55 protein-coding genes (2 of these 55 running past the window's edge) are annotated in these 57,671 nt (G+C 52.1%); 15 read left to right on the top strand and 40 right to left on the bottom strand.

The annotated features are described in order from the left end of the window. The 10 genes from A6A26_RS13050 to A6A26_RS13005 form a co-directional block, all read right to left on the bottom strand. A protein-coding gene (locus tag A6A26_RS13050) for an AMP-binding protein (RefSeq protein ID WP_074181006.1) crosses the window boundary here: on the bottom strand, window positions 1–2,722 show its 5' portion. The gene continues 188 nt to the left of window position 1, outside the view; the window shows 2,722 of its 2,910 coding nt (coding positions 1–2,722); the start codon lies at window positions 2,720–2,722; its stop codon lies off the left edge, out of view. Between the two features lie 8 nt (window positions 2,723–2,730). Beyond that, entirely contained in the window at window positions 2,731–3,948 is a 1,218-nt protein-coding gene (locus A6A26_RS13045) for an MFS transporter (RefSeq protein ID WP_063879119.1), read from the bottom strand. Further along, on the bottom strand, window positions 3,938–5,008 hold the full coding sequence (gene pgk, locus A6A26_RS13040) for a phosphoglycerate kinase (RefSeq protein WP_063879118.1): 1,071 nt from the start codon (window positions 5,006–5,008) through the stop codon (window positions 3,938–3,940). Before pgk ends, A6A26_RS13045 begins: the two co-directional genes overlap by 11 nt. An 11-nt stretch (window positions 5,009–5,019) precedes the next feature. Continuing rightward, the gene (locus A6A26_RS13035) at window positions 5,020–6,318 is read right to left on the bottom strand and encodes an aminotransferase family protein (protein WP_063879117.1); all 1,299 of its coding nucleotides are present in this window, start codon (window positions 6,316–6,318) and stop codon (window positions 5,020–5,022) included. Between the two features lie 58 nt (window positions 6,319–6,376). After that, entirely contained in the window at window positions 6,377–8,536 is a 2,160-nt protein-coding gene (locus tag A6A26_RS13030; RefSeq protein ID WP_063879116.1) for an FAD/NAD(P)-binding protein, read from the bottom strand. A gap of 97 nt (window positions 8,537–8,633) precedes the next feature. Then, the gene (gene aepX / locus A6A26_RS13025) at window positions 8,634–9,485 is read right to left on the bottom strand and encodes a phosphoenolpyruvate mutase (protein WP_063879115.1); all 852 of its coding nucleotides are present in this window, start codon (window positions 9,483–9,485) and stop codon (window positions 8,634–8,636) included. A 31-nt stretch (window positions 9,486–9,516) separates the two neighbouring features. Then, on the bottom strand, window positions 9,517–10,485 hold the full coding sequence (locus A6A26_RS13020; protein WP_063879114.1) for an NAD(P)-dependent oxidoreductase: 969 nt from the start codon (window positions 10,483–10,485) through the stop codon (window positions 9,517–9,519). Then, window positions 10,475–11,542, bottom strand: coding sequence for an N-acetyl-gamma-glutamyl-phosphate reductase (gene argC / locus A6A26_RS13015; protein ID WP_063879113.1), 1,068 nt, complete (start codon window positions 11,540–11,542; stop codon window positions 10,475–10,477). Before argC ends, A6A26_RS13020 begins: the two co-directional genes overlap by 11 nt. Next, entirely contained in the window at window positions 11,539–12,552 is a 1,014-nt protein-coding gene (locus A6A26_RS13010; protein WP_063879112.1) for a zinc-dependent alcohol dehydrogenase, read from the bottom strand. Before A6A26_RS13010 ends, argC begins: the two co-directional genes overlap by 4 nt. 2 nt (window positions 12,553–12,554) lie before the next feature. Next, window positions 12,555–13,709 carry an iron-containing alcohol dehydrogenase gene (locus A6A26_RS13005; protein WP_063879111.1) on the bottom strand — a complete coding sequence of 385 codons (1,155 nt, stop codon included), beginning with the start codon at window positions 13,707–13,709 and terminating at the stop codon, window positions 12,555–12,557. 898 nt (window positions 13,710–14,607) lie between these two features. Here A6A26_RS13005 and A6A26_RS13000 point away from each other — a divergent pair. Together A6A26_RS13000 and A6A26_RS26295 are read left to right on the top strand one after the other, a co-directional pair. Further along, complete coding sequence (locus A6A26_RS13000) at window positions 14,608–15,231, top strand: LysE family translocator (protein ID WP_063879110.1); 624 nt, start codon at window positions 14,608–14,610, stop codon at window positions 15,229–15,231. Between the two features lie 254 nt (window positions 15,232–15,485). Beyond that, complete coding sequence (locus A6A26_RS26295) at window positions 15,486–15,746, top strand: integrase core domain-containing protein (RefSeq protein WP_074181005.1); 261 nt, start codon at window positions 15,486–15,488, stop codon at window positions 15,744–15,746. Between the two features lie 154 nt (window positions 15,747–15,900). Here the strand turns inward: A6A26_RS26295 and icd are convergent, their stop codons facing one another. Next, window positions 15,901–17,151, bottom strand: coding sequence for an NADP-dependent isocitrate dehydrogenase (gene icd / locus A6A26_RS12995; RefSeq protein WP_063879109.1), 1,251 nt, complete (start codon window positions 17,149–17,151; stop codon window positions 15,901–15,903). A gap of 110 nt (window positions 17,152–17,261) precedes the next feature. On the opposite strand from icd, the gene rluE reads away from it, so the two are divergent. The 8 genes from rluE to A6A26_RS12955 all read left to right on the top strand — a co-directional run bounded on the left by rluE (window position 17,262) and on the right by A6A26_RS12955 (window position 25,112). Further along, on the top strand, window positions 17,262–17,921 hold the full coding sequence (gene rluE / locus A6A26_RS12990) for a 23S rRNA pseudouridine(2457) synthase RluE (protein ID WP_063879108.1): 660 nt from the start codon (window positions 17,262–17,264) through the stop codon (window positions 17,919–17,921). A gap of 48 nt (window positions 17,922–17,969) precedes the next feature. Then, the gene (locus tag A6A26_RS12985; RefSeq protein WP_063879107.1) at window positions 17,970–18,443 is read left to right on the top strand and encodes an NUDIX domain-containing protein; all 474 of its coding nucleotides are present in this window, start codon (window positions 17,970–17,972) and stop codon (window positions 18,441–18,443) included. Window positions 18,444–18,482: 39 nt separating this feature from the next. Further along, the gene (gene mnmA / locus A6A26_RS12980) at window positions 18,483–19,595 is read left to right on the top strand and encodes a tRNA 2-thiouridine(34) synthase MnmA (protein ID WP_063879106.1); all 1,113 of its coding nucleotides are present in this window, start codon (window positions 18,483–18,485) and stop codon (window positions 19,593–19,595) included. 34 nt (window positions 19,596–19,629) lie between these two features. Further along, complete coding sequence (hflD, locus tag A6A26_RS12975; protein ID WP_063879105.1) at window positions 19,630–20,271, top strand: high frequency lysogenization protein HflD; 642 nt, start codon at window positions 19,630–19,632, stop codon at window positions 20,269–20,271. Window positions 20,272–20,314: 43 nt separating this feature from the next. Further along, window positions 20,315–21,685: an adenylosuccinate lyase gene (purB, locus tag A6A26_RS12970; RefSeq protein ID WP_063879104.1), complete on the top strand. Its 1,371-nt coding sequence runs from the start codon at window positions 20,315–20,317 to the stop codon at window positions 21,683–21,685. Between the two features lie 107 nt (window positions 21,686–21,792). Continuing rightward, window positions 21,793–22,461 carry a two-component system response regulator PhoP gene (phoP, locus tag A6A26_RS12965; RefSeq protein ID WP_063879103.1) on the top strand — a complete coding sequence of 223 codons (669 nt, stop codon included), beginning with the start codon at window positions 21,793–21,795 and terminating at the stop codon, window positions 22,459–22,461. A gap of 2 nt (window positions 22,462–22,463) precedes the next feature. After that, window positions 22,464–23,930: a two-component system sensor histidine kinase PhoQ gene (gene phoQ / locus A6A26_RS12960; protein WP_063881149.1), complete on the top strand. Its 1,467-nt coding sequence runs from the start codon at window positions 22,464–22,466 to the stop codon at window positions 23,928–23,930. 57 nt (window positions 23,931–23,987) lie between these two features. Continuing rightward, window positions 23,988–25,112: a ribosomal protein uL16 3-hydroxylase gene (locus A6A26_RS12955; RefSeq protein WP_063879102.1), complete on the top strand. Its 1,125-nt coding sequence runs from the start codon at window positions 23,988–23,990 to the stop codon at window positions 25,110–25,112. 67 nt (window positions 25,113–25,179) lie between these two features. Here A6A26_RS12955 and pepT read toward each other — a convergent pair whose 3' ends face one another. The 5 genes from pepT to lolC form a co-directional block, all read right to left on the bottom strand. After that, window positions 25,180–26,409, bottom strand: coding sequence for a peptidase T (gene pepT, locus A6A26_RS12950; RefSeq protein WP_063879101.1), 1,230 nt, complete (start codon window positions 26,407–26,409; stop codon window positions 25,180–25,182). A 407-nt stretch (window positions 26,410–26,816) separates the two neighbouring features. After that, on the bottom strand, window positions 26,817–27,650 hold the full coding sequence (gene cobB / locus A6A26_RS12945) for a Sir2 family NAD+-dependent deacetylase (protein WP_063879100.1): 834 nt from the start codon (window positions 27,648–27,650) through the stop codon (window positions 26,817–26,819). Window positions 27,651–27,795: 145 nt separating this feature from the next. Further along, entirely contained in the window at window positions 27,796–29,040 is a 1,245-nt protein-coding gene (gene lolE, locus A6A26_RS12940) for a lipoprotein-releasing ABC transporter permease subunit LolE (RefSeq protein WP_063879099.1), read from the bottom strand. Then, window positions 29,040–29,744 carry a lipoprotein-releasing ABC transporter ATP-binding protein LolD gene (gene lolD / locus A6A26_RS12935; protein ID WP_063879098.1) on the bottom strand — a complete coding sequence of 235 codons (705 nt, stop codon included), beginning with the start codon at window positions 29,742–29,744 and terminating at the stop codon, window positions 29,040–29,042. Before lolD ends, lolE begins: the two co-directional genes overlap by 1 nt. Continuing rightward, window positions 29,737–30,936: a lipoprotein-releasing ABC transporter permease subunit LolC gene (gene lolC, locus A6A26_RS12930; protein ID WP_063879097.1), complete on the bottom strand. Its 1,200-nt coding sequence runs from the start codon at window positions 30,934–30,936 to the stop codon at window positions 29,737–29,739. Before lolC ends, lolD begins: the two co-directional genes overlap by 8 nt. Window positions 30,937–31,344: 408 nt before the next feature. Here lolC and mfd point away from each other — a divergent pair, with 408 nt between their 5' ends. Then, a complete protein-coding gene (mfd, locus tag A6A26_RS12925; RefSeq protein ID WP_063879096.1) occupies window positions 31,345–34,794 on the top strand; it encodes a transcription-repair coupling factor in 3,450 nt (1,149 codons plus the stop codon). 146 nt (window positions 34,795–34,940) lie between these two features. Here the strand turns inward: mfd and A6A26_RS12920 are convergent, their stop codons facing one another. After that, entirely contained in the window at window positions 34,941–35,408 is a 468-nt protein-coding gene (locus A6A26_RS12920; protein WP_063879095.1) for a carboxymuconolactone decarboxylase family protein, read from the bottom strand. A gap of 57 nt (window positions 35,409–35,465) precedes the next feature. On the opposite strand from A6A26_RS12920, the gene A6A26_RS12915 reads away from it, so the two are divergent. After that, window positions 35,466–35,948, top strand: a complete 483-nt coding sequence (locus A6A26_RS12915; RefSeq protein ID WP_063879094.1) for a MarR family winged helix-turn-helix transcriptional regulator — start codon at window positions 35,466–35,468, stop codon at window positions 35,946–35,948. A gap of 208 nt (window positions 35,949–36,156) precedes the next feature. Here the strand turns inward: A6A26_RS12915 and A6A26_RS12910 are convergent, their stop codons facing one another. The 8 genes from A6A26_RS12910 to hinT all read right to left on the bottom strand — a co-directional run bounded on the left by A6A26_RS12910 (window position 36,157) and on the right by hinT (window position 42,314). Next, window positions 36,157–36,699 (bottom strand): glycine zipper 2TM domain-containing protein, encoded by a 543-nt coding sequence (locus tag A6A26_RS12910; RefSeq protein WP_063879093.1) that lies wholly within the window; start codon window positions 36,697–36,699, stop codon window positions 36,157–36,159. 287 nt (window positions 36,700–36,986) lie between these two features. After that, window positions 36,987–38,291 (bottom strand): NAD(P)/FAD-dependent oxidoreductase, encoded by a 1,305-nt coding sequence (locus A6A26_RS12905; RefSeq protein WP_074181004.1) that lies wholly within the window; start codon window positions 38,289–38,291, stop codon window positions 36,987–36,989. Between the two features lie 211 nt (window positions 38,292–38,502). Next, window positions 38,503–39,045 carry an alpha/beta hydrolase YcfP gene (gene ycfP / locus A6A26_RS12900; RefSeq protein WP_063879092.1) on the bottom strand — a complete coding sequence of 181 codons (543 nt, stop codon included), beginning with the start codon at window positions 39,043–39,045 and terminating at the stop codon, window positions 38,503–38,505. Window positions 39,046–39,096: 51 nt separating this feature from the next. Next, complete coding sequence (gene nagZ / locus A6A26_RS12895) at window positions 39,097–40,137, bottom strand: beta-N-acetylhexosaminidase (protein WP_063879091.1); 1,041 nt, start codon at window positions 40,135–40,137, stop codon at window positions 39,097–39,099. A 31-nt stretch (window positions 40,138–40,168) separates the two neighbouring features. After that, entirely contained in the window at window positions 40,169–40,981 is an 813-nt protein-coding gene (gene thiK, locus A6A26_RS12890; RefSeq protein ID WP_063879090.1) for a thiamine kinase, read from the bottom strand. Further along, the gene (lpoB, locus tag A6A26_RS12885; protein WP_063879089.1) at window positions 40,965–41,561 is read right to left on the bottom strand and encodes a penicillin-binding protein activator LpoB; all 597 of its coding nucleotides are present in this window, start codon (window positions 41,559–41,561) and stop codon (window positions 40,965–40,967) included. The genes thiK and lpoB overlap by 17 nt, the downstream gene beginning before the upstream one ends. 10 nt (window positions 41,562–41,571) lie before the next feature. Beyond that, window positions 41,572–41,943, bottom strand: a complete 372-nt coding sequence (locus tag A6A26_RS12880) for a YcfL family putative periplasmic lipoprotein (protein ID WP_063879088.1) — start codon at window positions 41,941–41,943, stop codon at window positions 41,572–41,574. Between the two features lie 20 nt (window positions 41,944–41,963). After that, the gene (hinT, locus tag A6A26_RS12875; protein WP_063879087.1) at window positions 41,964–42,314 is read right to left on the bottom strand and encodes a purine nucleoside phosphoramidase; all 351 of its coding nucleotides are present in this window, start codon (window positions 42,312–42,314) and stop codon (window positions 41,964–41,966) included. Window positions 42,315–42,535: 221 nt separating this feature from the next. Here hinT and A6A26_RS26165 point away from each other — a divergent pair, with 221 nt between their 5' ends. Then, a complete protein-coding gene (locus A6A26_RS26165; protein ID WP_256393232.1) occupies window positions 42,536–42,664 on the top strand; it encodes a hypothetical protein in 129 nt (42 codons plus the stop codon). Window positions 42,665–42,783: 119 nt separating this feature from the next. Here A6A26_RS26165 and ptsG read toward each other — a convergent pair whose 3' ends face one another. The 14 genes from ptsG to yceD all read right to left on the bottom strand — a co-directional run bounded on the left by ptsG (window position 42,784) and on the right by yceD (window position 55,018). Next, window positions 42,784–44,220, bottom strand: a complete 1,437-nt coding sequence (gene ptsG, locus A6A26_RS12870) for a PTS glucose transporter subunit IIBC (protein WP_063879086.1) — start codon at window positions 44,218–44,220, stop codon at window positions 42,784–42,786. A 282-nt stretch (window positions 44,221–44,502) separates the two neighbouring features. Beyond that, on the bottom strand, window positions 44,503–45,300 hold the full coding sequence (locus A6A26_RS12865) for a metal-dependent hydrolase (protein WP_063879085.1): 798 nt from the start codon (window positions 45,298–45,300) through the stop codon (window positions 44,503–44,505). Window positions 45,301–45,315: 15 nt separating this feature from the next. Next, a complete protein-coding gene (gene holB / locus A6A26_RS12860; RefSeq protein WP_063879084.1) occupies window positions 45,316–46,305 on the bottom strand; it encodes a DNA polymerase III subunit delta' in 990 nt (329 codons plus the stop codon). Beyond that, window positions 46,302–46,937, bottom strand: coding sequence for a dTMP kinase (gene tmk / locus A6A26_RS12855; RefSeq protein WP_063879083.1), 636 nt, complete (start codon window positions 46,935–46,937; stop codon window positions 46,302–46,304). The genes holB and tmk overlap by 4 nt, the downstream gene beginning before the upstream one ends. Then, the gene (gene yceG / locus A6A26_RS12850) at window positions 46,927–47,946 is read right to left on the bottom strand and encodes a cell division protein YceG (RefSeq protein WP_063879082.1); all 1,020 of its coding nucleotides are present in this window, start codon (window positions 47,944–47,946) and stop codon (window positions 46,927–46,929) included. The genes tmk and yceG overlap by 11 nt, the downstream gene beginning before the upstream one ends. Next, window positions 47,946–48,758, bottom strand: a complete 813-nt coding sequence (gene pabC, locus A6A26_RS12845) for an aminodeoxychorismate lyase (RefSeq protein ID WP_216639862.1) — start codon at window positions 48,756–48,758, stop codon at window positions 47,946–47,948. The genes yceG and pabC overlap by 1 nt, the downstream gene beginning before the upstream one ends. Window positions 48,759–48,880: 122 nt before the next feature. After that, window positions 48,881–50,122: a beta-ketoacyl-ACP synthase II gene (gene fabF, locus A6A26_RS12840; RefSeq protein WP_063879080.1), complete on the bottom strand. Its 1,242-nt coding sequence runs from the start codon at window positions 50,120–50,122 to the stop codon at window positions 48,881–48,883. Window positions 50,123–50,207: 85 nt separating this feature from the next. Then, window positions 50,208–50,444: an acyl carrier protein gene (gene acpP / locus A6A26_RS12835; RefSeq protein ID WP_003849865.1), complete on the bottom strand. Its 237-nt coding sequence runs from the start codon at window positions 50,442–50,444 to the stop codon at window positions 50,208–50,210. A 153-nt stretch (window positions 50,445–50,597) separates the two neighbouring features. Then, complete coding sequence (gene fabG / locus A6A26_RS12830) at window positions 50,598–51,332, bottom strand: 3-oxoacyl-ACP reductase FabG (protein WP_014593428.1); 735 nt, start codon at window positions 51,330–51,332, stop codon at window positions 50,598–50,600. A 10-nt stretch (window positions 51,333–51,342) separates the two neighbouring features. Then, a complete protein-coding gene (fabD, locus tag A6A26_RS12825; RefSeq protein WP_063879079.1) occupies window positions 51,343–52,275 on the bottom strand; it encodes an ACP S-malonyltransferase in 933 nt (310 codons plus the stop codon). A gap of 16 nt (window positions 52,276–52,291) precedes the next feature. Next, window positions 52,292–53,245 carry a beta-ketoacyl-ACP synthase III gene (locus A6A26_RS12820; protein WP_063879078.1) on the bottom strand — a complete coding sequence of 318 codons (954 nt, stop codon included), beginning with the start codon at window positions 53,243–53,245 and terminating at the stop codon, window positions 52,292–52,294. Then, window positions 53,246–54,286 (bottom strand): phosphate acyltransferase PlsX, encoded by a 1,041-nt coding sequence (gene plsX, locus A6A26_RS12815; RefSeq protein WP_063879077.1) that lies wholly within the window; start codon window positions 54,284–54,286, stop codon window positions 53,246–53,248. 25 nt (window positions 54,287–54,311) lie between these two features. Further along, on the bottom strand, window positions 54,312–54,482 hold the full coding sequence (rpmF, locus tag A6A26_RS24805) for a 50S ribosomal protein L32 (RefSeq protein ID WP_013025362.1): 171 nt from the start codon (window positions 54,480–54,482) through the stop codon (window positions 54,312–54,314). 14 nt (window positions 54,483–54,496) lie between these two features. Next, window positions 54,497–55,018: a 23S rRNA accumulation protein YceD gene (yceD, locus tag A6A26_RS12810; protein WP_063879076.1), complete on the bottom strand. Its 522-nt coding sequence runs from the start codon at window positions 55,016–55,018 to the stop codon at window positions 54,497–54,499. A 140-nt stretch (window positions 55,019–55,158) separates the two neighbouring features. On the opposite strand from yceD, the gene A6A26_RS12805 reads away from it, so the two are divergent. Continuing rightward, complete coding sequence (locus tag A6A26_RS12805; RefSeq protein ID WP_063879075.1) at window positions 55,159–55,746, top strand: Maf family protein; 588 nt, start codon at window positions 55,159–55,161, stop codon at window positions 55,744–55,746. A gap of 11 nt (window positions 55,747–55,757) precedes the next feature. Here A6A26_RS12805 and rluC read toward each other — a convergent pair whose 3' ends face one another. After that, entirely contained in the window at window positions 55,758–56,714 is a 957-nt protein-coding gene (gene rluC / locus A6A26_RS12800; protein WP_063879074.1) for a 23S rRNA pseudouridine(955/2504/2580) synthase RluC, read from the bottom strand. Between the two features lie 570 nt (window positions 56,715–57,284). Between rluC and rne the strand changes: the two genes are divergently transcribed. Continuing rightward, a protein-coding gene (gene rne, locus A6A26_RS12795) for a ribonuclease E (protein WP_063879073.1) crosses the window boundary here: on the top strand, window positions 57,285–57,671 show its 5' portion. It continues 2,919 nt past the right edge of the window; the window shows 387 of its 3,306 coding nt (coding positions 1–387); the start codon lies at window positions 57,285–57,287; its stop codon lies beyond the right edge, outside the window.

Below are 57,671 nucleotides of genomic sequence, written 5' to 3'. Positions count from 1 at the left end.
CCTCATGAACACCGTGTCTGCTGTCACTGAAGAGCTTAGGGCTTTCAGCCACAATCAGCGAGATTCTTCTGCGCCCGGTCAAATCAGCGGTCTCCCCCCAACTGAGCTGACATAAACGGATGTGTTCAGCTATGGCTTGTTCCATTGCAATCAACTGACGAAGGAGGCTTTCCTCAGCAGGCAGGCTGATACTGAAAGGTACTATCGTAATCATATTTGCAATGACGGCATGGTTCTCGCGATTACGGTTACCTATTGGTGAGTGAAATTCCAGCTGGTCCAGCGTGCAGAGTGCCTGATGCGCGCGCCATACTGCATAAGACACCAAAGCATGCAGCGAAATATTCGTATCCGTTAGCAGCCGGTTTAGCAGTGAAGCAGGTAGATAATCGCACACAAGCACTTTAATCATTCCTTCTGTACACCCTGACGAAACCGTGGCAGGAATCATCCCAAAAAGCATGGACGGCCTTTCAAGCACAGATTGCTGGGCCCAGAACTGTTTTATACCAGTTTGCTCATCCGGCTGCTGTTGCCAGACGCGGTTAGCATATGCATGAAGGGGGGTTACCGGAGGTGACGCCTGTCCGTCAAGTAGAGCCAGCAGTGCATTTATCAACCACCTGCATGCGTAACCATCCGCAATCACGTGTGCAAAATGCAGCGTGAGTTGAGGGCCTTTACTTCCACTTTTGAGCTGGAAATAGAACAGTTTGCCTTCTTCAAAATCAAAATCCTTTGACAGTAGACTTGTAGAAGAATCCTTCAATTCATAGTTATCTACTTCGTCATGGATGTGGGCATCATATTGCCAGACGTCACCATCCTGTTCACGGATTTTCAGATGAAGAGAAGGAACACCCTGGAGCAGACTCCAGACGCCTTTTCTCAGGGATTCCTCGGAATACCGCTCGGAAAACTGTAAGGTCACAGACACCGCATCTCGGCGTATCTGATATCTAAAATAATTGTCACAGTAGTATCCCTGCGATGGCAGTGTCCGGCTGAACGTCGGTATTTCAGGGGCACCATCAGACTGCGCAACGGCAGATGTGGGTAATGTTTCACACGCTTTAGCCAGGCTATGCAGCAACTGTTTTTTATCAGGGGTGGGTAGCCTGATCCCATAGGCCATTTCCAGCTCAATTATCAGCTCAACAATCTCCAAAGAGGTGAGATGCAGGTCTCCAAGCGTATAATGTGACGGAAAGGCGTAAGCCTTGATACGTCTGGCCATCAGGCGCAGGTTTTTCTCTTCGAGCGCCTGTTCATAGTGCTTACGGAGTGCATGTTCATCAGCTTTTCCGTTGGGATTCAATGGAAGGTTATCGACCTGACAGATGTGATTAGGCAGTGCATATTCAGGCAAATGGTTTGCGAGGTGCTCATAGACCTTTTCGGCAACATCGGGTTGAGTGGACGTCACGAAAGCCACAATATGCTCAGTACGCTCATTATTTAATACTGATACATGAACATCCCGGATATGATCGACTGCTGAAATGTTCCGGGTAATTTCATCAAGATCGATACGAAAGCCTCTTACTTTTACCTGATTATCGCCACGCCCTATTATAAAGAACGAGCGACCTTCCCTATAAACGATGTCTCCTGTGTCATAGCGTCGTGTCGTGCCCTCACGACTGAAACGTTCATCCGTTGCCGCGTTCAGATAGCCGAGTGCCACAGACCTTCCCTCGACCACCAGTCGGCCAGGCTGCCCGTCTGAGGTCATCTTCTGGTTATTCTCATCCACGATATGGAGCGAATTATCTCCAAATGCCTCGCCCACTTTAGCCGCAGGACACAGGGTATCTGCGTCTGTCACCTGATGCCATGTGACAAAAACGCTACACTCAGTTGGTCCATAAATGTTGAAAACCTCGCAGCCTTGTTCAGCCACAAACGCCTCCCACCAGGGTTTCAGGGTGGCATAATTGATTTTTTCTCCGCCAAAAATGATTTTTTTATGCACACGCTCATAGCTGCCATTCTGAAGTGCGAGCATCTGGCGCCCCACTTCATAAAACCAGGAGGGGGTCATGGCCACGACTTCTGCCGGTGAGTCGAGGATGGCTTCTGCCAGCAGCCGGGGAACATCACGAGTTGACTGATCAATGATGTGCAAAAGCCTGCCATGGTAAAGATAAGGCAACGTTTCAATCACAGAAAAGTCAAAACTGCATATGCGATTTGCCATTGATGAAGACCCGAACATCGGGGTTTCAGTAAAAGCCTTGACCACACTGGCAATATTATCCCAACTCAGCGCAATGGCTTTTGGCACACCAGTACTTCCCGAGGTATGAAGTATCAGGCATTCCGCGCCAGGCTCAACATCGGCAGGGATAACCAATTCATCATTATCAATGAGATTTTCGAAAAGCTGATCAATGTTAACGCCAGGGATATCATCGATGTGTAGATCAGTAATAATAAGGTCCAGCGCAAGCGTGCGGGTAATCTCTTCAATACGTGTTTTCGGCAAGCTTTTTGCCAGAGGGACACAGGTGATACCGGCATGATGAAGTGCCAGAACCGTTATCTGCTGACGTGGTGAAGGATCAACGAGCATTGCCACCCTGCTGAGCGTTACAGGCCAATGGTTGAGTAATTTATCTGCAAGACAGTGCGTAAGGTATCGTACTCTGTCGCGTGACAGGATCTCATTTTTATAGATGATCGCAGTGTCCTGTCCCTGCGGAAGTCTGAAAAAACGCATTCATTACCTCACTTTACTTCATTGAATATTTTTGCCTTGTTATCGACCTGAATCCTGCTAAAAATGCATGACGCGATTATCAGCGCTGCGACTGTAATCAGATACCAGCGGTCACCGATACCGGCGTGAATAAAAGCGCCCCCCAGGAGCGGGGCTAAAGCCATGCCGGTCATATATATGTTGTAAAAAGAGAAATATCCGCCCTTGAATTCGGAGGGCGTGAGTAACTCCATTGCAAAATTGGAGGTAGAGATAGCGACCAATTCGCCCAGGGTAAATATCAGAGCAAAAACCGCAACGGTAAATTCACTGTTCAGCAGATTAAAAAAAACCATCAGTTGGCTCACTATCATCACGCCTAGTGCAGCTTTCAGGCGAAAGGACAGTGTAAGATGCCTTAAGGCATGATTAAGCGGGAAATAGGCAATCAATACCATGAGCGTGTTGATTACCTGCACAGTTGCATAGTAGTGCAAGGCTGTTTTCTGAGATAACTGCTGGCTCAGCAACATCAGTAAAACAGTATCGTTACTGGCCATGACCATATAAAAAAGAACGCTGAACACACACAACATCATGAATGAACGGTCGCGAAAGATCCGTTTCAGGCTTGCTGACATGGTGGGGCTGTTGGTGTTTCGTCTTGTCTCTTGTCGGCAGTAAAACGTATATAACGCTATCAAGAGTGCCATGGCGAGAGAACCGTACAAAAGGTAGGTTCGTCCCTGTAGTCCCAGTAGAGCGACCAAAGCAGGTGCCAATGCTCCACCCACGTTGACATAGTAATATCGGGCATTGTGTGCACTCTCGGCGAGTTCACGTGTCGCGCTATTACTGAGGTTGACTTTAAAGCCCGTTTCCAGACAGCGCGTAGAGAGAACCAGAAGGTTCAGGCCGGCGACGGCTGCCGGAAGGCTCTGAACTAACAGCAGAGACAGCCCTGCCATCAGTGTCAAACTGGCTGTAGGGAATACGATATTAAGATGACCGCGGTCAATTGCCGTTCCCGCTAATTGTGTCGAAAAGAACGCCGTGAGTGTGGCAAGGAAAAGCAAGAGGCCAGTGTCAAGTGTATTGAGTCCGTAATCTTGCTGAAAGACCAAAACCATATAAGGCCATGCGATAAAATAGATTAGGCGAATAAAAAATGTTCCTGCTAACTCTTTACCGCAGCGCTTATGAACGGCAATGACAGGCTTTAGAAATGATAGTGAATTAGCTTCCATACGATTCCTGAAATTTGATGTCTTCATAGCCCGATGAGAAGAAGTGAAGCACTGCACCACCACCGGATGATGTGAATGAGAATGTCTCCGTTTCTGTCAGCGTGTCTCCTCCCATGAAAAGTCCCTGTATCCCCTTTCTTTTTAGAGTCCTGTATGCCGCATGGGCATACTGACTACCGGGCACACTGAGCGGACCTGCAGCGAAAAAGGAAATGTCATCAGGACCCGTTACATCTGCCAGAAACTCCTCGCTGAAGATAAAATCCACTATCCTGTCTCTGTCACGGACCTGCAGTAGAGGTCGTCGCACCATCCTACCTTGAGCATCAGAGACGATCAGGACCTCTGGTAGGTATAAGGGCAGATTAAACGACACATTTTCAGGTAAGGGAAAACAGTCAGACTGCCCGATCTGGATACCACGCGCTTTGAGTAGACTGTTCAGAACGGCGCCTCCTGCAATGACGCGGTCAACATAAGGAAGCCGGGGATGATGGAAGAGAAACTGCAGCTTCTCCTTTTTATTCCCCCCCAGCAGCAGTATGGTGGGCCTGTGGCGGTAAAGAGCAGAATGTATCTGCTCAAGCTCCTCAAGCTGCGACAGCACCCCCTCTGAGTAACACCACGGAATGAAAGCTTTGATCGCGCAGTTCGACGCATTTTTCCTGTGTAATTTAGAAAAACCGCCGATCACCAGTCGATCTCCCGGCTTTGCCAGATCTGCTGCAAACGTCGCGTCGTTCTGTTGCTCCTCAGGATAAAAACGTGTATTTCCCATGAGCGCGACTTCGCCTTCTGACAGTCGGGCAATAAAGTCTTGCGCCTTCCGGCCCACACAGTCAGGGAAATAATGGACATGCTGCTGCAAACGTTCGCTCAGAAGAGATGCAATCCACGGGGTAGGTTCTGCTGTTTTCTTGAAATAATCTCCCTGATGGTTATAGATCAGAATGGACTGTTGGCCATTCATGAGCGATTTGATCGACTCAGCATCTTCGTTAATTCTGGGGTGCGTTCGCACCCCCGAGGAAATATTGATGCCGGCGCTGTACAGGATCACCGGTGCTCTCCTCATACCAGACGACTCATGACACGACTGAAGCGCCCCACCAGTTCATCCATCTCTTTTTCAGAAATAATGAGTGGCGGCGTGAACAGAAAGGTCAGTGCTTCTCCATCCTTACCTGATGACCGACACGGATAAAGATTAATGCCCTCCTGGTGACCGACTTTCACAAACTTCTCTGCTCGCTGACGGCTGAGCGTTGTCTCCACAGCCCAGAGCAGTCCCTGCCCTCGGATTTCAGCCACCACGTCCTCCTTGCCAACCATCTCCTGCAGCAAACGGCCAAAATATGCCCCTCTGGACCTGACTGACGCCATTCCGATTTTATTTTCCAGCGTATCAAGCACCGCAAGTGCCACGCCTGCCGATAAAGGGTTTCCGGAATAGGTATGTCCGACGAAATGGGGGGGAGACAGGGAGGCCAGCGCATCCCCTATCTGCCTTGAAATCATGACGCCTGAGATGGGGGTGAAACCTGCTCCCAGCCCTTTGCCAATAATGGTTATATCAGATTCTGTTTTCCATGTTTTCATGCTGAACCATTCGCCCGTACGGCCAAGTCCGGTGACAATTTCATCTGCAATCAGCAGAATATCCCGTGCCTCCAGGCCTGCTTTAAGTTTTCGGAAATAGTCAGGATGCGGGATCAGCACCCCACCCGAAGACGCGGTGACAGGCTCTGCATAAACGCATGCAATATGTTCTGCGCCTACTCTGTCTATGGTTTCAAAGGTTTCATTCAGGCAAATGTCTAACCATTCATCGGATGAAATGCCTTCAGGCTTGTGCAGGTCATAATAAGGTGGTAGCCGTAAGTCGCTGATAGCAGGATCGATGACCTTATTCAGCAGGTTAACTTTTCGGGCGCGATCGTCGCCGTAAGTCAGTGACTGTATGGTATTGCCGTGGTTGGATATTCTTCGTCCTAACGCAAGCGTCTTTTTGTTATTACCCCGGCTACGGAAGTAATCAAGGGCAATACGGTACGCTGCTTCCGAAGCCTCAGAACCGCTGTTCATAAAAAACGCATAGCCTTTGTTATCATCAGAAAGTTCAACTAACCTGGTAGCCAGCAACTCCGCCTCCTGACTGCGGAAATGAAAGCGGTAGGCAAAGTGAAGTCGCTTAAGTTGATCCTCCATGGCCTCGATAATATCAGGATGGCAGTGACCCAGATTCACGGTCATGGGTCCGGATGTGGAATCAATATAATCTTTGCCATTTTCATCAAAAAGCCATATGCCTTTGCCATGAGTGACCTTGGGAACATCGGGCTGATACCCGGTAAACGGATACATATACATATTAACCGCCTTAATGAGATTGTCAGGAAAAACCGTAAATTTCACTGTTGATAATGCGTCAGTGGGTCAGAGTGGCATCCTCCTCTTGCTTGTGCAGAAGGCCCTTGAGCTCATTTTTGACCGCAGTCATGCATGCAAGCAGGTCATTGGCAACATGGTGATTGACATTGGGGCGTATAGAACCGTTCTGAAAGAACATGATCCCTTCTGAAGGCTGTCCTACGCAGAAAAAGCGCTCGCGTTTACCATCGCGGTTAATAAACTGGAAATTTCGAGTGATATTAAATCCCGAAGCCGCACACTCAACGCCACGGGTATCCTTATGTACCCAGTAACTGGCAATACCGGCGTCAATGAGATCGCGGAAAAGGCTGTTTTTGGCTTTGCGGACACTAAAATTGTGTAATTTGGCATCAATCATGGCATCAACACGGGTATATTCTCCGGCCTGGCTCAGGCTGTGTAACCAAACCTGTTCGTCATGAACCTGAATATTTGACTGCGCATAAGTGACATCCACAACCTCGGCTTCGATTAACGCTTCCATCTTTTCCATCAGCGCTATGCAGTTACCGTTAGCAGCCCGGTTATGCACGGCATAAAAATCCTTGAGCATGTTGTTATAGGAGGCGGGTGTAATACCCCCAAAATCAACTGCATAAACAACAGTTTGCCGCAAGTCGCGAAACACGTCATCACAGGCACCCTTATAGGGGTTGTCCAGATTACCCTGCTCAGATTGACGGCGATCCCAGTGCATGAATGCCAACAAACGTTCGCGCCATGCGGTACCCGGTGCAAAATCCATATTCCGGATAGGGTTGACAACCATATCCCAGTTAAACAGGTGAGCCTCAGGCTCTGCCTTGTGCTCCCAGGGGCTTGGCCCGGAGAGTGCGGACAGAGAAAATTGCTGCAGATCGTGCTCTTTTCCTGGCTGCTGGGCGCTAATGACATAAACGTAACGTTTCACAATGGCTTCAACCGGAACCCCGTGGAAAGATGACGTAGCCCCTTCATTAAGAAAACGACGGGTAAGGAAAATGACCTCACGAGCAAGCCTGTCAGTAGCCTGCGTCAACCAGTTAAGAGCACTTTCTTTCTGTGAATTTACGGCCCGGTTACCGGTAATGAACTGCTCAACAAGAGGGCGGCTCTCAGCAATCATGATACTCAGCACCTCGGGACCAAAAAGAATGCGGTAATAGCAAAGCTGGAGCTCTAGCATCAGAAGAGGGAATACGTGTACGTCGAAATCAAGCTGCAGAGAATGATTTTCCGGCGAACTGTCCGGGTGCGCCGGAGTGCCGAGGTTCTGTCGCATCTGATCGATTAATGAACGGGTGAAAAAATATCCCTGATGTTCATATTTTGCGAGATCAACCTCTTTGGCATTATGCGGGCGGCTGTAGGTAAAATAGCCGGAGCGGCTCAGCGCATAGAGTTTCTTCGGTTCATTTCCACTCGCGTGATAACGTAGTTTCCCTTTATCGCGAAAGAACGTACCTCCTTTGTTTTCCGTGTAGTAAAGCAGCGTATCAATCGCTGTCAGGCCCATCCCAATTACAGCAATGCTTTTCTTCTGCCAGTCAGGAACGTCAAAAAGTGGGTAAGCAAAATTATAGTACTCGGTATATTTTTTGAGTGTTCCGGCCAGATAGAAATTATCTTTTGATTCCTGATGGCCTGTCGCGAGAAGAACGATATCAAATTCAGCTGGCTGAGAATAAAATTCCCCGATCAGTTGGTATTTACCCTGAGATTTACTGATCTGCTTAATAGTATCTTTAATCAGCGATACGCCGACTCCAGCCTGTCTGACTTCATTGACCAGCGCGTCACAGATCTCAACAAGCGACTCACCATAAAGTTCACGAGTCGGGAAGTCATCAGCATTCAGCTTATATCGTTCACTGTGCGTAGCTTTATACTTTTTCTCCAGCCATTCACTGAAAGTTATGCGTGTACTTTTTGGAAAAGAATCGCTGGCATTATTGGTTTTATCAGGTGCAAAAGAAAGCTGACCTACAATCCTGTTCAGCATACTCGTTTTAGCCTGAGCAGGAGAATGAGGCCAGCCTGAACCGAAATAGCCATGACGATCATACATTGTTACGGATACATTATCGCGCACATTCAGTTCTTTAAAAATACTGTGCAGACCGTTTAAAAAATACATTCCATTTGGGCCGCCGCCCACGATAGCTATTTTGATCATTGTTTTCTCCAATATATATTACCCTCAGCATTAAGCTGATTAATAATGAGATACAACGTTAATAAATTATGTAGGATACAGAGAGTGCAATTAAATTTTATGAATTATATTTAGCCTCCAGTTCATCCATATAGCGTTCAGTGGTTAGTGAAAACAATTCATCAAGAGAAGATACATTTTTTTCAACATTGATAAGGGATTTCTCTTTGTAGATTCTGTCAGCCGTTTCTTTCATGCTACGAACTGAACTACGGATGAGATGATTTGCCCAGATAAGGTTGGTTACTCCATGTTTAACAAACTCCTGATATTCTGTGTTGTAATACTTAGTCGGGACTGCGAAGAGTGGTAATTTACCGCCCCATCGTTCAGAAAAAGTAAATACCTCTCCGGCATCCGATTTTTTTGAATGGATCAAAATAGCATCTGCTCCCGCATCTTTATAAGCTTCAGCACGTTCAAGTGCTTCTTCCATTGGATGTCCGGAGATTAAAGCTTCGATACGCGCAACTACGGTAAACTCATCACCGCCGGTGTCTTTCGCCGCTCTTATTTTATTGCAGAACTCACTCACGGGCGCGAGTGCCTGATTTTCACCAATAAAAGAATTTACTTTTGGGAACATTTTATCTTCAATGCACATAGCATTGATATTAATCTGTTTGAGTTTTTTTACAAACCGCATAACGTTCAGGTAATTACCAAAGCCAGAATCGCCGTCGACGAGAATGGGTATGCTGGTATTGTCCGCCATCTGCTCAAGAGCATTAATGACCTGAGACCACGAGGCTTCATTCCTGTCTGATAACCCCATAGCGGCGCTTATTGACAATCCAGATGCCCATATAGCTTCAAAGCCGGCATGTTCAACGATTTTAGCGCTGAGCCCGTTATGAGCTTCCATGAACTGTGTATATTCTCCACGGGCAAGACGTTTCTGAATACTCATATATTACCTCTCATGTTACTGTTGAATAAAATCAGTTTGTTAATGCATGACTGCGGGATTTTTTTATCATGTTACTGCTCTGCTGATGCTGAAGATAATCAATAATCAGCTCGGCAATTTTTTCCTGAGATTCATGGGACATTGCGCCAATGTGTGGCGTGCCAATAAAATTATTTAATGTAAAAAGCGGGGAGGGTTTTCTCTCGTGTTCAAATACATCACTGGCTGCGCCTAAAAAGGTATTTTCACTTAGCGCATTATATAAAGCTGATTCATTTACCACTCCGCCACGTGCAACGTTTATCAAAACAGCCTGCTTGCCGAGGAGTGAGAGTTCTCTTGCGTCAATCAGGTTGCGGGTTTGCTGATTATAAGGACAGCAGACCACGATAATATCGCAATGCGCCAGCAGACTGTTTAATTCACTGTGCAACGTGATGTTTCGGCTGCTCAGCTCTGTTGCCCGCTCTGAAGAGTAATCGGATACCGTGCAGTGTATACTCATATGATAACCAGCTGAAATATCGGCTATTTCTTTTCCAATACTACCAAAACCAACCAGGCCCAGTTTTTTATTCGAAAGCTCATAACCTAGAAGGGATTTCTTATCCCAGATATTGTCACGGATTTCGTTTCCGGCACGTAAAATATGCCGATACAGGCAGTGCATCATGCCGAAGCTGAGCTCTGCTACTGCTCTGGCATTTGTGCTGGGTGTATTGTAAAAGTGGATATTTTTTTCATGTACTTTTTCCAGATCTATGTTGTCCGTCCCAGTTCCGGCTCTTATGATTGTGTGAACATTCGTTGCTTTTTCAAGCAAAAATGAATCAACCTTTGCCCCACTTCTCAATACCAGCATGTCATACCGATCGATTACCGAAATAAGTTTTTCCTGCGTAACAGGATGTTTTACTGTGACATCGTAGTTTTCTTCCAGAAATGAAAGAAGATGTTTATGCACAGGATCAACAATAAGTACTTTCTCTTTAGATTCCATAGCGACTCAACCCCGTTTCTTCGTCAAAGCCCATCATGATGTTCATATTTTGAATGGCTGTGCCGGCGGCACCTTTTACAAGGTTGTCAATGACACTTACAATGCGCAGCTCCCTTCTTTCAGGCACAACGTCTACCGAAATATGGCAAGCATTAGATCCAATCACCTTGGAGAGCTGTGGATATATACCGTAATCTTTATCTATGCCAACCGAACCTTTATGCTGTCCTGTTATTGATACGAAAGGATAGTCAGCATAGTATTCGTTAAGAATTTCAAGTATTCTTCCTCTGTCTGCTGGAATATTCTCTTGAAGCTTTGCGGCGATTAACATAAAAATGCCACGTGCAAAATTACCATGTGAAGTCATTAATGAAATTTCTGCTTCTCTGCCAGTTATTACTTTGATGAGTTGCTCAATTTCCTGTGTGTGACGGTGCCCGTTAAGGGAATAAGCAAGCATGTTGTTTGTCATGTTATAATGCAGCAATTCTTTTTTATCATTACTCCCGGCACCGGAGGTTCCGTTCACTGCGCTTATAAAAATACCATCTGTTTTTAAAACATTATTTTTAATCAGCGGTATCAGTGCACAAAGCGCTGCGTTAACGTAACAGCCGGGGTTAGCAACGTAACGACTCCTGGCAATGTTTTCGCGAAATGCTTCTGGATAGCCATACTGAAACTTATTCTGAAGCTCAGGCGCTTTATGTGGCTTGCCGTAAATTTTTTCAAAATTTTCGGGAGAACAGAAGCGAAAATCAGCACCAAGATCAATTATGCGGGCTCCGCCCTTGGCAAAATGTGCAGCCACTTCCTGAGCCTTGCCTGATGGCAGTGAAATAAATACCACGTCCGGGCTGCTGTCGGGAAGGGAATCCAGGGACCAGGTTTTCTTATTGATTCCCTGCAGATTGGGATGAACACTGTCTAGTGAGACACCGCCATCCCGTGAAACTGGATATATCTCACCAATTTCAGGATGATGCGCCAGGAGTCGAATAATCTCAGCGCCCGTCCATCCCGTTGCTCCAATAACATAAGCATTTAATTTCATGATAATACTCCAGGTTTATCGATCAACACTTTACCTTTGCTGGTTTTATTCAGCATAAAGTCACTTAGTTCAGTGAAAGTGATGAAATCGGTTATCATTTCTTTGAGTCGGGAATCTCTTGTTTTTGATTGCTCAATAATCTGTATTGCTTTCGCCAAATCTTTCTGGTCACTCAAAAAAGAACCCTGAAGCGTAATTTCTTTTCTGACTATCATATTCATGTCCACCACCACGGGCGTATCAAAATAGGAAATCAGTACTATTTGGGCACCAGGTCTGAGTAAGCCGATGTAGTCATTAACATTCAGGGTTTCACCACCAGCGATCACCAAAATATCAGTCTCTGAGGGAGTCATGTCTGACATGTCCGTTCTGGCGGAGAAACCTAGCGAGTGCGCAAACGCACACCGGTCGGGTGTCTTATCGATGAGCTCCACTTTCTCAATATTTTTCACTTCACGGCAGAAGATAGCGCTGAGCAGTCCCATTGATCCGGCTCCGATGACTGTCAGGCATGGATCATTAGAAATATCCAGATTATCAAGGGCATGCACTACAATGCTTAAAGGCTCAGATAACACAAACTCATAATCATCTGCCGTTCTGCCCGGCGGTAAGGGCGCGAGAGAGCTGTGATGAACCGTCATGCTATGTGTAAATGCGCCACTGCTTCCGGCCGTGTTATAGGTGACTTTTTTCAGGCAGTGATTATTCATCCCGCGTTTGCAGTAAATGCAGTTACCACAGGAGCCATACGAAAGCCCTGTCACCCACTGCCCTTTCTTCAGATCACCTGAACCTGCGTCATCAGAAATTTTCCCGATAAATTCATGACCCAAAATTGCCGGGTACTGTTTGTAGGGATGCGTCTGGTTCAACACCATGTAATCCGATCCACAGATGGTCGCTTTTAGGATTTCAATATGCATGAAGTCCGCAGGGGCAGGTGCGATGACTTCAGGTTCATAAGTCTGGTGGCGTTTGTCGTGACACATCAGTGAGTAAAACATGATCATTCCCCGGTTATTTCGTTCAGAAGCGCATTAACAATGCCGTTCCCGGCTTCGTTAACGAGCGGATCGTTGGCGATATTTCCCGTCACGTTCTTAATGACATTCTTACTGGACAGCTTCAGGGATGTGAGCTGTTGAGCGGCACTATCCAGTTTGATTTTCCGTAATATCGATGCCAGGTATTCTGATGCATTCAGGCCATTGCTTACCTGAGTCAGAAGAGGAGAGACTTTACCGTGAGCCATCAGCGAGTTTACCCATGTGGGATAGATCGCGGCTAAACCCCGCCCGTGGGAGAATGAATAAAACGGAGCCAATGCCTGTTCAAAGCGGTGAGGCAGACAGGTACTGTTGTGGCAGATGCAAATCCCCCCCAGTAAGGCGCTGTATGAGGCTTCGGTATAGAAGTGTTCGTCCAGCTTTCCTGCTACATAGCGGTCAATATTAATGTTAATACGTTGCAATGACTGTACGGCGAGTGACTCGGTTACAGGATTAGATTTAACGGAGTGGAGTGCTTCGAAAACATGCGTAAAACTGTCAAAAAGTGTCTCGCGCAGCACAGCATCCGGCATGGTAACGCCTAGCTCCGGATCAATCAGGGCAACATCGGGGAAAACAGAATCGCCACGCACACCATCTTTAGTCTTTGACGCTGTATCAAGAATGATGGCTCCCTTCGTCACTTCAGAACCAGTTCCGAAAGTGGTGGGAACGGCAACATGGAAAATCTTGCTCTGAATATTGTCATAGCTTTTAGCGAACAGATTATCTAAATCAACGGATTCGTCCATACTGATAGCGGCAGCTTTTGTAAAATCAATGATATTCCCTCCCCCAACTGAAACAATTGAATCATATTGTTTTCTACGAAGGTGGGACTGAATTTCACGTAAGGAATCCGTTGTGGCCTTAAAATCACTTTGGACAACCCACGGATCATATTTAAGCTGCCCAGATTTATCCGCAATCAGTTGCTGAAGTACTGGTGAACGTTCTGCTGTTGACTGGCTCATCACCAGCAAAGCATTTCTTTTACCGCCTGATAAAAGATATTCAGATAGTTTTTTCAGCGCCCCCTTTTCAAAATGTATTTTTACAGGCAATGAAAAACTGAAATTATCCAGGCCTGGAAAAACTGTTTCACCAGCCATAGGTTATATCTCCTTTTAAGAAAAAACCTTTAAAATCGAGATCTTTATATCCACCAGATTCATATCGGGTAGTATTCGCCACATGTGCACAGCTTGAGAGGGATCAATTGCAATCCGGTTATTGTTAATAACACTTATCATTTCATGTGTCATAAAAACATAATTTAACTTAAACACTAAAGCAATACTTATGTGATCAATGATTGATCAATTTGTAAGTATATGAATTATATAAATAAAACAAGCCGCTTTGCTTTTTTTAGGTGATTTTGAGATTTTTTTTTAAGATTACTCTTAATAAAAAGCTTATGAATAATGCTGAATTCAGATATAGATATGTTAAATTATATTAATAAGTGTATGAAATGATTCACAAACGCAAACTTTTCAACAAAATATATATTTAAATAAAACTTTTGCCGGATAAAATAGCGCCACCATCTGTTTTTCAGTACAGGATTAAAACTAACACTTTATTACAATTACTGGCTTGATGGCTTGCACCTTACCGTCTAAATTCCTTTCACCTCTCTGAACTGATTTTTATCATAGCTATAACTTTACCCATAAGTTTCAATTTTTATCAGGGATAGACAGTCTTACATTTCCAATTTTTTATTGAAATCGATTACAAAAACACAATGCAAAAGATATTCCCTAAGTAAACATAAATACTATAAACACCCCCATGCTTTATGATTTCATTGGCTGCCGTAGCTTCAGTGGCATTTCCTTTCGATTAATAAAAAGTGACATACGTCACCATTTGTTTAAATGGCTTTAACGCCTGTATCTTCAATGCACTTTCTTTCTCCTAAAATAGAGCGTAAAAATAGTAATAAAATATTTTGATGATATCCTTTTTTAAATTTTTACTTTTAACGACAAAGCTGAATTTATGGATATTGATGTTATTGGCTTCGTGCCAGCACTCTTACCCGTCGCGCTTTCTCCTGGGGCAAGCTTCACACTTGTCATGAGCAGTGCACTCGCTGGTGGACGTAGCGGTCTTCTGCGAACGCTCGCCGGTACCGCCGTGGGAATATATATTCATGCACTCCTGATTGGTCTCGGACTTACCGCCATCATTATTTCTTTACCCGGCGTTTATAACCTGCTTGAAATGGCCGGCACGGTTTATTTACTCTGGTTAGGCCTGATGCTCATCAGAAGTGGCGTGAACGCGCAGCGGGATAATACTCTGTGCAGGACCCGTTCCATTTCGGTCGGCGAGGCGTTAATGGTTAACCTACTGAATCCCAAAGCCATTGTTTTTTATCTCACAGTCGTTTCCAGATTTGCTGGCCAGCATGGCGGTGTGGGGAATTATCTGATTCTGGCATCCCTCCACGTGGTGGTGATGGGCCTGTGGCTCTGCATCGTCAGCCATATCTTGATATTTTCTGCTAAAGGTAGAAATCCGCAGAGGCTTAAAAAATATGTCAATATTTCAGGCGGTGGACTGTTAATAGTTTTCACCCTCTTCACCCTCGCGAAACGTTTTTTAAATCAGCAGGGATAGCGTTGATTTGCTGCGGTTCGTAAGCGCCTTTACCTTGATGGTAAAGGCCCGTGTCAGGTCACGTGCTGTGATTTTATAAGCGTTTCTGGCGTGCCATGTGTATAACTGTCGCCTTAGCCATATAGGGTGTTCACATCACACCTGTTCTGGACAGTATTGCGTTATTCCGTGGCTATCCGGCTGCAATAAGAACCCCTCATGGCCCGGAGTTTATCTGCCGGGCGCTAGGTCAGTGGGTCAGTCGTTATTTGAGTATGACGTGGAGCTTCGGCTTATTCAGCAGGCGAGCTAACACAGAACGGCTAATTGAGAGCGTTAACGGACAATGTCGCGATGAATGGAATAAACACGGGTTCAGCGATATTGTTGATGCCAGGAAAACCATTAACGACTGGCGGCAGGATTATAACGAGCGTCGCCCACATTCGGCACTGACTTATCAGACGCCATCAGAGTTTGCAGCACAGTGGCGAAGCGGGAAGTGTGACAGTAAGACAACAGGTATTACTAACTGACCGTTGTCGTTAATCCTGCGGGAGTTCAGTCAAAAAAGACTTAACGTTGAAGGGTGGTAGCGTAGTTTTGATAAATAATTTTGATAAACGCCAGAGCGCTCATAAAAAAACGGGAACCAACAGGCTCCCGCTCTTATTCAGTCCATAGACTAAATTACATATTCGCGATAATCGCGTCACCAAACTCTGAACATTTCAGCAGTTTAGCGCCATCCATCAGACGTTCGAAGTCATAGGTCACGGTCTTGGCAGCGATTGCGCCTTCCATGCCTTTAACAATCAGGTCTGCGGCTTCGAACCATTCCATATGACGCAGCATCATTTCCGCTGACAGGATTACGGAACCTGGGTTCACTTTATCCTGACCGGCATACTTAGGTGCTGTACCGTGGGTCGCTTCGAACAGCGCGCATTCGTCACCGATGTTTGCGCCAGGTGCAATACCGATACCGCCAACCTGCGCCGCCAGGGCGTCGGAAATGTAGTCACCGTTCAGGTTCATACAGGCAATAACGTCGTATTCAGCCGGACGCAGCAGGATTTGCTGCAGGAAGGCATCAGCGATCACGTCTTTAACAACGATCTCTTTACCGGTGTTTGGATTTTTGAACTTCATCCATGGGCCACCGTCGATCAGCTCGCCGCCGAACTCTTCTTTCACTAACTGGTAACCCCAGTCTTTGAATGAGCCTTCGGTGAACTTCATGATGTTGCCTTTATGAACCAGGGTCAGTGAATCACGATCGTTGGTGATGGTGTATTCCACTGCCGCACGCACCAGGCGCTTGGTCCCCTCTTCCGAACATGGCTTAACGCCAATGCCGCAGTTCTGTGGGAAGCGAATTTTCTTCACGCCCATTTCTTCGCGCAGGAATTTGATCACTTTGTCCGCTTCAGCCGTGCCCGCTTTCCACTCGATACCTGCATAGATATCTTCGGAGTTTTCGCGGAAGATCACCATATCGGTATCTTCAGGACGTTTAACCGGGCTTGGTGTGCCGGTGTAGTAACGAACCGGGCGCAGACAAACGTACAGATCAAGTTCCTGACGCAGCGCAACGTTCAGAGAACGGATGCCGCCGCCCACTGGCGTTGTCAGTGGACCTTTGATCGCTACGCGGTATTCTTTGATTAAATCGAGGGTTTCTTGCGGCAGCCAGACATCCTGACCGTAAAGTTCAACCGATTTCTCACCGGTATAAATCTCCATCCAGGAGATTTTACGCTCGCCGTTGTAGGCTTTTTTCACAGCGGCATCAACCACTTTCAGCATCACTGGTGAAACATCAACACCGATACCATCCCCTTCGATGTAAGGGATAACCGGGTTATTTGGAACATCCAGTTTACCTTGATTCAGGGTGATTTTCTGACCTTCCGCCGGAACAACTACTTTGCTTTCCATTAACCTCTCCTTCGAGCGATTTTTTGTTAATGATTTGTAAGATGCGCGTCAATACTACTTGAATATTGACGCTACGCCAATCACCGCAATTTCGCGTTATAATGCGCTGAATGTTTCAGACTGCAAAGCGTATGCGAAAAACTAATCAGACTTCTCAACCAAATAAACGATTCAGCCGACAAACCCGTCCCGTGCAGCGCAAGGCTGCATCGCCCCCTGCCGTCCGGCGCGTGCTCCTGTTCAATAAACCCTTTGATGTGTTGCCGCAGTTCACCGACGAAGCCGGCCGCCGCACGTTAAAAGATTTTATTGATGTCAGCGAGGTTTATGCCGCAGGTCGCCTTGACCGCGACAGCGAAGGACTGATGGTGCTGACCAACGACGGCACCTTGCAGGCCGCGCTGACCCAGCCCGGCAAGCGCACCGGCAAGATGTATTATGTGCAGGTCGAAGGCGTGCCGGAAGAGCAGGATCTGCAGCCACTGCGGGATGGGGTTACGCTGAAAGATGGCCTTACGCTGCCAGCCGGCATTGAAAAAGTAGTGGAGCCTGACTGGCTATGGGCACGCCAGCCGCCCATTCGTGAGCGCAAAGCGATACCGACGCAGTGGCTGAAAATCACCCTGTTTGAAGGGCGTAACCGTCAGGTCAGACGCATGACCGCCCATATTGGCTTCCCGACATTGCGCCTGGTGCGCTATGCGATGGGTGACTTTGTACTGGATAATCTGGCCCCTGGCGAATGGCGTGATATCAGCACCTTAGTCTAAGCACTGTTATCATTTCCATAACTTCAAGTTAACAATTCCGGAGGATTGATGTTTAAACCGCATGTCACCGTAGCCTGTCTGGTCCAGGCTCAGGGTAAACTGCTCGTTGTTGAAGAACGGGTGAACGGCGTGGCAACCTGGAACCAACCTGCGGGTCATCTGGAAGCGGACGAAACCCTTCTGGAAGCCGCGCAGCGTGAACTCTATGAAGAGACCGGTATTGAGGCCGCTGTGGAGTATTTTATTGGTATTAACCAGTGGATTGCCCCCGATAATACGCCTTTTGTGCGGTTTCTGTTTGGTCTGGATCTGGACACCACCCTGCCTACCGCGCCGCAGGACAGCGACATTGATTGCTGCTGGTGGCTGGCGCCAGAGCAGATACTGACGGCGTCTAACCTGCGTTCGCCGTTAGTCGCAGAGAGCGTGCGCAGATGGCAACAGGGCGTGCGCTACCCGTTAGACCTGATCAGCCCGTTCAACTGGCCGTTTCATGCAGGTGCGCACCCGACTTCAGCGTGATAGAATGCGCCGCCTGTTTTATTGTTTTGCGAGCTTGTGATGTCTGATAACTGCCAGAAAAAAGTGATCGTCGGGATGTCCGGCGGCGTCGATTCTTCCGTTTCCGCCTGGTTACTGCAACAGCAGGGCTATCAGGTAGAAGGCCTGTTCATGAAGAACTGGGAGGAAGACGATGGCGAGGAGTATTGTACCGCCGCTGACGATCTGGCGGATGCACAAGCCGTGTGCGACAAACTTGGTATTAAACTGCACAAGGTAAATTTTGCTGCAGAATACTGGGATAACGTCTTTGAGCACTTCCTTGAAGAGTACAAGGCGGGCCGCACGCCAAACCCCGATATCCTGTGTAATAAAGAAATTAAATTCAAAGCGTTTCTGGAGTTTGCCGCAGAAGATCTCGGCGCAGACTTTATTGCCACCGGACACTATGTCCGCCGTCAGGATATCGACGGACGTAGCCATTTGCTGCGCGGCCTGGACGGTAACAAGGACCAGAGCTACTTCCTCTACACGCTCAGTCATGAACAAATTGCCCAGAGCCTGTTTCCGGTGGGCGAGCTGGAAAAACCCGAAGTGCGCCGCATTGCTGAACAGCTTGAATTAATCACGGCAAAGAAAAAAGACTCTACCGGCATTTGTTTCATCGGTGAACGCAAATTCCGCGAATTCCTGGCACGCTACCTGCCCGCTCAACCGGGTGAAATCGAAACCGTTGATGGCCAGATTGTCGGTGAGCACCAGGGGTTGATGTACCATACGTTGGGCCAGCGCAAAGGGCTGGGCATCGGCGGCATGAAAGAAAGCAAAGACGATCCCTGGTACGTGGTTGATAAAGATGTCGCGCGTAACCGCTTAATCGTGGCGCAGGGTGGCGATCATCCGCGGTTGATGTCGGTGGGCCTGATTGCTCAGCAGCTGCACTGGGTGGATCGTCTGCCGGTTAGCGCCCCGCTGCGTTGTACGGTTAAAACCCGCTACCGCCAGACCGATATCCCTTGCGAGATTATTCCGCAGGGCGATGACAAAATTGAAGTGCGGTTCGACGAACCGGTTGCCGCGGTAACACCGGGGCAGTCTGCGGTGTTCTACCTTGGTGATGTCTGCCTGGGTGGCGGCATCATTGAAGAACGTTTGCCTTGGGTTGCCGCATAATACCGGCGCTAATAACGCGTAAACTGGAGTGACCGTGGCAAAAAACTATCAGGAAATTACCCTTGCGCTGGCGGGCATTTGCCAGGCTGCCCATCTGGTTCAGCAGCTCGCGAATCAGGGGCACTGCCAGCCTGAAGCGCTGACGGTTTCCCTGCGCAGCGTACTGGATCTTAACCCGACATCCACGCTGGCGGTGTTCGGTAACAATGAAGCCAACCTGCGCCTTGGGCTTGAAACCCTGATGGCGGTGCTGAACAGCAGCAACCGTAAAGGTGCCAGCGCCGAGCTGACCCGTTACACACTGAGCCTGATGGTGCTGGAGCGTAAGCTCAACGCCAACAAGCAGGCCATGGCCACGCTGGCCCAGCGCATCAGCCAACTCGATCGCCAGCTGGCGCATTATGAACTGGAATCCGACACCATTCTGAGCGCGATGGCGGGCATTTATGTTGATGTCATCAGCCCACTCGGCCCACGTATTCAGGTCACCGGCTCGCCGGCCGTCCTGCAGAATTCCCTGTTACAAAGCAAAGTTCGCGCCACGCTGCTGGCCGGTATTCGTGCCGCCGTACTGTGGCAGCAGGTTGGCGGAGGCCGACTGCAACTGATGTTTTCGCGCCAACGCTTACTGCGCGAAGCCAAAGCCCTATTATCCCGCCTGCCACTGACTTACTGAGTCCGTGCGGCAAACACCGTTAAATAAATCAGGAGTTGCACTGATGGAATTATCCTCTCTGACCGCCGTCTCACCTGTCGATGGTCGTTACGGCGATAAAGTCAGCCCGCTGCGCGCGATCTTCAGCGAATTTGGTTTGCTGAAATTCCGCGTTGAGGTTGAAGTTCGCTGGTTACAAAAACTGGCTGCGACCGCAGAGATCAAGGAAGTTCCTGCATTTGATGCGGACGCAAACGCTTTCCTTGACGGAATCGTTGCCAGTTTCAGCGAAACGGATGCGGCGCGCATTAAAACCATCGAGCGCACCACCAACCATGACGTAAAAGCCGTTGAATATTTCCTGAAAGAAAAAGTCGCTGACGTGCCTGCACTGCATGCGGTGTCTGAATTTATTCACTTCGCCTGTACCTCTGAAGACATTAACAACCTGTCTCACGCCTTAATGCTGGAAACGGCGCGCCGCGATGTCATCCTGCCCTACTGGCAGCAGTTGATCGCCGCAGTAAAAGGTCTGGCACAGGAATACCGTGATATCCCTCTGCTGTCACGCACCCACGGTCAGCCCGCAACGCCCTCTACCATGGGTAAAGAGATGGCTAACGTGGCCTACCGCATGGAACGCCAACTGCGCCAGCTGTCGCAGATTGAAGTGTTAGGGAAAATCAACGGTGCCGTCGGTAACTATAACGCCCACATCGCCGCTTACCCGGAAGCGGACTGGCATCAGCTGAGCGAAGAGTTTGTGACCTCGCTGGGCATTACCTGGAATCCTTATACCACCCAGATTGAGCCGCACGACTATATTGCCGAGCTGTTTGACTGTATCGCCCGCTTTAACACCATCCTGATCGACTTCGATCGCGATATCTGGGGTTATGTGGCGCTCAACCATTTCAAACAGAAAACCATTGCGGGCGAAATTGGTTCATCGACCATGCCGCATAAAGTTAACCCGATTGATTTTGAAAACTCAGAAGGCAATCTGGGCCTGGCAAACGCGGTAATGCAGCATCTGGCAAGCAAACTGCCGGTTTCACGCTGGCAGCGCGATCTCACCGACTCTACCGTCCTGCGTAACCTTGGCGTGGGCGTCGGTTATGCGCTGATCGCCTATCAGGCGACCCTGAAAGGCATTTCTAAGCTGGAAGTGAACCGCGATCGCCTGCTCGACGAACTGGATCACAACTGGGAAGTCCTGGCAGAGCCGATTCAAACCGTGATGCGCCGCTACGGTATTGAAAAACCGTACGAGAAACTGAAAGAACTGACCCGTGGCAAACGCGTTGATGCGGCCGGTATGCAGGCCTTTATCGACAGCCTGGCGCTACCGGAAGAAGAAAAAATTCGCTTAAAACAGATGACCCCGGCAAATTATATTGGCCGCGCGATACAGATGGTTGACGATCTGAAATAATATCCTCTTTGCAGACCGGTTCCCGCCGGTCTGCGTTAACCTGCTGTTTAGTTCATTTCGCATATACTTATTAAAATTCGTTTCGATCTGATGCTAAAGGAAATCCTATGCGTGTTCTGGTTGTGGAAGATAATGCCCTGCTGCGCCACCATCTTTCGGTACAACTGCGAGAAATGGGTCATCAGGTTGATGCTGCTGAAGATGCCAAAGAAGCCGATTATTTCCTCCAGGAACATCTGCCCGATATTGCGCTGGTTGATCTGGGATTACCCGACGAAGACGGCATGTCTTTAATTCGCCGCTGGCGCAATGACGCGGTGCGTCAGCCTATTCTGGTGTTGACCGCGCGTGAAGGCTGGCAGGCGAAAGTGGAAGCGCTGGAAGCCGGTGCAGATGATTATGTGACGAAGCCTTTTCATATTGAGGAAGTCGCCGCTCGTTTGCAGGCATTAATGCGCCGCAACAGCGGTCATGCCTCGCAGATTATTGCTATGGCCCCTTTTCAGGTCGATTTATCCCGTCGCGAACTCACCATTAACGACCATCCCGTTAAGCTGACCGCGTTTGAATATACGATTGTCGAAACATTAATTCGCAATGCCGGCAAAGTCGTGAGTAAAGATTCCCTCATGCTGCAGCTTTATCCCGATGCAGAGTTACGTGAAAGCCACACGATTGATGTATTAATGGGACGCCTGCGTAAAAAAATTCTTGCGCTGCATTCTGATGAAGTTATCGCTACCGTTCGCGGCCAGGGCTACCGCTTTGATCTCTGATGATGTCGTGGTTTAAACGCTATCGCCCTATCTCGCTGCGGACGCGCTTCTTACTGGCCTCCGCAGCCATTGTATTAATCCTCTCCCTTTCTTATGGCATGGTTGCGGTCATTGGTTACGTGGTGAGTTTTGATAAAACCACCTATCGCGTCATGCGCGGCGAGAGCAATTTATTTTTTACCCTGGCACAGTGGAAAGATAATAAGCTCACCATCGCCCAGCCTGAGCGCACCATGCTCAATTTCCCCACCCTGGTGTTTATTTACGATGAACATGGCAAGCTGCTCTGGCAACAGCGCGATGTGCCGGAAATTCGTGAAAAGATCCAACCCGAATGGCTGTTAAAGCCCGATTTTTATGAAATAGACACCAGCACCAGTACCAGCCGGGCCGCCATGGGCGATAACCTTAGCGCGCAGCAGCAGCTTCATGCCTGGGATAATGACGACGACGATCAGGACACCTTTACCCACTCGGTGGCGGTAAACCGCTATGACGCCACGACAAACCTGCCCGCCTTAACCATTGTGGTGGTCGATACCATTCCGCAGGAGCTTCAGCATTCCGATGTGGTCTGGTCATGGTTCAGCTATGTGCTGGCGGCTAACCTGATTTTAATCGTGCCGTTACTCTGGCTGGCGGCACACTGGAGTTTGCGTCCGATTGGGCACTTAACGCTTCAGGTGCGCGAGCTGGAAACCGGGCAGCGTGAAAACCTGGACGATAATCCGCCGCAGGAGTTACGCTCGCTGGTGCGCAACCTTAACCTGTTGCTGACCAATGAGCGTCAGCGTTACACCCGCTACCGTACGACGCTGGCTGACTTAACCCACAGTCTGAAAACCCCGCTGGCGGTGTTACAGAGTACGCTGCGTTCGCTGCGCGGGGGTAAAGAGCTGACGGTGGAAAAGGCCGAGCCGATCATGCTGGAACAGATCAGCCGCATTTCGCAGCAGGTAGGATATTACCTGCACCGTGCCAGCATGCAGGCCGATCACAATCCCCTGCAGCGCGATCTGCATTCGGTATCAGGTTTGCTGGACAGCCTGTGTTCGGCCCTGAACAAGGTTTATCAGCGCAAAGGCGTGGAAATCACCCTGGATATCTCGCCGGAAACCACCTTTTTTGGCGACCAAAATGATTTTATGGAAGTGCTGGGTAACGTGTTGGATAACGCCTGCAAATACTGTCTGGAATTTATCGAAGTCAGCGCCCATCAAACCGAGCACGCCTTGCACCTTTATATTGATGATGACGGTCCGGGCATTCCTGAGAGCAAACGCGACATGATTTTTGTGCGCGGGCAGCGAGCGGATACCTTGCGTCCCGGTCAGGGGCTGGGACTGGCGGTGGTGCGCGATATTCTCGAACAGTACGCCGGTAAGGTTATCGCCTCCAGCAGCCCGTTGGGCGGTGCCCGCATGGAAGTGGTGTTTGAGCGTCAGGAAATGGAACATCGCCGCGAGTAGTTCAGGCTGTGGGCTGTTATACTGGCAGGTATTTACAGCCCTTAGCGGAATCTCTTTATGGATTATCAGCTCGATCTCAACTGGCCCGATTTTATTCAGCGTTACTGGCAAAAGCGCCCGGTGGTGCTGAAGCGTGGCTTCAAGAACTTTATCGATCCCCTCTCGCCTGATGAACTGGCGGGATTAGCCATGGAAAATGAGGTCGACAGCCGTCTGGTCAGCCAGCAAAACGGCAAGTGGCAGGTCAGCCACGGTCCGTTTGAAAGTTATGATCACCTCGGTGAAAACAACTGGTCACTGCTGGTACAGGCGGTGAATCACTGGCATGAGCCTTCCGCCGCGCTGATGCGCCCTTTCCGCTTTCTGCCGGACTGGCGTTTAGACGATCTGATGATCTCCTTCTCGGTACCCGGCGGTGGCGTTGGCCCCCACTTTGACCAGTATGATGTCTTTATCATTCAGGGCACCGGCCGTCGCCGCTGGCGGGTCGGGGAAAAAGTGCCGCTGAAACAGCACTGTCCTCATCCAGACCTGCTTCAGGTCGAGCCATTTGACGCCATCATCGATGAAGAAATGGAACCGGGCGATATTCTGTATATTCCACCGGGGTTCCCGCATGAAGGCTACTCGCTGGAAAATGCCCTGAATTACTCGGTCGGTTTCCGCGCACCAAGCGGGCGTGAGCTGATTAGCGGCTTTGCCGATTACGCGCTGGCCAATGAACTGGGCAGCCTGCGTTACAGCGATCCGGATGTGCCCACGCGTGATTGCCCGTCGCTGATTCTGCCGCAGGAGGTTGAAGGCCTGCGCAAGGTGATGCTGGATGTCGTGAATCAGCCGGAACACTTTGAGCAATGGTTAGGTGAGTTTATTTCACAGTCCCGTCATGAACTCGACGTGGCACCGCCAGAACCGCCTTACCAGCCGGATGAGATCTACGATGCGCTGCAGCAGGGTGATGTCCTGTCTCGCCTTGGCGGCTTACGTGTTCTGACGCTGGGCAATGCCGTTTATATCAACGGTGAACGAGTTGAGTGCGCGCACCCGGCCGTGATGACCGTGCTGGCACATAACCATGAAATCGCCCTTGCGGATCTGGGTGATGCGCTGGACGATCCTGCCGTGCTGGCACAGATCGCTGGCCTGGTGAACGCCGGTTACTGGTTTTTTAGCGCCGAATAAGCCCTTGTCCGTTGCAACGGATGTAAAGGCCGCGCTGTTCCATTCAGGACAGCGCGGCCTTTTTTATTCAGGCTTTTTTCTGTCCCGCCAGCTCGGCCAGACGGACAATCACATCCACCGACTGCGCCATAATATTCAGCGAGGCAAATTCATGTTTGCCGTGATAGTTGTAGCCACCGGTAAACAGGTTAGGACAAGGTAACCCTTTCCATGACAGCGACGAACCGTCTGTGCCGCCACGAATCGGTTTCACCACCGGCTCGATGCCACAGTCGCGCATCGCCTGCAGCGCCAGCTCAATGATATGCGGGAAAGGTTCGACTTTTTCGCGCATGTTGCGATAGCTGTTGCTGATCTCCACGGTAACAGAGCAGTCCGGATGTAATCCCTTGTTAATGTCAGCCGCCACCTGTTGCAGCGTGTTTTTGCGCTGTTCGAAGGCTTCAGTATCGAAATCACGGATGATGTAGTGCATTTCAGCATGCTCGACCGTGCCTTTCATCTGGTGCAAATGAAAGAAGCCCTCATAACCGTCCGTGCACTCCGGTTTTTCGCCAGCAGGCAGCGCGGCATTGAAACGGGTTGCCAGCTCCAGCGCGTTAACCATCACGTTTTTAGCAGAGCCGGGGTGGACGTTATTACCGACCACTTTGACCAACGCCGAAGCGGCATTGAAGTTTTCGTATTCGAACTCGCCCACATCGCTGCCGTCAACGGTATAAGCCCAGTCAGCCGCAAAGCCTTCGACATCGAAATGCGATGTCCCACGGCCAATTTCTTCGTCCGGCGTAAAGGCGACTCGAATCGCGCCATGCGGAATATCGCTTTCTGCCAGCCGCGCCATCGCCGTCATAATCTCTGCAATACCGGCTTTGTCATCGGCACCCAGCAGCGTTTTACCGTCGGTGGTAATCAGCGTGTGTCCGATCAACTTATGCAATACCGGAAACATCACCGGCGACAGCACTTCATCGCCATTCCCCAGCGCAATATCGCCGCCCCGGTAATTTTCGATGATCTGCGGATTGACATTTTTCGCGGTGAAATCCGGCGACGTGTCCATGTGTGAAATAAAACCGATAACCGGCGTCGGCCAGTCAACGTTTGCCGGTAATGTGCCCATCACACAGCAGTGATCGCTCAGGCTCACATCCACAAAGCCCAACGCCAGTAGCTCTTCCTGCAGCTGACGGGCCAGCATCCATTGCCCTTCGCTGCTGGGCACCTGACGCGCCTGAGGTTTCGCCTGAGTTTCCACTGCCACATAACGCAAAAAGCGTTCAAGTAATTGCTTCATATATCATCCTTAAAAATTGCCGCCAATTATTATTAACAGACGGGCAAGAGGTCGCGTTGCGTCAAATCATTATCGTTCAGGTTAGCCCTGCTGCGGCAAATTAAGAATGCCAACGGGCATAAAAAACCCTGCAATGGCTGTTTTTTTGCGGCACGTTGCTCAGGTTTTCCCTCGCCACAGCCTGTTGTGGTCCAACGGCGCGAAAACAGGGCCGGTTTCACCGCGCGCAGAACGTGAGCTGAACAGGGACAGGTTAAGCACGGCGTAAACCGAATCATCGCGAGCGATAACAACATGATATGGCGGTATCGCTGAGGCGATCAGGAAAACAGAGAATGACGGAATGCTACCGGAAACGGAATAAACAGCGGGCGAACGGTCCGCTGTTTATTCCGTGGCGTGATGCTTTATTTGTGTAGCCCGTGCAACAGTTTATGTACAAAGGCAGGCACCACGTCGCTGGCCAGCCCATAGTGACTTTCGGCAAATTCATTGCCAACCAGGCTGGGCTCCAGGTTCAGCTCTACCGTATGGGCGCCCTGCAGTTTTGCCTCGTGGACAAACCCGGCGGCCGGATAGACATGGCCCGAGGTACCAATGGCGATAAACAGGTTCGCCTGCTCCAGCGCCTGGTAGATCGCTTCCATGCCGAGCGGCATTTCACCAAACCAGACGACGTGCGGACGCAGCACCGAGGGAAACTGACAGCAAGTGCAGCGATCGTCTGGCGTCACATCTTCCTGCCAGTCGATAACCTGACCACTGCTGGCACAGCGCACTTTTAACAGTTCACCGTGCATATGCAGCACGCGGCTGTTGCCCGCGCGCTCATGCAAATTATCGATATTCTGCGTGACCAGCAGAAAATTATCGCCCAGCACCTGCTCCAGCTCGGCCAGCGCCAGATGGGCGGCATTGGGTTGAATTTCCGGCTGCTGTAACTGCTGGCGGCGAGCGTTATAAAAACGCTGGACCAGGGCCGGATCGCGCCGGAAGCCTTCCGGCGTGGCGACATCTTCAACCCGGTGTTCTTCCCACAATCCGTCGGCGGCACGAAACGTGTTGATGCCCGATTCTGCAGATATCCCAGCACCCGTTAAGACAACGATTCGCGGCAACGGGTGCGCCGCCAGCTCGGCCTGGCGATCGCGTTCGAAAATACGCTGACGAAAGCGCTGATGCACTTTCCGGCGCGTTTTCTTCAGGCGGGCAAGTCGTAAACGGCGACGAGGTGTACGCATAAAGTCTCCTGGTGCGGTCGCAAAAAAAAAGCCACCGCGGGTCAATATATTTAGGGCAATCGGGCCCGGTGATCGGTGTAACGTTAATTCGCCCTGCTGTCAGCGCGGATCAGTCATGCGACGCCCAGGGTGCCGCATGACGCGCTTACTGTCCGCTCAGCACGCGAGCGGGATCGATACGACTGGCGCGCCGCGCCGGATACCAACTCGCCAGCAGGCTTAGCACAATAGCGGTAATCAGCACCGAAAACACGTCCAGCCAGTGTAATTCAGACGGCAGGAAGTCGATGAAGTAGATATCGCCCGCTAACAAATGGTGACCGGTCAGGGATTCCAGCCCTTTCATCAGCGAAGTGAGGTTGAGCGCCACCAGCACGCCGACCACCACACCGCTTACGCTACCCAGTAAGCCTGCCAGCAGGCCGTACCAGATAAAAATGGCGCGGATCAGCCCGTCTTTGGCACCCAGCGTGCGCAGTACGGCAATGTCGCTGCTCTTGTCTTTCACCGCCATAACCAGCGTGGAAACGATGTTGAAACAGGCAACGCCAATCACCAGCACCATCGCCAGATACATGATGGCGCGAATCATTTGGATATCGCGGTACATATAGCCGTAGGTGCCAATCCAGCTTTTGATATAGACGTAAGAGTGCGTCACTTCTCCGGCCGCCCGTACCAGTTTTGACGCCTGGAAGGGATCGTTCATTTTCAGGGCAATGCCGGTGACGCTGTCGCCCATATCCAGATATTGCTGTGCGTCAGCAAGCGGCACTAAGGCCAGGCTGTGATCCAACATGCCGCTCAGCTGCAGAATGCCGCTGACCTGCAGCCGGATACGCTTGGGCTGCAGGAGCTTATTATCGCCATCATTATTCGGGATCATGATGGTGATCCAGTCGCCCTGCTTAACGTTAAGCGCCTGCGCAATGCCGCCACCCAGGATGATTTGCTTTTTACCCGGCGCAAAGGTCGACCAGGCATTGTCAGTGACAAACTGCGGAAGCGCGCTCAAACGCGGCTCCTGCGCGGGATCAACCCCTTTAACCTGCAGCGCTTCCATCTTTGCGCCACTTTCAATCAGTCCGGTAAAGTTAATGTAGGGTGCTGCCGCCGCAATGCCGGGAACCTGCTCAATGGGCGCAATCATCGACTGCCAGCGCTGAAAAGGCTGATTGACGGCTTCGATTTCACCGTGCGGCACGACGGCCAGAATGCGCTTGTTTAGCTCACGCTCAAATCCGTTCATGGCGCTGAGACCAATGATCAATACCGCCACGCCCAGCGCAATCCCGATGGTTGAAATAACGGAGATCAGTGAAACCATTCCTCCCCGACGGCGGCCACGGCTAAAACGCAGCCCCAACAGCAGCGATAACGACGATCCCATCAGACAGCTCCTGCAAGGATAATCCGGTCGCTTAACTGACCGTCACGCATCTCCATCTGCCGCGACATGCGTTTCGCCAGATGCAGATCGTGCGTCACCACCAGAAACGCGGTGCCCTGACGCACATTCAACTCACCTAAGAGTTCGAAAATAGCATCGGCGTTGCGGGCATCCAGGTTACCGGTCGGCTCATCGGCCATGACCAGGCGCGGGCGGTTAACCAGTGCACGGGCAATAGCCACGCGCTGGCGTTCTCCCCCGGAGAGTTCTGACGGGCGATGCGCGGCGCGATGTTCCAGCCCCACGGCCGCCAGCATCTCCCGCGCGCGGGTTTGCGCTTCGCCTTTGGTCACTTTGCCAATCAGTAACGGCATCGCGACATTTTCCAGCGCGGTAAAGTCCGGCAGCAGATGGTGGAACTGATAGATAAACCCGAGTTCGCGGTTGCGCAGCTCCGCTTTGGCAGACGATGACATACCGTTGAGTGAGCGACCGTCAAACACCACTTCGCCCGAGGTGGGCGCATCCAGCCCGCCCAGCAGGTGCAACAAGGTACTTTTCCCTGAACCCGAACTGCCGACAATCGCCATCAGTTCACCGGGTTGCACATCAAAGGTCACATTGCGCAGCACGTCGGTCTGCACGCTGCCTTCCTGATAGCGTTTGCACAGGTCACGGCACTGCAACAAAGGAGAGTTACTCATAGCGTAAAGCCTCAGCGGGTTGGACGGCGGCGGCGCGCCATGAAGGGTAAAGCGTAGAAAGCAGCGCAATAATCATTGCACTAAAGGCGATAGTGACGACCTGCCACACATTGATATCGACGGGCAGCGCCGCGCCATCCAGGAACAGGCCAATGACCGGCATCAGATGATTAAGCTGGCTGGCTAACAGCACGCCAAGCAGCGCACCGAGCAGCGTGCCGATGATGCCGGCACTGGCACCCTGCACCATAAAGACGGCGACAATCTGACGGCGGGTTAATCCCTGCGTTTGCAGGATAGCGACTTCGCCCTGCTTCTCCATAATCAGCAGGCCCAGCGAGGTAATAATGTTAAAGGCGGCAACGGCAATGATCAGGCTCAGCAGCAGCCCCATCATATTTTTCTCCATGCGCACGGCCTGGAACAGGTCCCCTTTGCGTTCGCGCCAGTCCTTCCACACCATGCCTGGCGGTAAGGCCTGCTGAGTGACGCTGTCAACCTGTAACGGTTTATCCAGCCACAGCCGCCAGCCGGTAATGTTCCCCGCCGGATAACGCATGATGCGTGAGGCATCCTGCTGATTAACCAGAATCTGGTAACCATCGACTTCACTGTTAGCCGCATAGGTTCCGGCAACGGTAAACAGACGCTGGCTTGGTACGCGGCCCATCGGTGTAAACTGACTGACGGACGGCACCATCAAGCGCAGCATGTCACCCCGTTTGACGCCCAGTTGCGCGGCCAGCTGTTCACCCAGAATCACCTTGTATTGCCCCGGCTGTAGCACGCTTTGCTGCGTGTTCACGAGGTAAGGCGTCAGCGGGTCTTTTTCATCCGGCTGAATGCCTAACATCACGCCAACCGAAACGCTGTGTGAGCTTTGCAACACCACGTTCGCCGTGGTTAACGGCGCGATGCGGTTAATCCCCTTAAGCTTCAGGTCGGATGCCGGGAATTGTTGAGGATTAATGCTGCCTTTGTCGCTGGTCACCAGCGCCTGCGGCATCAGGCCCAGGATGTTGCCCTCAAGCTCTCGCTCGAAACCATTCATCACAGACAGCACAGTAATCATTGCCAGCACGCCAAGCGTGATACCAATGGTGGAGAGCCAGGAGACAAAGCGACCGAAACGGTCTGCAGCTCTTCCGCGCATGTAGCGCAGACCGATAAATAGCGCGACAGGTTGATACATGGAATCCAATGTACAGTTGCTGGAAAATAAGTAGAGAGGATGATAAAGGAGCGGCTCACTTTATGAAACCTCTAACCCTCTGAGTCTGCTGCAAAGTTGTATCAGAATAGGTTATCAGCGGGTTGATGCACAGGATTAGCCTATAAAGATGATGTTAATCGTACGATGATGCAGCGTGAGAGCCGATATAATCATTACCGTAAAGAGATGACGGCAATGAACGTTACTCTGATGTACCCGTTTGACTTTCCTGCGAACGTTGTTCGCAAAAAAGATTTACACACAGCAACCCTTTAGTCACGCCTGCTTTAAGGCGAAGCGGTAGAAAAAATCTCCCGCAGAGGTGATCCCCATGGCGTATTATGGAATGATTACGCCCTGGTAAAAATGGAGCAACCTCGAGATCTCATGTCCGAACCGACTCGCTATACCCTGCCCGTGAAATCTGGCGATCACCGCCAGCTCGGCCAGCTGACTGGCGCTGCGCACGCGGTTGAGTGTGCCAGCATTACCGAGCGCCATGCTGGTCCGGTGTTAATGATCACACCCGATACACAAACCGCCCTGCATCTGCTGGACGAGATCCGTCAGTTTACCGACTTGCCGGTCGCGCATCTCGCGGACTGGGAGACGCTGCCCTACGACAGCTTCTCGCCGCATCAGGACATCATTTCGGCACGCCTTTCCACCCTGTACCAACTGCCCACCCTGCAGCGCGGCATGCTGATTATGCCGGTGAACACGCTGATGCAGCGCGTTTGTCCGCACAGCTACCTGCACGGTCATGCACTGGTCATGCAACAGGGCCAGAAACTGTCACGCGATCGCCTGCGCGATCAGCTTGAGCAGGCGGGTTATCGCCATGTGGATCAGGTGATGGAGCACGGTGAGTACGCAACCCGTGGTGCTTTACTCGATCTGTTCCCAATGGGCAGCGAGCAACCTTACCGCATTGATTTCTTCGATGACGAAATCGACAGCCTGCGCCTGTTTGACGTCGACAGCCAGCGCACGCTGGAAGCCGTTCCCGCGATTAATCTGCTGCCGGCTCATGAATTTCCCAGCGATAAGAACGCCATTGAGCTGTTCCGCAGCCGCTGGCGTGAAATTTTTGATGTGCGCCGTGAGGCCGAGCATGTTTATCAGCAGGTGAGCAAAGGCACCCTGCCCGCCGGTATCGAGTACTGGCAACCGCTGTTCTTTGAACAGCCTTTACCTTCGCTGTTTAGCTATTTGCCCGACAACACCCTGATTGTTAACTGTGGTGATCTGGAAGGCGGGGCAGAACGATTCTGGAATGATGCCAACGCGCGCTATGAAAATCGCCGTGTTGACCCCATGCGTCCGCTACTTGAGCCTGCCACGTTGTGGCTGCGCCCGGATGCATTAATGGGCGAGCTGAAAGCCTGGCCGCGCATCCGTATGACCCACGACGTTCTGCCAGCGAAAGCCGCCAATACCAACCTTGGTTATGAATCCCTGCCGGATTTATCGGTTCAGGCGCAGGCGAAAGCCCCGCTGGATAACCTGCGCCAGTTCCTGGAGCAGTTCAGCGGCGGTGTGGTGTTCTCCGTGGAAAGCGAAGGTCGCCGCGAAAGCCTGCAAGAGCTACTGGCGCGGATTAAAGTGCGCCCCAAGCCGATTCATCATCTGAATGAAGTCAGCGCTGGGCAGCATACCCTGATGATCGGTGCCAGCGAGCGTGGCTTTGTGGATACACAAGGCAACCTGGCGCTGATTTGTGAAAGCGATCTGTTGGGCGAGCGCATCATCCGTCGCCGTCAGGATACGCGTCGCACCATTAATCCGGACATATTGATCCGCAACCTTGCGGAGCTGCACCCCGGTCAGCCGGTGGTGCACCTTGAGCATGGCGTGGGGCGCTATATCGGCATGACCACGCTGGAAGCGGGCGGCATACAGGCGGAGTACCTGATGCTCTCCTACGCCAACGATGCCAAGCTGTATGTGCCGGTTTCCTCGCTGCACTTAATCAGCCGCTATGCGGGCGGTGCCGATGAAAACGCGCCGCTGCATAAGCTGGGCAGTGATGCCTGGTCACGCGCCCGCCAGAAAGCCGCCGAGAAAGTGCGTGACGTCGCCGCCGAGCTGCTGGATATTTACGCGCAGCGCGCGGCAAAAACCGGCTATGCGTTTAAGCACGACCGCGAGCAGTACCAGCTCTTCTGCGAAAGCTTCCCGTTTGAAACCACGCCCGACCAGGCCCAGGCCATCAATGCCGTGCTGAGCGATATGTGCCAGCCGCTGGCGATGGATCGTCTGGTGTGCGGCGATGTGGGCTTCGGTAAAACGGAAGTGGCTATGCGCGCCGCCTTCCTGGCGGTGGAAAACAATAAGCAGGTTGCCGTGCTGGTGCCGACCACGCTGCTGGCGCAGCAGCACTATGATAACTTCCGCGACCGTTTCGCCAACTGGCCCGTGCGTATCGAAATGCTGTCCCGCTTCCGCAGCGCCAAAGAGCAGAATCAGATATTGCAGGAAGCCAGCGAAGGCAAGATCGATATTCTTATCGGCACCCATAAGCTGCTGATGAGCGATATCAAGTGGCACGATCTGGGCCTGCTGATTGTGGACGAGGAGCATCGGTTCGGCGTTCGCCACAAAGAACGCATTAAGGCGATGCGCGCCGATGTCGATATCCTGACGCTGACCGCCACGCCCATTCCGCGTACGCTGAATATGGCGATGAGCGGGATGCGCGATCTGTCCATTATCGCCACACCGCCCGCGCGCCGACTCGCGGTAAAAACCTTTGTGCGGGAATATGACGATCTGGTCATCCGTGAGGCGATTCTGCGTGAAGTCCTGCGCGGCGGGCAGGTTTATTACCTGTACAACGATGTCGAAAATATTGAGAAAGCCGCTCAGCGGCTGGCGGAACTGGTACCAGAAGCACGGGTTGCCATCGGTCATGGGCAAATGCGCGAGCGCGACCTAGAGCGGGTGATGAACGACTTCCATCATCAGCGTTTCAATGTCCTGGTGTGTACCACCATCATTGAAACCGGTATTGATATCCCAACCGCCAATACCATTGTGATTGAGCGTGCCGACCACTTCGGGCTGGCGCAGCTGCACCAGTTGCGTGGGCGCGTGGGCCGCTCACACCATCAGGCTTATGCCTGGCTGCTGACCCCGCACCCGAAAGCCATGACAACCGACGCGCAAAAACGTCTGGAAGCCATCGCATCACTGGAGGATCTGGGCGCAGGCTTTGCACTGGCCACGCACGATCTGGAAATTCGTGGTGCCGGGGAACTGTTGGGCGAAGAGCAAAGTGGTCAGATGGAAACCCTGGGCTTTTCACTCTATATGGAACTGCTGGAAAATGCGGTTGATGCCCTGAAAGCGGGTCGGGAACCGTCACTGGAAGATCTCACCAGCAATCAGACGGAAGTCGAATTGCGGATGCCCGCCCTGCTGCCGGAAGACTTTATTCCGGACGTCAATACTCGCCTGTCACTGTATAAACGCATTGCCAGTGCCGAAGCAGAAGATGAGTTGCAGGAGCTGAAGGTAGAAATGATTGACCGCTTCGGGCTGCTGCCCGATCCGGCCCGTAATCTGCTGGATATCGCCGTATTACGGATGAAAGCCAAGGCTCTTGGCGTGCGTAAAATCGAAGCCAGCGATAAAGGTGGCTATTTCGATTTCGCGCCGCAGAACTGTGTGGACCCGGCCTGGCTGATCGGCCTGCTGCAAAAAGATGCGCGGCAGTGGAAGCTTGAAGGCCCGACGCGCCTGCGCTTCACCCGTGAACTGGCAGAACGCAAGGTGCGGATGGAGTGGGTGCAGTCGTTTATGTCCCAGCTAATGGAAAACCGTATCGCCTCCTAGCCCGCCACATGGCGAACAGCACCGCAGTGCGTGCATAAAGCCGCCTTAATCAAAGGCGGCTTTTTTTTGCCTGAATTCCCGCGTAGTTATTGAGCCTGTGCGGCTTTCACAGAAATTGCGCGTGTAAGGCGCTGCCCGAATCTTCTTTATCGGGCCAGCGGCGGGGCAAACTGCAACGCACCTGCGATACGGTTCCAGGCATTGATGGCCCCAATTGCCGAGGTCAGGAACATCACCTCCTGCGGTGTAAACAGGGTGCTGAGGTTATCGTACAACGCGTCCGGCACCGGCTGTTGTGACATGAGGGTTAATGCTTCGGTCCATGCCAGCGCCGCCGCTTCACGCTCGGTGTAAATGCCTGCATCACGCCACGTCGCCACCAGATCGATTTTAGCCGCAGCCAGCCCTGTTTTACGCGCTATGTTGAGATGAAACTGCAGGCAAAAGGCACAGCCATTAAGCTGTGACGCCCGGAGCTTAATCAATTCAGTCAATGACTTATCCAGGCCAGCGTTATCAACCGCCTTGCCCAGCATGCTCAGGGCAGCGACAACCTCCGGCGCCGCCCGCTCAAACGTGGACCAGTCACTTCGGTTGTGAGAATGCGATGTCATAAATAATCCTGTCTGTTAATATAAGAACTCGAACAACAATATAAGAGTTCTTATATTATGCGCAAGTCAGGATCGCACAATCTGCCGCTGCCAGGCCCCGGTGAAGGTATGCGAGGCACGAAAGGCCACATTGGCTACCTGCTCCGCCAGGCACATGCTGTTCACAAGATACGGATGGAAAATGCCTTAAAAGCCACCGGCCTTACCCTGCCCCAGTTTTCGGTACTGACCATGCTCGCCGCCTATCCGGGTGCATCGGGCGCGGAGCTGGCCCGGCTGTCGCTACTGACGCCGCAGACAATGAGTGTGATTGTCAGCAACCTTGAGCGGGCAGGCATGATCCACCGTCGTCCTCACGACGAGCATGGCCGAATCCAGATCATTGGTCTTACGGATGACGGATTGCAGGTGCTGGCACGCAGTAAAGCCGCCGTGCAGTCGGCAGAGGCCGGTTTGCTGTCCGGGTTGTCCCCTGAGGATGAGGTGGCCGTGCGGCGCTGGCTGGTTAATGTTGCGACCTTGCCGACTAAAAAGGAGTGAAGGCTGTGTTATCCCGGCTGATCCCGCTTCGGCTCATCGCAGAACCGTGCTGGCAACGGTTTTTTAACGCGCCGTGAGGCTGGCGAATCAGGCAACCTTTTCGGTTAACGCACAATCCTCAGCCATAAAAAAAGCGCATCCAGGGATGCGCTTTTGGGTTTCATACTGTGCTGTGTGACCGCAATGCGGCAATCTTTGCCCTTGTCCCTTATGCTTTATCGCCGTTCAGGATTAACTGTCCGTTACGGTCTACCGGGATACGCGTACCCGGATCGTTTTCCATCCGGATTTTACCCTGCTGGTCGCCGATCTTGTAGGTGACGTCATAGCCCAGCATTTTTTCTTGTTTGTCGTATACGGTTTTACAACGCTGTTCAGAGGTCGTGTAAGTATCACGATCCTGCATACCGCTCTGAACCTGGTTGCCCGCATAACCGCCCGCAAGCGCACCGGCTACCGTTGCGACGTCGCGTCCACGACCGCCGCCGAGCTGATGGCCCAGAACACCACCGGCTACCGCACCCAGTACTGAACCGGCGATACGGTTTTCATCCTGAACCGGACGACGGTGCGTCAGCGTCACGTTACGACACTCCTGACGCGGTTGTTTAATCGATTCTTTAATAGGTGTTGCTGACAGCACCTGTGCGTATTGAGGACCGCGATCAAACACGTTAATGCTTGCTACGGCGGCAACACCCAGTGCCGCTGCCACGCCAATACCGATACCCGCTAACATTGATTTATTCACAGGAAGTTCCTCCTGAAAGTGTTACCGCGCATTCCTGCCGCTGGGATATCCCTTACAGCTCTGGCAGAACCGACGTGCGCGACTCGCCGTTTGGTTGAGATAAGTTTTACAGATGTAAAGCTTTTGCAATATCAGATAATGGGAAGAAAATCGTGCAGGACGGCTTAGTGCCACCTTTTAGGAGAGTTCTGAGCAGTCGATACAGGCTAAAATACCGCGCTGATTTCATTATCTTCAGGAAAGTTAATAGTAAAATCAGCGGGTTAAAAACAATCTTACTGATGCGTTTAGTGAAGTTTCAAACGGGGACGAATGACCCGGTTAAGGCTGCCTACCACCATCATCAGCCCGGTTTTAATATAACCGTGCAACGCCACCTGGTGCATACGGTAGAGAGAGATATAGACGAACCGGGCAATGCGCCCTTCTATCATCATGGAACCTCGCATCAGATTGCCCATCAGACTTCCAACGGTGCTAAAGCGTGACAGGGACACCAGCGAACCATGGTCTTTGTAGACATACGCTTTAAGTGGCTTGCCCTGATACTGCAACAGGATGTTATGCAGCGCACAGGAAGCCATCTGGTGAGCGGACTGGGCGCGCGGCGGCACAAATCCCCCACCGGGTAAGGCGCAGGAGGCGCAATCGCCGATAGCGTAGATATCTTCATCCAGGGTGGTCTGGAGCGTCTCTTTCACCACCAGCTGGTTGATGCGGTTGGTTTCCAGTCCGCCGATCGCTTTCATAAAGTCAGGGGCTTTTATGCCCGCCGCCCAGACCATTAAGTCCGCTTCGATAAACTCGCCGCTTTTGGTATTCAGGCCCAACTTTTCCGCGCTGGTCACCATCGTTTGTGTCATTACGCGCACGCCAAGTTTGGACAGCTCCTGATGTGCCGCGGACGAAATGCGCGGCGGCAGGGCTGGCAGAATACGTTCGCCCGCTTCCACCAGCGTGACGTTCAGCGCCTCACTGCCCAGCGCTTTGTAGCCGTAGCTGTGCAGTTGCTTAACCGCATTGTGCAGTTCTGCCGAGAGTTCAACGCCGGTTGCGCCTCCGCCGACAATCGCAATGTTAACCTTCTCTACCGCACCTTCGCTGGCAGAGAATTTCAGGAACAGGTTGAGCATTTCATTATGGAAACGGTGCGCCTGCTGCGGGCTGTCGAGGAAGATGCAGTGATCTTTAACGCCCGGCGTGCCGAAGTCGTTTGAGGTACTGCCCAGCGCCATCACTAACGTGTCGTAAGCCAGCTCGCGCTCAGGCACTAACACTTCGCCCTGAGCGTTGACGACTTCGGCCAACTGGATGACTTTTTTCTCACGGTTGATGTTGGTCAACGAGCCCAGTTGGAACTGAAAACCGTGGTTACGGGCATGCGCCAGATAGCTCAGGGCATCAATGCCTTCATCCATTGATCCGGTCGCCACTTCGTGCAGCAGCGGCTTCCACAGATGGCTGTGGTTACGGTCGACCAGGATAATCTCGGCTTTCTTTTTACGTCCCAGCTTATGCCCTAACTGCGTGGCCATTTCCAGGCCGCCGGCACCACCGCCCACAATAACAATTTTCTTAACAGATGTAGTCAACAAAGACCCCCTTAAAATGTGAACCAAAAGTTAATCAATGGTTAAATTAAACCTTAATAAACATAGGGTTGGCGACATAATTTCGCTATCTGCAGGCAGAATAGCATGGCGGGCAGAGCGGAGCCTCAGAAAATTGATGTACATCAAATTTAGCAGACAGTTCCTGGCAGGACCGGTCAGGCGATCGGGCACCGCCTGGGTGCCTGATATGTTAATCCGCAGTTTTGAAGGCTTTCAGACGTTGCAGATGCGGCGAGATGTTGCGGAACTTGTGGCTTTCGCTTTCGTCCCAGACAATCGGATAGTAAGGATCTAACAAGGCAGCGGTGCGCTGGCTGTCGAGAAGCTCATCATGGCGGGATAAAATCGTCAGGCAGCGGTCACGGTTGCGTTCACGAAAGTCACTCACGCACTTGGTGGCGATATCCTGGTACTCTTCCGGCCGGTCTATTTTGCCTTCCATGTTTTCATGTGGGAACAGATTGGGATTGAAAACGGCCTGGCGAATCGCACATAAAAAACCAATTCGCTCTGACCAGTATCCGCCCAGTCCGACACCACAGATAAGCGGGCTTGGGTCATCGCTCAGGCTGAGGATTTTATCGGTTTCTTTGAGCAGAAACTGCATGTCATGTTTGGGATGACGCGTACTGTAACTAATGAGCCTGACATCGGGGTCAATAAACTGCAGTTGCAGCACTTTTTCATGGTTGCCCGGACTTGAGGAGTCAAAACCGTGGAGATAAATAATCATGGTTATCCTTAAGGGTCATCATGCCGGGCAACCTGTGTTTACCGCCTGGCGTTACAAGGCTGCTTTATGCGCCAGCCAGCGTTCCTGCAGTGCACTCAACTGCTGTGCATTGTGTTTCCAGCGGCTACTGGCCTTCAGGCTGTCCCGGCTAAAGGTGCCCCGATGGTACAACTGCACAACCGGTTCCGCCTCGATCAAGGTCAAATTATCCATTACGCTCACCGCGCCCTGGCGATCGTTACAGACCAGAATCATGTCGCAGCCAGCAGACAGCGACTGCTGTGCACGCTCAGCATAGCTGCCCATTACCGCCGCGCCTTCCATTGAGAGATCGTCAGAGAAAATCACGCCCTTGAAACCCAGCTCCTGACGTAGCACCGTTTTCAGCCAGTAAGGCGAGCCACTGGCAGGCAGCGGATCGGCTTCTGTATAGATCACATGCGCGGGCATAATGGCGTCCAGCGCCTGTTCACTAATCAGCGTGCGGAATATCGCCATGTCGTGCTCACGCAGTACGGCTTCACTGCGGTCATCACGCGGCGTCTCTTTATGGGAATCTGCGCTGACCGCCCCGTGACCGGGAAAATGCTTCCCGGTGGTTTTCATCCCCGCCTCATGCATACCGGCAATAAAACGTCGCGCCATCGCCAGCGCAATAGCCGGATCTTCATGGAAGGCGCGGTCGCCGATGGCGGCGCTGATATGGCCGATGTCCAGCACCGGGGCAAAGCTGATATCAATATCCATGGCGATCATTTCGGCCGCCATCTGCCAGCCTGCCTGCTGAGCCAGCTCGCCTGCCGTGGTCATATCATTGAGCGCCGCAAAAGACTGCATGGCTGGCAACTGAGTAAAACCGTCACGAAAACGCTGTACGCGTCCGCCTTCCTGGTCCACCGCCACCACCAGACGTGTGTGCGAGGCCGCACGAATCTGACGCACCAGTTCCGCCAACTGAGCGGGATCGTGATAGTTACGGGCGAATAATATCAGTCCCCCCACCAGCGGATGGCGGAGGATCTCGCGCTCTTCCGCATCCAGTTCGAAACCTTCAACGTCCAGCATTAAGGGGCCGGGAAAACGTGTTGTCATAACCTGAATCCTGTCTCTCGGCGTAACGCCGTTAAATCTGTGACCAGCTCTGTTGAGCCAGCTGTTGTAAATGCTCATCGCCACTCTGTTCAGCGCGCAGTTGATACCAACTGGCCATTAACAGATGCAGCCAGGGCTGCCAGCGTGAAACCTGCCGCTGCAGTGAGGCCAGCGGTAACTGCATGAGCGCCGCATAGTCACGCAGCCAGTAGATCTGTTGAGTCGGGTCCGACAAACAGACGGCGGCCAGCTCAAGCGCCACATCGCCGTCTGCGGCATATTCCCAGTCAATGAGGTGCAGCCCCTGTTCTGACTGAATCAGGTTAGCGGGATGCACGTCCATATGCAGAGGAGCAAGCCGTAATGGCCGCGGCTCGCCTTGCTGCGTTAACCGTTGTAGCTGACGCAGCCAGCGATGATGTCGCTGCTGGCAACGCTGCCAGTATTGCCAGAGCAAGGGCAACAGAGATAAACGATAACCGGTGAGCGGCTGCTGATGAAGCTGTTGCAGTAGCGCAAGGACCTGACGCCGCCCGGCACGAAACCCGGCATCGCTCATGACCTCGCCCTCCTGCCAGGGCAGAATAATGCCATGGCGGTTAGCTGCCAGCGGAGCCTGCACCAGACCGCTGGGCCGTAATTTACGCAGTAGCCGCCCTTCGCGCTGGCGATTAACAAAAGGTATCGGCGGCTGTGGCGCCGGACGGAGAAGACGTCGTCCCTGCTGAGTGACGATGTGACAGCTCTGCCCGGTTAATCCCGCTAACGGCGTTACAGTGACCTGTTGCTCACCGATAGTTGCCGTGATCAGTTGCAGAAACGCCGCATTAATTCTGGGCGACACCGTCACCAGACCAGATAATTTCGCCCGTCTGTACCAGCATGAGCTGCATCTGTAAGGTCGGTGCTTTTACGTCGCCCTTCGCCGTGCTGTACAGCACGTACTGTGCGTTCAGGTTACGGGCCAGGCCAATCGCTTTACTGCGCGAGTTCAGGCTGTCGTCCGGCGACAGCCCCAGCGTTTGTTTCGCCTGCGCCAGTTGTTCTGATGACACCAGGCTGAACTTACCGTTGTTATTCAGCGCGTTCTGAATAGCGTTCGTTGCCTTTTCACCCTGCAATGCACCATTGGTGCTGTTTTTGATGCGATCGACCAGTAACACGCTGCCCGGTGTAACGGTGGCGGCACGAACCATCTGCGCAACCAACGGCTCAACGCTGGCATCCCAGTTAATGGTCACCAGCTTAGGCGGTTGTGGAACAGGTTGCGGTTGCTGTACCGGTTGTTCCGGCTGAGGAACAGGCTGAACCGGCTCCACAGGCTGAGTGGGTTCAACGGGGGCAGGTTGCTGCTGTTTTAGCACGCAGCCAGAAAGAATAAGCGCCATCAACAGCGCGCCAGTACGATTAACACTGCGAATCACGTAACAGTCCTCAGAGATAGATATAGAGACGAACCTTGCTGGCCGTCAGGTTACCCAGTTGCGAGACGGCAGCAATGCTTCCGTTCGGGGGAACCGTGACGATCTGTGCGGGTTCACGCGGCGTTATTTCAAGCCCTTTGTCGTCGTACCAGTAATAACGATAATGCACAACCACCGGCGTTTCACGCTGATTGTAGAGTACGCTGCTGGCGCGTTTCTGACCGTCGTGGTCATCCAGCGTCGGCTCGTCAGTAATAATGCCCGCCGAGAGCACCGAGGACTCCATCACCAGCGACTGCGACGTATTAATCATCGGTTTATCGCTGCTGCAACCGGTAAGGCTCAGCAGCACAACAGGCAGGCAGATCAACCATGAACGCATAGCAAGGTTCCCTTAAGGGATCAGTGTGACAGCATCGGGCCAAGCGGCTTGCCGCCCACCAGATGCATGTGGATATGGTAAACTTCCTGACCGCCATGTTTATTGCAGTTAACGATCAGGCGATAGCCCTGCTCGTCAATGCCTTCTTCACGGGCTATCTTCGCGGCAGCCGTGAACATCCTTCCCAGTGCCTGCTCGTGTGCCGCCTCAACATCATTGGCGGTCGGAATCAGGATATTGGGCACAATCAAGATATGCGTGGGCGCCTGAGGTGAAATATCACGGAAGGCCGTGACCAGTTCATCCTGATACACCACGTCGGCGGGAATTTCACGACGGATAATTTTACTGAAAATCGTTTCTTCAGCCATAGAGCAATTCCTTTAGCCTGGAGGGTAATACCTCAGTATGCGGGAGAAATTCGTTTTCTTTCAACCTCAGGCTGTTTTTTCTTATACCAACTGGCTGTGTTTAACGCATTCCGCGGTTTGCCTGGGCGCGAAAACTATTTCCCCCCTTTTCTCGCCGCCTTCCGCCCTAATTTTCACACTTTCTTTTATTGCCTGCCTGGCCGCTTATTGCTGTCGCGCAGATGGACAGCGATACACAGCAAAATGCGGCGCGGGTGGAAGAAACGGCGACGGCGACCGCAAATTTGCAACTGTTATCGGACCAGCTATTGCAGACCACGGCAAAATTTGTGACTCGCGAAGCCATCTGATCCCCCTGAGAGCCGGTTAGCACGGCCTTCTTTCAGATCCTCTATCCAAATGGCAAAAAAAACCGCGTTGAGCAGTGACTCAACGCGGTTATCGCGGTGTAAAACGGCACTACGCCTTTTTACATACTACGGATGTAATCATCCATATCGGTTTTCAGGTTGTCGGATTTTGTGCCGAAAATCGCCTGAACACCTGAACCTGCCACCACGACGCCACGCGCACCGAGGTTTTTCAGTTCAGTTTGATCCACTTTGCTCACATCGGCGACGCTGACGCGCAGACGCGTGATACAGGCGTCAAGGTTAGTAATGTTCTCTTTACCACCGAATGCAGCCACCAGTTTGCCCGCCATTTCACCACCGGTCGCTGAAGAAGACTGTTCGCTTGCGCTGTCTTCACGTCCTGGCGTTTTCAGATCCAGCTTAACAATCAGGACACGGAAAACGGTGTAGTAAATTGCGGCATAAATCATACCGACGATAGGGAACAGCCAGATTTTGCTGCTGTTACCACTGAGGACGATAAAGTCGATCAGACCGTGCGAGAAGCTGGTGCCATCACGCATACCGAGCAGGATACAGATAGGGAATGCCAGACCTGCCAGAAGCGCGTGAATGACATACAGGATTGGCGCAACGAACATGAACGAGAACTCGATTGGCTCGGTAATACCGGTCAGGAACGAGGTCAGCGCAGCGGAGATCATGATACCGCCCACTTTGGCACGGTTCTCAGGTTTGGCGGAATGCCAGATAGCAATCGCCGCGGCAGGCAGGCCGTACATTTTGAACAGGAAGCCACCGGAAAGTTTACCCGCAGTCGGATCACCCGCCATATAGCGTGGGATATCACCGTGGAATACCTGACCTGCGGCATTGGTGTACTCACCAATCTGCATCTGGAAGGGAACGTTCCAGATATGGTGCAGACCAAATGGCACCAGCGCACGCTCAACTACGCCGTAAATACCAAATGCCACTACCGGGTTTTGGTAAGCCGCCCACTGGGAGAAGTCCTGAATCGCGGAACCGACCGGAGGCCAGATAAACGACAGCACCAGACCCATCGCAATCGCCGCCAGACCGGAGATAATCGGTACAAAGCGCTTACCGGCAAAGAAGCCCAGATATTCAGGCAACTTAATGCGATAGAAACGGTTGAACATATACGCGGCAATGGAGCCGGCAATAATGCCGCCCAGCACCCCGGTATCGGCAAGGTGTTTCGCCTCAATTTCCGCCGCAGGAAGATGCAGCACTAAAGGTGCCACCACCGCCATGGTTTTCACCATGATGCCGTAAGCGACAACCGCGGCCAGGGCTGAAACCCCGTCGTTGTTGGTAAAGCCCAGTGCCACGCCAATGGCGAAAATCAGGGGCATATTGGCAAAGACCGATCCACCCGCTTCCGCCATGACATGCGAGACAACCGTAGGTAACCAGCTGAAATTGGCTGAACCCACACCTAATAAAATACCGGCGATCGGCAGAACCGATACCGGTAGCATTAGCGATTTACCAACTTTTTGTAAGTTGGCAAAAGCGTTTTTAAACATAGCGTGAAACTCCTGAGTATGTGTGCGTTTTTCGCGCAGCGCGCGTGGTAAAGAGGGAGGTGCTTTACCGGTTGGCGTTATCCGCCATTTTGATTTATTACGAAGGGTAAAATAAATTACCCTTCGTTACTTTGACGGCTATCACGTTTCGCAAATCAGAACGCTAAAGCACGTAACAATAGTGATTTTATTGAGTATTTTTCAGGCAAAAAAATTGACCCTGTATGAAAAAAACAGGGTCAACCAATAATATTTCGTATTTATTACAGCACCTGAAATAAATCAGGATGCGCTGGTCAGGCGGCTCATTGGAATATGAAACAGCTCAGAGAAGTTCCGGGTGGTGGTTGCCGCTAAGGTTTCAATGTCCACGCCCTTTAGCACCGCTAAATAGTCAGCAACATCTCGCGTGTAAGCAGGCTGGTTCTCTTTACCCCGGTACGGCACGGGGGCCAGATAAGGGGAATCCGTTTCGACCAGAATGCGATCGAGCGGTACATAGCGCGCCGCGTCACGAATCTGCTCTGCATTGCGGAAAGTAACAATGCCTGAGAAGGAGATGTAGAAACCCATATCCAGCAGCTTTGCCGCTGTCGCCTGATCTTCCGTAAAACAGTGTAGTACACCGCCACAACGTTCGACCTGTTCTTCCTTCAGGATGGCCAGCGTGTCTTCACGTGCATCACGCGTATGCACGATAATGGGCTTGTTCAGCGCAATCCCGGTACGGATGTGTTCACGAAACGATCGCTGCTGCTGCGCTTTGGTTTCCTGCTGATAGTAGTAATCCAGCCCGGTTTCGCCCAGCGCAACCACCTGAGGGTCGGCGGCCAGACGACGGAATAACTCGACATCATACGGCGCTTCCTGGTTCAGCGGATGCACGCCGCAGGAGAGCACGATATTTTCACGCTCGCCTACCAGCGCTTTCAGGGTGCTAAAGCCGGGTAAGGTCGTGGCAATCGCCAGCATAAACCGGACGTCACGCGCCGCCGCTTTGGCAATAACATCATCGAGATCGTGATGGTTTTTTTCATAATCCAGGCCATCGAGATGACAATGGGAATCAACAATAAACATATTTTTCTCAGTAAATTAGCCAGGTACATGGGGCTTCAGATGGTCCGCCCAGCTCAGTAACCGGTCAGTTAACAGGAGTTCACGATTCACTGCCGTAACCTGTAACAACGTTTCACGGCAGCGCATCCAGTCATGGGCGCTGTTATTGAGCGCCGTTTGCGAGAAATGCTGCGCCAGCATCGCCACCACGTCCTGGCGATCCACGTTGGTGAGCCACTGGCTCGCGCCCTGTTGCCATTTCATCGCATCCAGTATTAATGACAGCAGCCAGCCGATACGCGCCGCACCGTTGTCAGCGTTCAGCGCTGGCAGCAGTTGCAGAATGTCCTGTTGCAGGGCACTCGCCAGGGAATCGCACAGTTTTTGCCGTGCCTGCCAGAGTCCGTCCTCCAGCAGGGCCAGCGCTGCGCCGGGTGCACCGGCGCTCAGCCGCAGCGCCGCCAGTAAGTTCGCCTCATCATGCGCGCCTTGCTTTCTGAGCCAGGCCAGACTCACGTTTTCGTCCGGCGGTGGCAATGTCAGCACCATGCAGCGGCTTCGTAGCGTGGCCAGCAGGCGGGACGGTTCCCGGCTGCTCAAAAAAAACCAGCTATTCGCCGGCGGCTCTTCCAGGGTTTTCAGTAAGGCATTGGCCGCCGCTTCACTGAGCTGTGCCGCATCCGGTAGCCATACCACTTTGGCCCCGCCCTGCTGCGCATAGTGATACATTTTTTCCGTTACCTGACGCACGGCATCAATGCCCAACGTGGCTTTGCCTTTTTCTGCTTCCAGCCGGTACCAGTCAGGATGGGTATTTGCCTGCATCAGTTGGCAGCCATGACAGTGGCCACAGCTTTTTAATCCGTCACGGTGCAGACACATCAGCCAGCGACTTATTCCCCACACCAGCGCGTCATCACCCATACCATCAATCGCCTTAACTAACAGCGCGTGATGGGCTCGGCCATCCTGATGCTGACCAATGACCTGGCGATAAGGCTGATTTAGCCAGGGATACCAGTTCATGCCTGCTGTTCCGCCAGCCAGGCCGTCAGGGTGGATTGCAGCGCGCGGGTCACCTGCTCAAGCGGCTGGGTAGCATCGATCGTCAGGATGCTGTCGTCCGCAGCAGCCAGCGCCAGATAGCGATCACGTGTGCGTTCAAAAAAGCGCAGTGACTCCTGCTCAATCCGATCTAATTCCCCGCGAGCGCGGGCACGCTGTAATCCGGTTTCCGGCGTGACATCAAGATACAGCGTCAGGTCAGGGCGAAAATCCCCCAGCACCGTATCACGTAAGGTACGCATCAGTTCCGCATCCAGCCCGCGACCACCGCCCTGGTAAGCCTGAGACGAGAGATCGTGGCGGTCCCCTACCACCCAGGCACCGCGCGCCAGTGCGGGTTTAATCACCGTTTCCACCAGTTGTACGCGCGCGGCATAAAGCATCAGCAGTTCCGCTTTATCGGTGACCTGCTCGCCCGCTATGCCCTGCTTGACCAGCACGCGCAGCTGTTCTGCCAGCGGTGTGCCACCGGGTTCGCGGGTAAAGACAATGTCCTCTATGCCACTGGCGCGCAGTGTTGCGACGACCGCATCGCGCGCTGTGGTTTTCCCTGCGCCTTCCAGGCCCTCAATAACGATAAACTTACTGTCCATTTTTTTCCTTTAACTCAAGCCGGTAGGCCTGCACGGCCTTGTTGTGGCTGGCAAGATTAGTGGTAAAGGTATGCCCACCTTTGCCATCCGCAACAAAATAGAGATAGTCGGTTTTTTCAGGATGGGCGGCCGCGATTAAGGAAGCTTTGCCTGGCATCGCGATGGGTCCCGGCGGCAGGCCACTGATGATATAGGTATTGTACGGCGACGGCGTTTCCAGATCTTTGCGCGTCAGCGTGCCAGTATAGGCCGCTCCCATGCCATAGATCACGGTAGGATCGGTTTGTAAACGCATCCCCACGCGCAGACGATTAATAAACACAGAGGCCACTTTGGCCCGCTCTTCGCTGACGCCAGTCTCTTTTTCGATAATCGACGCCATAGTGACCATCTCCTGCTCATTTTTATACGGCAGGTTATCCATCCGGCCCTGCCAGACTTCATCAATAGCCTTTTTCATCCGTTGATGCGCGCGTTCCAGTAAGGCGACATCGCTGGTATTGGCGGTATAAAGGTACGTGTCCGGGAAGAAGCTGCCTTCGAGTTCGTTTTCGTCCAGCTTGAGCGTGCTGGCAACGGTCGCGTACTTGTCGTCCTGCAGCGTATGTTTCACATAGGGCGCTTTGCGTAATTCGCTCAGCCACTCTTGCAAACGCTGACCTTCAACAAAGCGTAGCGGGAATTGTGCCTCTTTACCGCTGGCCAGTAGCTCCAGCAAGCTGCGTACCGTCATCGACGGCTCAAGGCGATAGGTTCCGGCTTTAAATTTGGCCAGCTCTGGCTCAAGTTTAAGCAATGCACCAAACCAGATGCTGTGAGGAATGATGTGCTGGCTTTCCAGCTGCGCTTCTAAGGCGACGCGACCGGTCCCTGCCGGCAACGTATAGATCTGTTCCTGGGAAAGGGTTAAGCGGCTGGCAGCGAGTTGTTTCACCTGCCAGTAGCTTACGGCTGCCGCGATGAGCAGGATGACCAGCACGCTCACCATTATTTTTTTGCTTCGGCTCATTATGCTTCCATTATCTTTCTACAGCTTGCCTGTAGCTGGTTAAACAAGGTGCGCTGGTTGAATTCCACCGCATCAAGTTGTCGAACGGATAATACGGGCATCAGCGCATTGCATATGACGATTTCATCAGCTGCCAGTAGCTGCGCTAATCCCGCCTGTACCACCTGACAAATTTGGCCTGCGGCACGCATTTCCGCTATCAGACTCCGCCGCATAATGCCGTCAACGCCCGCCTGATCCAGCGCCGGAGTAAAAAGTGCGCCGCCGCTTCGCCAGAATAAATTAGCCGCACAGCATTCCACCACCCAACCTTCAGTGTCAAGCACCAGCGCCTCATCAGCGTCTGTCTGCTCAAGATGGGCACGAATCATCACCTGCTCCAGCCGGTTCAGGTGCTTAAGACCGGCAAACTGTGGCTGCCGAGCCAGACGTACCGGGCTGACGGCCAGTTTGACGCCGGTTTGCTGTAACCTTGCATAATGCGCTGGCCAGGCGGATACCGAGACGATTCGCGTGGGGCCGCTACAGCCTGTGCGGCTGTAGCCGCGCCCACCGCTGCCGGCGCTGAGGATGACTTTAAGCACTGCCCTGTCATGTCCGCTCGCCGCCTGTTGCATCTCCTGCGCCAGCTCAGACCAGTCAACACCACTCAGCCACAACCGTTCACAGCTTTGCTGCAACCGCTGCATATGCATGTCAAACAGGACGATTCTGCCCTGACAGACGGCGGCGGTGGTAAAGCAGCCGTCGCCAAACTGTACGGCGCGATCGCTGGCCGCCAGATGGGGTTGTTCAGTGCCGTTTATCCACATTGCCCTTACTCCGGTGTCAGCATGTTGTTCAGCGATGGCCGTGATTTTATCGTTTTTTCTGGGCCACTGAATAGAAAAAAGGCCCGCATTGCGGGCCTTTACAGCAATCATAAACGCGATGTTTAGATTTTACGGAAAATCAGCGAGCCGTTGGTGCCGCCGAAGCCGAAGGAGTTACAGAGTGCGTATTCCAGTCCCGAAACCTGACGTGCGGTATGCGGTACGAAATCAAGATCGCAGCCTTCGTCAGGGTTATCCAGGTTCAACGTCGGTGGAACCGCCTGATCGCGCAGGGCCAGAATCGAATAAATCGACTCAACCGCGCCCGCCGCACCCAGCAGATGGCCGGTCATGGATTTGGTCGAGCTGACCATCACCGTCCTGGCTGCTGCACCAAAAACCGATTTCACGGCCTGGGCTTCTGCTTTGTCACCCGCTGGCGTTGAAGTACCGTGTGCATTGACGTAACCAATCTTGTCTGGCGTCATCTGCGCATCACGCAACGCGTTGATCATTGCAGCGGCTGCACCTGAACCGTCTTCCGGCGGTGAGGTCATGTGATAAGCATCGCTGCTCATCCCAAAGCCCACGATTTCCGCGTAGATTTTTGCGCCACGTTTCTTAGCATGCTCGTACTCTTCCAGTACGATAATGCCCGCCCCGTCACCCAGTACAAATCCATCACGGTCTTTATCCCAGGGACGGCTTGCCGCCTGAGGGTTTTCGTTGCGCGTCGACAGCGCACGCGCCGCGCCGAATCCACCTACGCCAAGTGGCGTACTGGCTTTTTCCGCACCGCCCGCCAGCATCACGTCAGCATCGTTATACGCGATGATACGTGCAGCATGACCGATATTGTGCACGCCAGAAGTACAGGCGGTCGCAATGGAAATGCTGGGGCCTTTTAAGCCATACATGATGGTGAGATGACCCGCCACCATATTGACTATCGTGGAAGGCACAAAGAATGGGCTAATTTTACGCGGGCCGCCGTTCACCAGAGAAGTATGGTTGTCTTCGATTAGACCCAAACCACCGATGCCCGAACCAATTGCTGCGCCAACCCGGCCTGCATTTTCATCGGTCACAACCAGACCGCTGTCCTGCATGGCCTGAATGCCTGCCACGATGCCGTACTGAATGAAGTCATCCATCTTGCGTTGATCTTTACGAGAGATAAAGTCATCGCAATTGAAATCTCTTACCAGACCTGCAAAACGTGTTGCATAGGCGCTGGTATCAAAATGGTCGATCAGGTTAATGCCGCTCTGACCGGCAAGGAGAGCACTCCAGGTAGACTCTACGGTATTGCCGACAGGAGACAACATGCCAAGACCAGTCACAACTACACGACGCTTAGACACGTTCGTCCTCCAGGGAGGGATAAAAATGACTATTGAGGGGCAAACATAAAACTCAGGCGGTCAATTGACCGCCTGAAGATATTCATTAGCCTTTATGGCTATTGATATAGTCGATCGCTGCCTGAACGGTAGTGATTTTCTCAGCTTCTTCGTCTGGAATTTCAGTATCAAACTCTTCTTCCAGAGCCATTACCAGCTCAACGGTATCAAGAGAATCGGCACCAAGGTCTTCTACGAAAGATGCAGAGTTGGTCACTTCTTCCTCTTTCACACCCAGCTGCTCACTGATGATTTTCTTAACGCGTTGTTCGATATCGCTCATACTATTTAATTTCCTATCAAAACTCGCTTTCGCGATGGTTTTCGTAGTGTATAAAATGTTGAAAAAGATGCAACAAAATCCCGGCTGGTCGAACCACGATTTTACGCTATTGTGCGGTTTTATCCGCAAATAATGCAAATGATTTCGTAATTATCAGACCATATACATGCCGCCATTGACGTGCAGCGTCTCACCCGTGATGTAGGCTGCTTCGTCAGAGGCTAAGAATGCAACGGCATTAGCAATTTCCTGCGCTTCGCCTAAGCGACCCGCTGGGACCTCCGCCAGAATACCGGAACGTTGATCTTCGTTCAGTGCCCGCGTCATGTCGGTCTCTATGAAGCCCGGAGCCACGACGTTGACGGTAATGCCACGTGACGCGATTTCCCGCGCCAGTGATTTGCTAAAGCCAATCAAACCTGCTTTTGCTGCAGCGTAGTTTGCCTGACCCGCATTGCCCATGGTTCCAACAACAGAACCGATGGTGATGATACGACCCATGCGCTTTTTCATCATGGCACGCATCACCGCCTTAGAAAGACGGAATACCGATGTGAGGTTGGTATCAAGGATATCCTGCCACTCATCGTCTTTCATACGCATCAGTAGATTATCACGCGTAATGCCTGCATTATTGACTAAAATGTCCACTTCGCCAAATTCCGCGCGAATTTTCTCTAAAACACTGTTTACAGAAGCGGCATCCGTCACGTTTAACAGCAGACCTTGTCCTTTATCGCCAAGGTAATCACTGATAGCATCGGCACCACTTTGGCTGGTTGCAGTACCGACCACTTTCGCACCGCGTGCGGCCAGGGTTTCTGCAATCGCACGGCCGATGCCGCGGCTTGCGCCAGTTACCAGCGCTACTTTACCTTCAAAGCTCATGATTTTCCTCTTATTCCTGTGCAAGCGCCGCAGTCAATGACGCAGTATCGTTCACCGCTGCTGCTGACAGGCCGTCTACAATGCGTTTTGTCAGACCGGTAAGGACTTTACCTGGTCCCATTTCAAACAGCTGAGTGACGCCCTGAGCGGCCATGGCCTCGACGCTTTCTGTCCAGCGTACCGGGCTGTAAAGCTGACGAATCAACGCATGACGAATCGCGTCGGCGTCCGTTTCTGCTTTTACATCCACGTTATTAATAACCGGTACCACTGGCGCATTAAAGGTGATGTTTTCCAGCGTCAGCGCCAGTTTATCGGCTGCTGGCTTCATCAGCGCGCAGTGGGAAGGAACACTTACCGGCAACGGGAGCGCACGTTTTGCACCTGCCGCTTTGCAGGCTGCACCCGCGCGTTCAACCGCATCTTTGTTACCGGCGATCACCACCTGACCTGGCGAGTTGAAGTTTACCGGCGAAACGACTTCGCCCTGCGCACTCTCTTCACAGGCTTTTGCAATGGCTGCATCATCAAGACCGATGATCGCCTGCATAGCGCCGGTGCCTTCTGGCACGGCTTCCTGCATCAGTTTACCACGCAGTTCAACCAGCTTGATGGCGTCCGCAAAATCCAGCACGCCTGCGCAGACCAGCGCTGAGTACTCACCCAGGCTATGACCGGCCATCAGGGCTGGCTGTTTGCCACCCTGTTGCTGCCAGACACGGTAGATAGCTACCGAAGCCGCCAGTAGCGCAGGCTGTGTCTGCCAGGTTTTATTTAACGCTTCAGCAGGTCCCTGGCTGACTAACTGCCACAGATCATAACCGAGGACGTCAGAAGCTTCACGGAACGTGGCTTCAACGGCCGGATAAGCAGCAGCCAGTTCCGTTAACATGCCCACGGTCTGTGAGCCCTGACCTGGGAAAACAAAAGCAAATTGCGTCATTTTCAGTTCCTGTCAATCAAAAGCGAACCAGCGCAGAACCCCAGGTGAATCCACCACCAAAGGCTTCCAGCAAAATAAGTTGTCCGGGTTTGATGCGGCCATCGCGCACGGCCTCATCCAGCGCACTTGGCACAGACGCGGCTGACGTATTACCATGACGATCCAGTGTGACCACCACTTTTTCCATGGTCATGCCCAGTTTTTTCGCCGTGGCGCTGATAATACGCAGGTTAGCCTGATGCGGCACCAGCCAGTCCAGCTCTTCACGCGCAATGTTGTTTGCCTGCAACGTCTCATCAACAATGTGCGCTAGCTCTGTTACCGCCACTTTGAAGACTTCGTTGCCTGCCATCGTCAGATAAGCGGGTTGATCCTGATTCGCACGATCCTGATAAGGCAGCGTCAGCAATTGGGCATAGCGGCCGTCCGCGTGCAGGTGGGTTGAAATGATCCCCTGCTCTTTGCTCTGACCCAGCACCACGGCACCCGCACCATCACCAAACAGGATGATCGTACCGCGATCGTCAGGATTGAGCGTACGCGCCAGGACATCAGCCCCGATGACTAACGCATGCTTTACCGCACCATTTTTAATATATTGATCGGCCACGCTTAACGCATAGGTAAAGCCAGCACAGGCCGCTGCAAGGTCAAATGCCGCACAGTCTTTGATGTCGAGCATCTGCTGAATCATGCAGGCAGAGCTTGGGAAGGCATGACTGGAAGACGTGGTTGCGACAATAATCAGCCCCACATCATTGGCGTCGACGCCTGCCATTTCCAGTGCACGCTGTGCAGCCTGATGCCCCATGCTTGCGACAGTCTCATCCGGAGCAGCAATACGGCGCTCACGAATGCCGGTACGGGTAACAATCCACTCGTCCGAGGTCTCCACCATTTTTTCCAGATCGGCATTGGTGCGGATCTGGCTGGGCAAATAACTGCCCGTACCGATAATTTTGGTAAACATCTAGGCTTTGTCACTCCTGGCTAATACAGCGTCCAGACGGGCGGCAATGCGTTCAGGAACCTGCCGCCTCACCGTCTGCTCGGCCTGATTGATCGCCACGGCAAAAGCATGTTGATTTGCTGCGCCATGGCTCTTTATCACTGTCCCGCGTAATCCTAACAGACAAGCGCCATTGTACTGGTCGGGGTTGAGATGCCCGAAGCGCCTGGCCAAACGCTTTTTAATCCAGCGCCCCAGCAACGTCAGCCACCACGACCGCTTTTCACCTTCCCCTGACGACTTGAACAGGGAAAGAAACATTCTTACTACGCCTTCCATGGTCTTCAGTGTGATGTTTCCAGCGAAACCATCACAGACCAGCACATCCGTTTTGCCAGTCAGTAAATCGTTACCTTCGAGATAACCAATGTAGTTAATCTGCGGCAATGCCTTGAGACTTAACGCCGCATCGCGGATGCTTTCAAGCCCTTTGTGCTCTTCATGACCAATATTGAGAAGTGCCACACGCGGATTCGCAATGCCCAGCACTTCTTCCGCCATAACTGAGCCCATCACCGCAAACTGCACCAGCATCGCACTGTCAGAGTCGACATTGGCACCTAAATCTAAAATGACCGTTTTTCCCTTCTGCTGATGGGGTAAAACGGTCATAAGCGCCGGACGTTTAATGCCGTCCAGCGGCTTAAGTAATAGTGTCGCCAGCCCCATCAGCGCGCCCGTGTTGCCGCTGCTGACGCAGGCCTGGGCCCGCCCTTCTTTGACCAACTCTAACGCCACTCGCATTGAACTGCCGCGGCTGTTACGGATGGCTTGTGCGGGTCGCGCATCACTTGCAATAACTGATTCGGCAGGCACAACCTGCAGTCGCTCCAGTAAGGAGGAATCCGCTTTGGCAAGCAATGGCGTGAGAATGTCGGGATCTCCGACAAGAAGAAGGATAATTTCCGAATGAGAGGCCAGTGCCTGCAATGCTGCAGGCACCGTCACGCAGGGGCCGAAGTCCCCGCCCATGGCATCGATAGCCAGGGTCAAACGTGCCAAGGTATCGCCTTGCTAAGCAAAGAACTTACTTAACGATAACCTTGCGACCGCGGTAGTAACCATCCGCAGTGATGTGGTGACGCAGATGAGTTTCACCAGAAACTTTATCTACTGACAGAGTGGCAGTGGTCAGAGCATCGTGCGAACGACGCATACCACGCTTAGAACGGGTGGGTTTATTCTGTTGTACGGCCATGGACCTTACTCCTATTACTTACGCTTTAAACTGGCTAATACGGCAAATGGGTTTGGTTTTTCTGCCTCTGCAGGCAACTGACCAAACACCATGTCCGCCTCGGACACTTCACAGTGTTCAGAATCGTGCACCGGAACCACAGGCAGCGCGAGAATAACTTCATCCTCGATAACTGCCAGCAGGTCGATCTCACCAAACTCGTTGACATCAACCGGCTCGTACGCTTCCGGCAACGCCTCGGCCTGCTCGTCAGACGACACAGGACTGAAGCAATAGCTTACGTGTACATGATGTGGAAAAACCTGGTTGCAGCGTTGACACCGCAGCGTAACTTGTACTTCAGCAGTACCCGTCAGTACTGCCAGACGCTGGTTATCAACCGCAAACGACATGACACAATCTACATCACTGTCCACACTAACGACCGACTCAGCGACACGCTCAACCTGTTGAGAGGTATAAACACCTTGATAATCGAGGCGTTTCTGAGCGGTGCGGACTGGGTCCAGCGTTAGGGGTAATTTTACCTTTTGCATAGGGCGCGCATATTAACTTTGTAATCACATAGAGTCAAAGAAAAAGGCCGTTAAACAGCATCTTTCAACCACTATTCGCATCCAGTGCGGCGCACAGTTTAAAATGACTGTCACCAATTCGCTATCAATATTGAAAAAAAATGACAGCATCGATTCTTTTAGCATCAACCTCCCCCTTTCGTCAGGCGCTCCTGGCCCGGCTGGGCTTGCCTTTTACGGTCGCCTCTCCCCAAACAGATGAGACGCCGTTAGAGAATGAACGCGCAGAGGCACTGGTGACGCGACTCGCCATCGCCAAAGCGCAGGCGCTGGCCGGAAGCTACCCCGACCACTGGATTATTGGCTCTGACCAGGTGTGCGTACTGGATGACGTGATAACCGGTAAACCCCATACCGAGGCAAACGCGGAAGCACAGTTGCGCGCCGCCAGCGGTAACAGCGTTACCTTTTATACCGGGCTGGCGTTATATCACCCTGCCAGCCAGCGCTTAATGCACTGCTGCGAACCTTTCACCGTGCATTTCCGGACCTTAACCCAGCAGGAAATTCGTGCGTATATAAAGAAGGAGCAACCGCTGCAGTGCGCGGGCAGTTTTAAAAGCGAAGGACTGGGGATTTGTTTGTTTGACCGCCTGGAGGGACGCGATCCGAATACGCTGGTGGGCTTACCGCTGATTGCGCTGACCGACATGTTGCGCGAAGCAGGCATCAATCCATTAGAGGACTGATGCCCCGTGCGTCAGCTCTTCTGCTGGCGCAGCTTCGTCAGGCAGTGCTGTAACTTATCATCCAGCGGCGCTTCCATGCGCAGCGTTTCACCGCTGTTGGGATGAGTAAAGGTCAGCGCGGCCGCGTGCAGGAACAAGCGGTTAAGCCCCGTGGGAGCCAGTTGGCTGTCAAACGCCCGATCGCCATAGCGGTCATCAAACGCAATCGGATGACCGGCATGTAAGGTATGCACACGAATCTGATGGGTGCGCCCGGTAACCGGGCTGGCTTTGACCAGCGTGGCACCGTCAAAGCGCTCTTCCACTTTAAAACGGGTTTCTGAAGGTTTGCCTTCTCCGCTCACCCGCACCATGCGCTCACCGCTTTGTAGAATATTTTTCAGCAGCGGAGCCTGAACCACTTTTAAATGTGAAGGCCAGTTGCCCTGTACCAGCGCCAGATAATCTTTCTGCATGCCCTTCTCGCGCAGCTGTTCGTGCAGCGAGCGCAAGGCAGACCGTTTTTTAGCGACCAGTAAAACACCGGATGTGTCCCGGTCCAGACGGTGCACCAGCTCCAGAAAACGGGCTTCGGGACGCAACGCGCGCAGCCCTTCAATCACGCCAAAGCTTAGCCCACTGCCGCCGTGTACCGCCGTTCCGGAGGGCTTATTCAATACCAACAGGTGGTCATCTTCAAAGAGGATGGCGTTTGCCAGCGAAGCCACTTTTGCCAGCTTCGGCGACACGGCTTCGTCATCCCGTTCGGCCACGCGCACCGGCGGGATGCGGACCTCATCGCCCTCTTCAAGCTTGTACTCCGGCTTAATGCGTTTCTTGTTCACCCGCACCTCGCCTTTACGCACGATGCGATAAATCATGCTTTTTGGCACACCTTTTAAATGGGTGCGCAAAAAGTTATCAATACGCTGTCCGGCATTTTCAGCCGTGATGGCGACAAATTGTACGCCGGGATTCTCTGTTTTCATGGCGGCGATTCTAAATAGTGTCCCCTGATAGCGCCACCCCTTTTTCTGTGCTTAACTCTCTGCGTCCCCTCAGAACGGGCAATGTGATTGCTGTGATTTACAGCAGCACTGGCGCACTTTCTGTCGCAGGGTTCTTAAAATGTAAAGAAAATTGATCAGTGAGTTAAAGTCGCCTTGCTATATGAAGGTTAGCAGTGGAATAATGCTTAGGTTTCTTAGCTGAAGATTCAGAGAAGAAAACAGCGAAATTAGTTATTTTGTCGGATTGAGCAGACACGCAGCAATGGCGTAAGACGTAATGCGAAATCAGACAGTTAGCGGGCTGCGGGTTGCGGCCTGGACATGAGATGGAGTGCTCGGGTTTACTGAATTATCTCTCGCATTTCCACTATCTGGTGCTGTTGTTCCTTATGAAAAACAGGCCACCGACGTTATTTGCGCCCCTCGCGCGGTCGATAACCGTGAGGTTGACGACATTGCACTAAGTCACGGGGCCATCGGTTGATACTCGTCCAGGGTAACTATGCCCGCAGCTTTAATCACTCATGAAAGAATAACGAGTACGTCACGATGAAAAGAATGTTAATTAACGCAACTCAGCAGGAGGAGTTGCGCGTTGCCCTGGTTGATGGTCAACGTCTGTACGATCTGGATATCGAAAGCCCAGGACACGAACAGAAAAAAGCCAACATCTACAAAGGTAAAATTACCCGTATCGAACCCAGCCTTGAAGCGGCCTTCGTCGATTACGGTGCAGAACGTCACGGTTTCCTCCCCCTGAAAGAAATTTCCCGCGAATACTTCCCTGCTCACTACAACTCTCACGGTCGTCCGAATATTAAAGACGTGCTGCGTGAAGGTCAGGAAGTGATTGTTCAGATCGATAAAGAGGAACGCGGCAACAAAGGCGCGGCCCTCACTACCTTTATCTCTCTGGCCGGTAGCTACCTGGTATTG

The organism is Pantoea sp. OXWO6B1 (assembly GCF_001641135.1).
Taxonomy (GTDB): Bacteria; Pseudomonadota; Gammaproteobacteria; order Enterobacterales; family Enterobacteriaceae; genus Pantoea; species Pantoea allii.
This window is presented reverse-complemented; position numbering and strand designations above follow the sequence as displayed.

What these genes read in the sequence shown, in the direction of transcription:
- A6A26_RS13045 (WP_063879119.1), bottom strand. Translation starts at nt 3,948, where the DNA reads ATGGAAGCTAATTCACTATCATTTCTAAAGCCTGTCATTGCCGTTCAT.
- A6A26_RS13035 (WP_063879117.1), bottom strand. Translation starts at nt 6,318, where the DNA reads ATGTATATGTATCCGTTTACCGGGTATCAGCCCGATGTTCCCAAGGTC.
- A6A26_RS13030 (WP_063879116.1), bottom strand. Translation starts at nt 8,536, where the DNA reads ATGATCAAAATAGCTATCGTGGGCGGCGGCCCAAATGGAATGTATTTT.
- aepX (WP_063879115.1), bottom strand. Translation starts at nt 9,485, where the DNA reads ATGAGTATTCAGAAACGTCTTGCCCGTGGAGAATATACACAGTTCATG.
- A6A26_RS13020 (WP_063879114.1), bottom strand. Translation starts at nt 10,485, where the DNA reads ATGGAATCTAAAGAGAAAGTACTTATTGTTGATCCTGTGCATAAACAT.
- argC (WP_063879113.1), bottom strand. Translation starts at nt 11,542, where the DNA reads ATGAAATTAAATGCTTATGTTATTGGAGCAACGGGATGGACGGGCGCT.
- A6A26_RS13010 (WP_063879112.1), bottom strand. Translation starts at nt 12,552, where the DNA reads ATGTTTTACTCACTGATGTGTCACGACAAACGCCACCAGACTTATGAA.
- A6A26_RS13005 (WP_063879111.1), bottom strand. Translation starts at nt 13,709, where the DNA reads ATGGCTGGTGAAACAGTTTTTCCAGGCCTGGATAATTTCAGTTTTTCA.
- A6A26_RS13000 (WP_063879110.1), top strand. Translation starts at nt 14,608, where the DNA reads ATGGATATTGATGTTATTGGCTTCGTGCCAGCACTCTTACCCGTCGCG.
- A6A26_RS26295 (WP_074181005.1), top strand. Translation starts at nt 15,486, where the DNA reads ATGACGTGGAGCTTCGGCTTATTCAGCAGGCGAGCTAACACAGAACGG.
- icd (WP_063879109.1), bottom strand. Translation starts at nt 17,151, where the DNA reads ATGGAAAGCAAAGTAGTTGTTCCGGCGGAAGGTCAGAAAATCACCCTG.
- rluE (WP_063879108.1), top strand. Translation starts at nt 17,262, where the DNA reads ATGTTTCAGACTGCAAAGCGTATGCGAAAAACTAATCAGACTTCTCAA.
- A6A26_RS12985 (WP_063879107.1), top strand. Translation starts at nt 17,970, where the DNA reads ATGTTTAAACCGCATGTCACCGTAGCCTGTCTGGTCCAGGCTCAGGGT.
- mnmA (WP_063879106.1), top strand. Translation starts at nt 18,483, where the DNA reads ATGTCTGATAACTGCCAGAAAAAAGTGATCGTCGGGATGTCCGGCGGC.
- purB (WP_063879104.1), top strand. Translation starts at nt 20,315, where the DNA reads ATGGAATTATCCTCTCTGACCGCCGTCTCACCTGTCGATGGTCGTTAC.
- phoP (WP_063879103.1), top strand. Translation starts at nt 21,793, where the DNA reads ATGCGTGTTCTGGTTGTGGAAGATAATGCCCTGCTGCGCCACCATCTT.
- phoQ (WP_063881149.1), top strand. Translation starts at nt 22,464, where the DNA reads ATGTCGTGGTTTAAACGCTATCGCCCTATCTCGCTGCGGACGCGCTTC.
- A6A26_RS12955 (WP_063879102.1), top strand. Translation starts at nt 23,988, where the DNA reads ATGGATTATCAGCTCGATCTCAACTGGCCCGATTTTATTCAGCGTTAC.
- pepT (WP_063879101.1), bottom strand. Translation starts at nt 26,409, where the DNA reads ATGAAGCAATTACTTGAACGCTTTTTGCGTTATGTGGCAGTGGAAACT.
- cobB (WP_063879100.1), bottom strand. Translation starts at nt 27,650, where the DNA reads ATGCGTACACCTCGTCGCCGTTTACGACTTGCCCGCCTGAAGAAAACG.
- lolE (WP_063879099.1), bottom strand. Translation starts at nt 29,040, where the DNA reads ATGGGATCGTCGTTATCGCTGCTGTTGGGGCTGCGTTTTAGCCGTGGC.
- lolD (WP_063879098.1), bottom strand. Translation starts at nt 29,744, where the DNA reads ATGAGTAACTCTCCTTTGTTGCAGTGCCGTGACCTGTGCAAACGCTAT.
- lolC (WP_063879097.1), bottom strand. Translation starts at nt 30,936, where the DNA reads ATGTATCAACCTGTCGCGCTATTTATCGGTCTGCGCTACATGCGCGGA.
- mfd (WP_063879096.1), top strand. Translation starts at nt 31,345, where the DNA reads ATGTCCGAACCGACTCGCTATACCCTGCCCGTGAAATCTGGCGATCAC.
- A6A26_RS12920 (WP_063879095.1), bottom strand. Translation starts at nt 35,408, where the DNA reads ATGACATCGCATTCTCACAACCGAAGTGACTGGTCCACGTTTGAGCGG.
- A6A26_RS12915 (WP_063879094.1), top strand. Translation starts at nt 35,466, where the DNA reads ATGCGCAAGTCAGGATCGCACAATCTGCCGCTGCCAGGCCCCGGTGAA.
- ycfP (WP_063879092.1), bottom strand. Translation starts at nt 39,045, where the DNA reads ATGATTATTTATCTCCACGGTTTTGACTCCTCAAGTCCGGGCAACCAT.
- nagZ (WP_063879091.1), bottom strand. Translation starts at nt 40,137, where the DNA reads ATGACAACACGTTTTCCCGGCCCCTTAATGCTGGACGTTGAAGGTTTC.
- A6A26_RS12880 (WP_063879088.1), bottom strand. Translation starts at nt 41,943, where the DNA reads ATGCGTTCATGGTTGATCTGCCTGCCTGTTGTGCTGCTGAGCCTTACC.
- hinT (WP_063879087.1), bottom strand. Translation starts at nt 42,314, where the DNA reads ATGGCTGAAGAAACGATTTTCAGTAAAATTATCCGTCGTGAAATTCCC.
- A6A26_RS26165 (WP_256393232.1), top strand. Translation starts at nt 42,536, where the DNA reads ATGGACAGCGATACACAGCAAAATGCGGCGCGGGTGGAAGAAACGGCG.
- ptsG (WP_063879086.1), bottom strand. Translation starts at nt 44,220, where the DNA reads ATGTTTAAAAACGCTTTTGCCAACTTACAAAAAGTTGGTAAATCGCTA.
- A6A26_RS12865 (WP_063879085.1), bottom strand. Translation starts at nt 45,300, where the DNA reads ATGTTTATTGTTGATTCCCATTGTCATCTCGATGGCCTGGATTATGAA.
- holB (WP_063879084.1), bottom strand. Translation starts at nt 46,305, where the DNA reads ATGAACTGGTATCCCTGGCTAAATCAGCCTTATCGCCAGGTCATTGGT.
- tmk (WP_063879083.1), bottom strand. Translation starts at nt 46,937, where the DNA reads ATGGACAGTAAGTTTATCGTTATTGAGGGCCTGGAAGGCGCAGGGAAA.
- yceG (WP_063879082.1), bottom strand. Translation starts at nt 47,946, where the DNA reads ATGAGCCGAAGCAAAAAAATAATGGTGAGCGTGCTGGTCATCCTGCTC.
- pabC (WP_216639862.1), bottom strand. Translation starts at nt 48,758, where the DNA reads ATGTGGATAAACGGCACTGAACAACCCCATCTGGCGGCCAGCGATCGC.
- acpP (WP_003849865.1), bottom strand. Translation starts at nt 50,444, where the DNA reads ATGAGCGATATCGAACAACGCGTTAAGAAAATCATCAGTGAGCAGCTG.
- fabG (WP_014593428.1), bottom strand. Translation starts at nt 51,332, where the DNA reads ATGAGCTTTGAAGGTAAAGTAGCGCTGGTAACTGGCGCAAGCCGCGGC.
- fabD (WP_063879079.1), bottom strand. Translation starts at nt 52,275, where the DNA reads ATGACGCAATTTGCTTTTGTTTTCCCAGGTCAGGGCTCACAGACCGTG.
- A6A26_RS12820 (WP_063879078.1), bottom strand. Translation starts at nt 53,245, where the DNA reads ATGTTTACCAAAATTATCGGTACGGGCAGTTATTTGCCCAGCCAGATC.
- rpmF (WP_013025362.1), bottom strand. Translation starts at nt 54,482, where the DNA reads ATGGCCGTACAACAGAATAAACCCACCCGTTCTAAGCGTGGTATGCGT.
- yceD (WP_063879076.1), bottom strand. Translation starts at nt 55,018, where the DNA reads ATGCAAAAGGTAAAATTACCCCTAACGCTGGACCCAGTCCGCACCGCT.
- A6A26_RS12805 (WP_063879075.1), top strand. Translation starts at nt 55,159, where the DNA reads ATGACAGCATCGATTCTTTTAGCATCAACCTCCCCCTTTCGTCAGGCG.
- rluC (WP_063879074.1), bottom strand. Translation starts at nt 56,714, where the DNA reads ATGAAAACAGAGAATCCCGGCGTACAATTTGTCGCCATCACGGCTGAA.